Source organism: Enterobacter cloacae complex sp. GF14B (assembly GCF_004136805.1).
GTDB lineage: Bacteria > Pseudomonadota > Gammaproteobacteria > Enterobacterales > Enterobacteriaceae > Enterobacter > Enterobacter hormaechei_C.
The window spans coordinates 1-51,436 of the sequence record NZ_QFRV01000032.1 but is presented as its reverse complement, the minus strand read 5'-3'; the positions used below and the strand labels follow the sequence as shown (position 1 = coordinate 51,436).

The following is a 51,436-nucleotide window of genomic DNA, read 5'->3' as shown; positions in this document are numbered from 1 at the left end:
TCTGAGGCAGCACCTGGCACGGCTGGGACGGAAGTCGCTGTCGTTCTCAAAATCGGTGGAGCTGCATGACAAAGTCATCGGGCATTATCTGAACATAAAACACTATCAATAAGTTGGAGTCATTACCATATTATCGCAGAAATAAAAAACAACGACGATCTAGGCAGGCTTTTATTCGAATTCAATAATCTTATTGCAGCCAAGGCTAATGAGAGTTTCACAATTGATACTAATTATACTAATTGCTCCGATATAACTTGCATCGATGATCAAGATCGCATCGATAGCAACATTACTAAAAGTTTATGCATTAGTATTTTAACAAAAGAAGACGCAGAGGCCCGACTTAAATGATTATTAACCTCATACATCAAGCCCTAGATGCACACAATTTCCTCAAAGTACATGAGAATGATACAACAAGCTTCTATGTTCGAGAGAATGGTACAGCGATACGATTTGCAGTCTTGCACAGGTTAGATAATCTAATGAAGCCAGGTGATCTTAATGCAACCATCAACCAGTCCGCACCTGTGGCATTTATATCTGATCCAGCATTTAAAAAGAATTGCGATTTAATATGTATCCATCATCTCGATAAGTTGGCCGAATTCAAAAACTATGAAGAACAGATTTTTGAAATCGAAGAAGATCCGCACTTCTACAAAAAATATGTTCTTTACTATAGCGACACAGAAGTTGAAGCCATAAAAGAATTAAATTTCACCAACCTAAATGAATTAATTTCAGATAAAAAGCACTTCGATGCCTACAAAAAAGAACCTACATCAGCAACTAAATATAGCGCAGTTGCCAAAATATTCATTAAGTTGCCTTTTTTGGAACTTAATATTAATAAAGTGGAACTAGTTCCACTTCGTTTGCAAATTGAGGAAGCTGTGGCTGAAGCCGACCTTACTAAGACGTATAAGACGATACAAAAACACGGCCAATTAAATGCAGAAGATTTGATCAAGGAACTGATTAGCGATGAACTGGCAAATATCCAAAATTGAGATTTCAAGTTTTAAAGCTTTCAAAAAAATCCATCTGGATTTCGGGGGAGCATCACTTTTGACCCTGGATGGACCCAATGGATTTGGCAAAACTAGCATATTCGATGCTATTGAGCTATTGTTAACTGGCAGAATAAAACGAATCTGCCATCTATTTTCAACCTTAATGATAGGAAAACGAACGAATTATGAAGATAATCTTCTTTGGAATAATCGCTCAGGCAATAATGACCTTGCAATCAAAATCGAGTTTATTAATGGTTCGAGGAGGCTTACTCTAGCAAGACATACTCCCGCCTCAAACTTTAACGAGAAGTCAAATAATAGAGCGGACCAATTTACCCACTTTACTCTTTACGAGCTCCCAGAGTTCACCTCAAACAGCTATGTAGCAGAAAATATCCGCGACGAAAACTTCATTGAGACACTCTTCGGAAAAAACTTCAAAGAGAACTTTTCATTTTTAAATTATTTGGAGCAGGGCCAAAATCAGCTCCTGCATACGCGAGTAGACAAACGTAAAGAGGCATTGAACAATCTCTTTAATATTAGTGACATAAAGGCAGAGACTGATAACTGCAAAACTATCGCCTTGCGGCTTACAAAGTTCATCGGCGATCCTAAGCGTGCTGCAGATTTATCAAGGTTAGAAATAGAGGCCAGTTCACTTAAGAAAATGATTCAAGCTGATTTGGGATCAATTGGATACAAAAAAATCTCCACCTCAGTGCTGCAACCAGGGTGGGACAAAGAGAATCCCTTCCCCACCTACTCTACAGAAATCCAAAGAGAATACATTGAAAATATCCACAGTCTTCAAAGGCTGGCTCTGCTAAAGAGTGCAATACAGATAAGAGATAAAAATGAATCGATTGAAAATTTTATTGAACTTAACAAGGATTCAATAAAAAGCTTAGCACGTTTTGGCAATGATTTAAACAAGCTGGATGGACTTGAAGCCATTAAAAAAGAATTGAATGAACTGCTCAAACGTGAAGGAATTATAAAACGTGGTGCAACAGTCATTAATGCAGATGAGGCCAGGAGTCTTAGTGGATGGGCCCAAGGGCGTTTGGAATGGTTTATTGAGCAAATAGTTATCCGTGACTCACTTCAAGAAAAGAGCAACTCTAATACCAACGCTGCAACCGAGTTGAATCGTTTAAAAGCAGAACTAGTTACTGAGCATACTAAACTCTTTCCTGACGCTCAGGATTGTCCGCTGTGTGGTGCAGACTGGCAATCCCATGACACTATGCTGCAAAAGATTGAATACCGATCAAAGCAAATCAATGACGCATTAAACGCTGATGGCCAGACTCTGTTAACTCTTATAGGAATAATGGCTACAGAGCTGGCCATAATTGATGCTCAACTTAAGAGTCTGAAAGCGCAGCTATCCGTGAACTACAACAGCGTCTTACACAACGCACTGCTCCGCGATAAAGCTCGGTTGCCTACTATTAACCAACTCGTCTCCAACTTTCAAACTTTAGGTGTAGAACTAAACTATTCGTTCTCCGAAAATGAGGAGGAGGTGGACACGAGAATTCAGTCTCTTACAGCTTTCATCAGAAGCCAGAAAACAGCTGAGACAGAACCTTTGCCCCAAGATTGGAGAAAGGTCATCATGGCTGTCTTTAAAGAGCTGCAGGACTTCTATATTGTTGAACCTCAGTTGTTGAAAGACAAAGAACTGTATATCTCAGCTAAAGCAAACGAGGCACAAAGCAAAAGGCTCAGACAATGCCTTAATGAGCTAGAGATCATTAAGAATGAAACTAAAGCAGCACAGATAGCTAAAGAAAAAGTCAATAACCTAAAGGCTACTCTTGAGAAAACAGAACGCAACTACTCAGAACAAACAATTGCTGAAATTGAACTGATTTTCCATATATATAGCGGACGGCTTATCCAAAACTATCAGCGTGGTTTAGGTCTGTTCATTGAAAGCAAGGATGGCAAAGAACTCAGGTTCCTTACAGCCGAAAAATCCGAGTATGATGCGATTCTATCAATGAGCTCCGGCCAAGTATCTGCGCTCAGTCTAGGTTTTTTTCTTTCCCTGAATCGGGTTTACTCAAACGTACCACTGATTCTGATCGATGACCCGTCCCAGTCGCTTGATGAGGTGAATATCGCCTCTTTGACTGACCTTCTTCGCTGTGAGTTCAGCAATCGCCAGTTGATCGTTTCCTCGCACGAGAGTGATATCTCCGCTTATATGCGCTACCGGTTCGCCAAGGCCGGTCTGAACACCCGCTCATTGAACATGCAACGCTTGGCTAAGGAAGCTTTAGTCGCCGCGGATTGAGTCATCGCGACAGGGGGCATATGGATCGTGCCCTACCCTAGAGACTAATCGATACATTTTTTAAAAAAAGCAGCTTCGTCACTAAAATGCTTGAAGATTATTTGCAGACCAGCGGTTTTGTCTCGATCTAGGTGGCGTTCAGAAAAAACACTAGAAAAAGTAAAATCTGCTTCTGAAAAGTTGAGGTTTAAGGTAATTGCGACTCGATACCTTACATCATTTCTCTTGATTGTATTGCATTTCCTGCAGGTTGCTCCAAAAATCCACATCGGTACCAAATATGGTAGCAAGAACGCGAGCCTCATCATCCGTAACACGACGCAAACCGCAGATAATATCGTCAACATCCTGTTTGCAAATACCCATAGCTTCCGCCAGTTCATCATGAGACATGTTCAGCGGTTTTAAAAATTCCTCTACCAGCATCTCTCCCACTGTCACAGGCCCGTCAGTATCTGCTTTTGTGTAGTATGCAAGAATCTCTGAACGCCCCTGCTCATACGTCAGCTCACCTGAAATAATACGTGCCTTAATGGACTCGTACAGTGGCGTACCACTGGGGTCCCTTCCTTCAAGTCTCAGGGAAGCCTCTGCTTTACGAAAGCCCTCATTGCGTAACCGTGAATCGGAAGTCTTGGACATAGTTTTTCCTTTGAGTTGCAGAAGTAAAGTTCGCTCAGTGGAAGCGTCAGCTCGCGCTCCCCCGTAAACTGATGCGCTTGATTCAAGAATTATTATTGCCGGATAAGCTATCTCCGGCAAAATCATCATGGTCGAGGTTATCCCGACGAGTAGCTGTTTGTTTACGTATCTGAGTCGCCAACTCCCCTCCAATTGTCCGTTGGACACGAGAAGCATCGCTACTTCGCTTCATTGTCTGGTATTCAGCAGTTCCGTTAGCCATACTGCTTCCCATATGGCTTGCCATGCGGCCAGCTCGTGAGAATGAAGCAAACCCCTGACTTCCTCCTCTGGCGCTACCTGAACAGCTCCCAGCAGACGAACCACCGGAATCGCCTGAGGGTTGGCCGCCAGAAGTATCTACGGAACCGGTATCTTCCCCGCCGCCAAATCCGCCACCGGAACCGCCTCCACCTCCTGAACCAGATTCTTCGGCCATGGCAGCTTGCGCAGACTCGAACGCTGCCTTTAATGCAGAGGCTCCACCGCTGACTTGAGCTGATGCCCCCATTGCCATTGCTCCAGCACCGCTGATGGCAGTAGTGGCTGCGCCGGTAATCATACCCGCCCCAAATCCACCAATCCCTTGTAAAGAAGCCCCTCCTACAACACCTGATAACAACAGTGGTAGCTTATTCGTTAATACTAACAGGATAATTGACGCCAGAAGCAAAACGATAAGACTATTAAGATCAGGAACATCATCTTTAATAAGAGAAAAATATTGATCTATAAATGATTGTCCAACCCCAATAATTAATGTCATCGTGAATAATTGAATGCCAATCGATAAAACAGTTCGTAAGTAATTAATTGCTATATCAGAGGTCCATTTCGAACCACCAAACCCAAGTAATATAACTCCGGCATAGCATAACACCCATGCAGAAACCAACATGATTAGCATATTTATCGCTATAAGGGACATCACTACCAAAACGATTATCGCGACTGTTATCATAATGGTGGATATCATTGGCGACCAAATTGATGCGGCTGAACTGACCTTTGTTAATATCGCAAACGCCATATCAACTATGCTTGATGGAGAAATACCAGTACTTATTCCTAACGCGTTTGCTGCAAGTTGTCTCATTGAATTAATTATGGATTGCGATATGGATGGGCCGTTGATTAAAAGATAATAAAAAAAACCAACGACGGCAAAAAAGCGAACTATTTCAGCAAGTACGCCTGTCAACCCTTCCCCTTGCATCGCCATCATACCAAATGTCCAAACCATACTTATTAATACCAGCCCCCAGAAGAGCCAATTTGCATAGTCAGCAATTACTGTTGTCCATGTACTGGCTACTTGTTGAAACTTATCTAATAAAATATCAAGTAGCCCGCTACTATCTAAGTGACCAGCATAGGCATTTATAGAAAAGAAAAGGATGATACCTAAAAAGGTGAGCTTACTTACTATTTTCATGATTACCATTCTCGTTTAGGGCTTGGATTGTTATTACTACGCAATGCACACTTATCGGATCTATGTGCATCAAATTTATTATCTGGCGTCGATGAGCAAACGTTATCGTTTTTTTCGCAAGAACATATAATCATTGAAATGATTAGAATAAAAACCATCATAATTTTATTTTTCATTCAGTTGTTCCTCACCAAATTCGCTTCGGGCTTGGTGTGTTCTGTCCAGCTAATACTTTCTCATCAGCAGCTATTTGTTGGGCTTCTTTATCGGCCTGAGCCTGTGCCAGTGTTGCCGCAGCGTTTTGTTGAGCTACCAGAAGCGAGCGGATTTGCAGTAACTGGTTTGTCTGTGCACTGGCAAGCTGGGTAGCGGCCTGAATAGCTTCCATTTGCCCTTGTGAGCCGGTTGCCTGAGTTTGCAAATCTGCAAGGTTATCAGCATCGCTCTGCAGGGTGTTCTGCTGTTCGTCAATTACCTTAAATAGCGCGTCATTGGCCTTTTTACGTGCCCCTGAACTGTTCTGTTCAGCTTCACGCAATGCGCTAATTTCAGACGAGGTACATTCAACATTGCTGTTAAAGCAAGGTGATGACCTGTAGTAGTTAACATCCTGATATCGTTTCAGGTACGCATCGAGACTCCCGGCCTGATTCTTGTAGTAATTAAGGGTATCCTGCACCTGCAACAATTTATTAATTGTTGAATTTGCCTGGTCCCAGATATAGGCCGCAGGTGCTACGGTGTTCTGCAGCATGTTTTCATACTGCTGCAGCTGCGTCTGGTACTGCTGGATTTGTTTAGCCACAGCCTGAACGTTGTTAACTGCGCTGATTGTGGTCTGAACCACATTAGTGCCATCAATAACGGGAATTCCGGCCTTTACCGGTAATGCCATGACGGACGCCACGAAAGGAACTATTAAACCTTTTTTAGCGGCTAAAATCCCTCTTTGTAATGAAACCACTTGGAAAATTAAATCCATTTGCTCACCTATTTTTCATCAGTTCAGTAATATTTAACACACTGTCTGTTAACAGACGCAGGTATATAGGAAACCACACATTTATTTATCCAAGATTTTATCCATAATGTTCCTTAGTTCTTGGCGAGTTGATTCTATTTTCGCAAGCAAGGTTCTTATCAGTGTGGGTGAAAAATCAACTGTTCGAGGATCATTTGCGAGCCATAATTTAAGTAATCCGCCAAGTCTTCCAAGATCAGCATTTACTCGGCTAAGTTCATTAACCTGTTTTATATCTACGATAGAATCAACCTGATAACCCATTGCAACTCTACGAACAAAACAGGCAACACTTAATCCAGATGCTTCTGCATTTTCTTGGATGAGAATTTTTTCTTCGGGTAAACAATAAACTTTTATTGGCGTACTATTTTTTCTAGTCTGAGTAACTTTCATATAGCTCTCCATACAGGCGGTAGCCTGGCAGCCTCGCAGAGCAGGACGCCCTTGAGCCGCGATGCGGCGAATAGGGAGTGGTAAAGTTGGAACACCGTAGCGGTGGGCCTACTTTACATGTCCTGCCCTCCTGTTGCCGTAGTATATCTGTGCACATCAATGTGTATTTCAGTGTACAGGATGTGTTTTCTTAGCGTATTAATATAGGATTACTCGGGTAAAGATCTGCAGCAAATGTGTTTCTTGCAAGGAAACTATATTTCTCCCTTTTGAAAATGACCTTTAGTAGTTATAAATGGGCGTCCACCAACTGTATTTATGTTTCGATATATTGTAAGAAATCTTTTATTTTCTCATGCACTTTTTTACTTACATTGTCAAAGCATGTGCATTGCAGATTTTAGCGGCTAAAATCTTCCTCCCTATGCCTAAAGCTAGGGGCGTACCTCATATGTCATAAAACCTACCTCAAGTGTCAATATACCAAACGAGTAAGTAATCTCTTCTTCTGGCGTACAACCATCGGCCTTTGGCCGATTCTAGATTTGAAAGCGCCTGCTCAGGCAGGTGATTTCAAAGACTGTAGTTCCTGAACGATCCTGTAAATACTGCTGAATAGTAAAAAATCGGGCCGCTGTAGCACGCTACCGGGCCGCTATAACACGCTATCGGGCCGTTGTGACACAATATCGGGCCGTTGTGACACGTTTTATCCTAGAACCGTTCAAATCAATTCCAATTTCCAGCAATTGCACGGAATCTTCTTTCAATCTCCGACGATAGTTACGTAAAGTCATATTACTCGTTCCTTCACCGCACACTGCTAATATCAACGTATCCATATACCACCCTCCTAAAGGATTATTCCTATGGGTTAAGACATGACGAGCGACTGCCTGGCTAATACCATGTTGTAGCCGAGCTATGGGGCCAGGATGATAATAAAATGGCAAATCTTTTTTGAGTAACATCGCTAATGCAACACCCAGACGGACACGCCATAAACGGCGTTCTCCCCCAGTCAAAGGATCTGGACGCGTCATAGGTGATGGCACTACATGATCGATCAGTCCCCCTATTATACAGTCGCCGCTTTTCTCCAGCTCTGGCGTTATAATTTCAACTGTTGCGACGCGCAGATCTAAAAGCAATTTCTGTATACGACCATAACTGTATTGTGCATCGGATAGCGTTCGGCGTACTTTCGCTGGATCTACTAATAATTCGATTCCACCATCAGAAATTTCACGACGTTGCTCGGCAACATATAATATTGTCTCTACGATATCGGCATGACGCTGTCCGAGCCGTCCGGTAACACGACAACGACCAAAACTAGTCTCCATCCATTGTCCCTTCACCTCCTTAGGACGCTGGCTTGGCTGGTACAGAATTACTCGGGCTTGCCAAGCTGTACTTGTGGGTGCCACTTTATTACCAGTTGTCATTGTCAGCACCACTCCAGGTAGATGTTCTTTCTTTAGTAAGCTTTTTATTATTCTTCGAGCTGAGCGCCGTTATTTTTAATACTCCCCCCTCATGTCTCTGTAACCAACGATCTGGCGCACGTTCTCCATAATTTACTTTATTTATTCCAAATCTAACAAATTGACCTCGAACATCATCAGAAATACCATACGTCTTCGCTTCCAAGGCGGTCATGCCCGCCAGATAAGATTGCCACCGTATATTATCAACCAGGACGCTACTACCCCTGCTTGCCTGCTGTATATCACCAACCCCCATCGTGGCAGCGCCTTTGTTTGAATGGTGTAGAAATATAATCGAACATCCAGTATCAGCAGCAATACCTTCTAGCTTTCCAATGACTTTGGACATTGCTGCGCTATTATTCTCATCCTCCTGGTGGAAACGGCGAAGAGTATCCAAAATTATTAAACGTCTACCTTTTGAAACTTCATTGATCAAGTTGCTCCAATCCGGCAAGAAAATATTTGGACACTTCCCTACCAAAGGTTCGACCAGTAGCTTATCAGCTACAATCTGCTGCTGACGTGCTGTTAGATATTTTCCCAAAGCATATAAACGATGGTGAACGATGGTTTCAGAGTCCTCCACAGGTAAATATGCCACCAACCCAGTCGGATATTCACCAAAGTTTAAAAGATCTACACCACAAGTAATCTGCACAGCCAATTGTAATGCCAGCATTGACTTTCCAGCACCTCCCGGAGAAACAATCGCTCCGATAGTACCAATAGCCAAATTAGGCAAGACGTAATCAATTGGTTGTGGCTTAGCTTCAAATGCTTCCATTATGTTCAATGACATTGCTGTTACCTACCTAAAACAACACCGGGTCTGGCCGCTTTAAACATTGCTGATTTACGATCCGCAATCCACTGTTCTACTTCGGATAACTGCCATGCAACATTTCGGCTAGTAAGTGCTATACGGCGAGGAAACTCGCCTCGCTGTTCAAGGTTATAAATAGTGCGGGCTGACAATGGGATCATTTCCAGAAGTGTTTTTCTGTTAATGAGCGTGCTATGTGCCTTTGTTTGCATCTGCCTTCCTCCTGTTTCCAATCAGGCCTATACAATGCCAAGCATTACCACTTGCTAAAACCTATTCATTGGCTAAAATGGTTGACATGAAAATTACTATCTGGGAAGGCTGTGACCTCACAGTTGCAGCTGCAATTAAATTATTTGTAGAGCGTAGTTATCCGTACTCCATATTTTCACGGAGGTATCCAATACTGCGTCTCATACAGGAAGTTATTGATCCAGCAGTAGCTGCTTATGTAAATTCCCTGCCACCAAGTCATAAAGACTACATTTCTGGAGTAAATCTAGGATTTAGTGATGTACTTAAAAAAGTGGGCTTAAACGTCGTAGTACAGGCACAAAGACTTCTTTTGCGTAATTTCGTTCTGACTTTAGATCAACAAACTTCTCTTGATAAATGCTTTACCGCTACGATTGAGTCTCTTATTGAATTAGTCAGTGAGTGCGCATCCAAGCGGCCGAAGAAATCCTCTCCTGCAAAAGGAGTAACTATAAATTCACAGCGTAAGCTCGGTTATTGCGAGTTCTGCGGTAATCTAACCGAATTTTCCAAGTTGATCAGTGAGATATCAGAATTTGTTGCTAACGATAATGAGTTCCCCGTTCATGAAAAACAGGTCCTTAGTCATCGATATTGTTCTGACCATAGGCCCAAACTCACCAATGGTCTATGGAATCCCAAATACAGACAAGGAAAGCGGTCTCTCGAACAGTTCAATAAAGAATTAATAAGGCTTAGACGGCAATGCGCTAAACCGCATAAAGCTAACGCAAACACAGGGGATATATTGATTGATACCTATTTTCATGAGTGGATGCAGGGTCAAACTTTAACCCCAGCAGATCTAGATAAACTTAGGAATATTGCCAGACGAATGGTTGACTCCAAATTCACTGATACTAAGAAAAAAATAATCATATTAAAACACCAAGGTTTTAACCAGTTTGAAACCGCACAGGTTTTAGAAAAAAATCACTACACAACTATGACAAAGCAGGCTGTGTCCAAGGCCTTAGCGTCTGTGAGGAAAGAATTTTATATTTAAAATAGTATATCCACGAGCTATTATGGTGGCAGTTTAAGTCTTAATATCATCCACTTTATTGAATTATAACCAGCCACTTACGAGTGGTTTTTCGCGATTACTCTGCTTCAAATTGATGATTTTGAAAATACAGTATTATAGTTTATTGTTTGTAGCGCAGCTGTAAGCGTTATGCAAAACGGATCACAGTGATACTACCTCACCAGTAAATCACTGAAGCCGATCTGTAATGACATAGAACGAATTGGTTTTATGGTTATGCAATGGCTCATCCCCTTACTTGTCCCTGACCATAAAAAGCATTCGCTTTCCTGAAAGCAAGTCTAAGCCAAGGGGCGTTTACAGTTGTCTTCTCTTGGCTCATTAGGTACTGGCTTAATTATTAGAATCATGTCGGTGGCATTTAAGTCCAAATATGCCCAAACTTTTAGCAGCTAAAATTCGTCTTCTCATGTAGGGTCAAGAAGCTTATGACTTAACCTATTGATTATGTGAATTACCTTGTGAGTATTACTCGTAGGATGGAATCTTCCAAAACTCTGACAATTCACTCTGAATGCATGGTAACAAAGAACAGTTTAAACCATGGTCTGTTCAGCGTTAAATTTCTCAAGATAGACTTCCATTTCGCGAGTCCACCTAGGGGTAGGTACCGAGGTGATCATTAGCCAAGGAAACCACCATACAAGCATGAAGAGTAACATAAGCGGTGCGATCATTTCGGCCGAAGAATGAGAAACTATATACATAATGAATAATATTAGTAGAACTGTGTTTACAATCTGACCTACCAGAAAAAGACGCCAGCGAAAACAATGCCATTTCCTGTTGAACACAATCCGTCCATCCCGTTCTTCGAGCCAGTTACGCCACGGCTTGAGATAACCAGCCCGCAACCCATAACGATCACACATTATTACAGCCAAATCCTGCAGCCGATAATTATACAAGCCTGTGAGCCGATAAAGGCTGCGCTGACGAAGCTCACGCTTTGCCAGACGGACCGAATTTTTATTCAAATATGGCTGTGTCAGCATTTGCTCTAGCCGGCGCTTCCTAAGATTGAGTAGTCCACGAAATACACTTCCAGATTCAGCATTAATTACTCTGTGACGAACTACACCGAGTGCAATATAGATACACAGCAATAGCCAGCCGGTCTTAGGGTATTGATTCATCCATTGTATAATTACAGACAACTCAGGCACTTTTATTTTTCCTTTTTATGCAATCCAGATAAAACCAGTAAAGATTCAGTAAATTTTAGCGGCTAAAATTGCTCTCCTGGCGTAGATAAAAGAAGTATATCCACTTAAATTACTGATTATTAACTACTTACTAGTCCATTCATCAATCATATTCGCCCAATCTTGTAGCATCTCGGCCCTCTGCTCACGATATTCAGCCTTGTTATAAACAGCTCGTACCCCCTTTTGTTCATGGGCAAGGCACTTCTCAATCCAGTCAGTATTGTACCCGGCCTCATGTAGCAAGGTGCTGGCAGTACGCCGTAAGTCATGGGGACCAAACTTAGGTAACAACTCCCCTTCTTTCTGAGCCAGACGATACGTCAGTGTCAAAACCCGGTTTAAAGTAGCGCTACTCATTGGCGCATCGGAATCGTACCGCGAAGGAAGGATAAAATCAGAGCTACCGGCAAAGGTTTTGAGAGCAATCATAATATCCATTGCCTGTCTGGAAAGAAAAACCAAATGTGGATTACGTCGTTTCATCCTCTCCTTTGGTATCGTCCATAATGCCTCACTAAAATTGATCTCGTTCCAGGTTGCGTTAGTAAGCTCACTTTTACGTACCATCGTTAACAGCAAAAGTTTAACCGCTGCTCTGATTGATGGCGTCGTTCCTACCCGTTCCATGTACCGATACATCAGACCAATTTCAACTGGCGTCAATGCCCTGTCACGAGGCTCAAATTTCGCTATGCTTGCAGGCCGTACCAGATCAGCGGGATTCTCAACCTTCTGACCGCGCTCAATAGCCCAGCGATAGACTTGCAATACAATCTCTCTGGCGTGCACAGCTGTCGCCGGTGCCCCTCTCTCGACAATGTTATCGGTTAATGCGCGTAAGTCTTCATGTGTAATCTCCGTCAATTTCTGCTGCGCAAATTTTGACTTCAACTCCCTTTGATATACCGAACGCCGCATATCACGCGTCGATTCAGCCATTTGATAACCGCGTAACCATTTCTCAGCCCATGCACCAAAAGTCTCCGCATCTTTGATACGAGCTTTATCTCTAGCTTTTTCCCTCGCAGGCGATCTTCCACTGGCAACCATTTTTTTAGCTTCATTGAGCCGTTCACGCGCTTCTGCAAGCGTGATCCCTCCAACACCATAGCGGCCAAAAGTAACGGTCTCCTGTCTTCCGTTTATTGAATAGTTATAACGAAATGAAATAGTTCCAGCCGGAGTGACCGCAACATACAGACCATCACGGTCATTAACTTTATAGAGTTTCTCCTTCGGCTTAAGGTGACGCAGCCTGGTGTCAGTCAACATGTTTTATTGTTTTCCTTTATCAAAAATACCATGTTGTAAAAAATTCAGAAAAGTTGTTTAACTATCTGTTTTTAATTGAGTTATAAAAAATAAATACCATAACTCAACCGAAATTTATCACATGGTACTTTTTCAAACCTGAATTCGAAACCAGAGAGTACCATCAAAAATTCCATTGAAAAAACCGTGCTTCCCGTTGCTAACAGCTGCCAGAAAGTGCCAGATACAAAAACAAAAAAGCCCGCAGTTACGCGGGCTTAGAGGTACTTTACTGCTTTTACGTGCAGGCTGTTGCCAGACGCGAAATCATTCCCACTCGATCGTCGCCGGTGGCTTGCCGCTGATGTCATACACCACGCGGGAAATGCCGTTCACTTCGTTGATGATGCGGTTAGACACGCGGCCTAAGAAGTCATACGGCAGGTGCGCCCAGTGCGCGGTCATGAAGTCGATGGTTTCCACCGCACGCAGGGAAACAACCCAGTCGTACTTACGGCCATCGCCCATCACGCCGACGGAGCGTACCGGCAGGAACACGGTGAACGCCTGGCTCACTTTGTTGTACAGGTCAGCTTTGTGGAGCTCTTCGATGAAGATCGCGTCCGCGCGACGCAGCAGGTCGCAGTACTCTTTCTTCACTTCGCCCAGCACGCGTACGCCGAGGCCCGGGCCCGGGAATGGGTGACGGTAGAGCATGTCGTACGGCAGCCCCAGCTCCAGACCGATTTTACGCACTTCGTCTTTGAACAGCTCACGCAGCGGTTCCACCAGACCCATCTTCATCTCTTTCGGCAGGCCGCCCACGTTGTGGTGAGATTTGATAACGTGCGCTTTACCGGTTGCGGAGGCCGCAGACTCGATCACGTCAGGGTAGATAGTGCCCTGCGCCAGCCATTTCACGTCTTCCAGCTTCAGCGCTTCTTCGTCGAACACTTCCACGAACACGCGACCGATGATCTTACGTTTCGCTTCCGGATCGTTCTCGCCTTTCAGCGCGTCCAGGAAACGCTGCTCGCCTTCCACGTGAACGATGTTCAGACCGAAGTGGTCGCCAAACATGTCCATAACCTGCTTCGCTTCGTTCAGGCGCAGCAGGCCGTTATCCACGAAGACACAGGTCAGGTTTTTGCCGATGGCGCGGTGCAGCAGCATCGCGGTCACAGAGGAGTCCACGCCACCGGAGAGGCCGAGGATCACTTTGTCATCGCCAACCTGCTGGCGGATACGCTCCACGGCGTCGTCGATGATTTTTGCCGGGGTCCACAGGGCTTCACACTGGCAGATGTCACGCACGAAGCGCTCCAGCATGCGCATACCCTGACGGGTATGGGTCACTTCCGGGTGGAACTGCACGCCGTAGAAACGTTTTTCTTCGTTCGCCATGATGGCGAACGGGCAGCTTTCGGTGCTGGCAACGGTCACGAAGTCGGACGGGATGGCGGTAACCTTGTCGCCGTGGCTCATCCACACGTCCAGCAGCGGCTTGCCGTCTGCGGTCAGGGAGTCTTCGATACCGCGCACCAGCGCGCTGTCGGTGACAACTTCAACCTGTGCGTAGCCGAACTCACGCTCGTTAGAGCCTTCTACGTGGCCGCCCAGCTGCATCGCCATGGTCTGCATACCGTAGCAAACGCCGAACACCGGTACGCCCGCTTCGAACACGTACTGCGGCGCGCGCGGGCTGTTCTCTTCGGTGGTGCTTTCCGGGCCGCCGGACAGGATGATGCCGCTTGGATTGAATTCGCGAATCTGTGCTTCCGTGACATCCCACGCCCACAGCTCACAGTAAACGCCCAGCTCACGCACGCGGCGCGCCACCAGCTGAGTGTACTGAGAACCAAAGTCCAGGATGAGAATGCGATGTTTATGAATGTTTTCCGTCATTGACGCTAATTCCGAGGCAAGTGAAACAAAACAAAGCGCCCGGCATTGAGCCGGGCGCGGAAATTTATCAGGAGCCCAGACGGTAGTTCGGGGACTCTTTGGTGATCGTCACGTCGTGAACGTGGCTCTCCTGGATACCCGCACCGCTGATGCGTACGAATTCCGCTTTGGTACGCAGCAGGTCAATGGTACCACAGCCGGTCAGCCCCATACAGGAGCGCAGGCCGCCCATCTGCTGGTGAATGATCTCTTTCAGGCGGCCTTTATACGCCACGCGACCTTCGATACCTTCCGGTACCAGTTTGTCAGCAGCGTTATCGGTCTGGAAGTAACGGTCAGAGGAACCTTTAGACATCGCGCCCAGGGAGCCCATACCGCGGTAGGATTTATAAGAACGCCCCTGGTAGAGTTCGATTTCACCCGGGGATTCTTCGGTACCGGCCAGCATGGAGCCCACCATCACGGCTGCGGCACCTGCGGCGATCGCTTTGGCGATGTCGCCAGAGAAACGGATACCGCCGTCCGCGATAACCGGAATACCGGTGCCTTCCAGCGCTTCAACCGCGTCAGAAACCGCCGTGATCTGCGGCACGCCTACGCCGGTGACGATACGGGTGGTACAGATAGAGCCAGGACCGATACCCACTTTCACCGCGCTGCAACCCGCTTCCGCCAGCGCGCGAGCGCCTGCGCCTGTTGCTACGTTACCGCCGATGATCTGGAGATCCGGGTATTTAGCACGGGTTTCACGAATACGTTGCAGAACGCCTTCGGAGTGGCCGTGGGAGGAGTCAATCAGCAGCACGTCAACGCCCGCAGCAACCAGCGCGTCAACGCGCTCTTCGTTACCCGCACCTGCGCCAACCGCAGCGCCGACGCGCAGACGGCCATGCTCGTCTTTACAGGCGTTCGGTTTACGTTCTGCTTTCTGGAAATCTTTAACGGTGATCATGCCGCGCAGGTGGAAGTTCGCGTCCACTACCAGCGCTTTCTCAACGCGTTTTTCGTGCATTTTCGCCAGCACCACGTCGCGGGTTTCGCCTTCACGCACGGTCACCAGACGCTCTTTTGGTGTCATGTAGACGCTGACAGGCTGGTTCAGGTCAGTCACGAAACGCACGTCACGACCGGTAATGATACCCACCAGTTCGTTGTCTTCAGTGACTACCGGATAGCCTGCAAAGCCGTTACGCTCGGTCAGGGCTTTCACTTCGTGCAGCGTGGTGGTTGGCAGAACGGTCTGAGGATCGGACACGATACCGGATTCATGCTTCTTCACGCGGCGAACTTCTTCCGCCTGACGCTCGATAGACATGTTTTTGTGGATAAAGCCAATGCCGCCTTCCTGTGCCAGGGCGATAGCCAGACGCGCTTCAGTCACGGTGTCCATTGCTGCGGAGAGCATAGGAATGTTCAGACGAATGGTTTTCGTCAACTGCGTGCTGAGGTCGGCAGTATTCGGCAGAACGGTGGAGTGAGCGGGAACGAGGAGGACGTCGTCAAACGTCAGTGCTTCTTTAGCGATACGTAGCATGGGCAATATCTCTGACCTGGGTGGTTAAATATTGCCGTGGCATTATACAGAGCGTAACCGATTGCATCCACACTTTTTTGAAAAAAATGCTTGCGCTCACCTCTCAGAAGGTTACTATCGACTGAATAACTTGCTGATTTAGAATTTGATCCCGCTCACATGTTATCCTCTCAATCCCCCTCAATTTATACTGTCAGCCGCCTTAATCAGACGGTACGTTTGCTGCTTGAGCAGGAAATGGGACAGGTCTGGATCAGCGGTGAAATCTCTAACTTCACGCAGCCTGCTTCCGGTCACTGGTACTTTACGCTGAAAGACGACACCGCTCAGGTGCGCTGCGCGATGTTCCGCAACAGCAACCGTCGCGTGACGTTCCGTCCTCAGCATGGCCAGCAGGTTCTGGTTCGCGCCAACATTACCCTGTATGAGCCGCGCGGCGATTATCAGATTATCGTCGAGAGCATGCAGCCCGCCGGTGAAGGCTTGCTGCAACAGAAGTACGAGCAGCTAAAAGCCATGCTTTCGGCTGAGGGATTGTTCGACCAGCAGTTTAAAAAACCCCTTCCCTCACCAGCCCACTGCGTTGGGGTTATCACGTCGAAAACCGGTGCGGCCCTGCACGATATTTTGCACGTCCTGAAGCGCCGTGACCCTTCCCTGCCCGTCATTATCTACCCGACTGCCGTTCAGGGTGACGATGCGCCGGGGCAGATCGTGCGCGCCATTGAGCTGGCGAATGCGCGTCAGGAGTGTGATGTCCTGATCGTCGGGCGCGGCGGCGGCTCGCTGGAAGACCTGTGGAGCTTTAACGACGAGCGCGTGGCGCGGGCAATCTTTGCCAGCCTTATCCCGGTGGTAAGCGCCGTCGGCCATGAAACGGATGTGACGATAGCGGATTTTGTCGCGGATTTACGCGCGCCCACGCCGTCCGCGGCGGCAGAGGTAGTCAGCCGTAACCAGCAGGAGCTGCTGCGTCAGATCCAGAACGGGCAGCAGCGCCTGGAGATGGCGATGGACTACTTCCTCGCCAACCGTACCCGCCGCTTTACCCAGCTTCACCATCGTCTGCAACAGCAGCATCCGCAATTGCGTCTCGCGCGTCAGCAAACCGTGCTGGAACGTCTGCGTCAGCGGATGAACTTCGCGCTGGATAACCAGCTTAAGCGGGCGGTATCGCGCCAGCAGCGCACGACGCAGCGTCTGAACCAGCAGAATCCGCAGCCGAAGATTTATCGCGCACAAACGCGGATCCAGCAGCTTGAGTATCGCCTCGCGGAAAATATCCGCTCACGCCTGAGCACCACGCGCGAGCGTTTTGGCAATGCGGTCACCCATCTGGAAGCCGTCAGCCCGCTCTCCACGCTGGCCCGCGGCTATAGTGTGACCACCGCGACGGACGGCAAAGTGTTGAAGCAGACGAAACAGGTCAAAGCCGGGGATGTACTCACCACCCGGCTTTCTGACGGCTGGGTCGAGAGTGAGGTGAAAGAGATCAAACCGATGAAAAAAACGCGCCAGCGTAAAAGCGGATAAATCTTCGCCGGTTACAAACTATACTGCTGCTATTGCCTTTTTTAATAAGGAGAGCAGCATGCCCCATCTTCATAGCGTCATCCCTCCGTATATTCTTCGTCGTATTATCGAAAGCGGGTCAGAGCCCCAGCAGCGCTGCGCCCGTCAGACATTAACCCATGTGCAAACCCTGATGGCGCATATGCCGGGCAAGCCCGCCGCGCCGCATGTGAATAAAGCCGGACAGCTTGAGCGTGACATCTACGATGCGAAACAGACCCAGGAGCTGCCGGGTACCCAGGTGCGCTATGAAGGCCAGCCCTCCAACGGCGATGTGGCGGTGGATGAAGCGTACGATTATCTGGGTATCACCCATGATTTCTTCTGGAAAGAATATCAGCGCGATTCACTCGATAACAAAGGACTGATCCTCACCGGCACCGTGCATTATGGTCGGGAATATCAGAACGCCTTCTGGAACGGCCAGCAGATGGTCTTTGGCGACGGTGACGGAGAAATCTTCAACCGCTTCACCATTGCCATCGACGTGGTGGCGCATGAGCTTAGCCACGGCGTGACCGAGACCGAAGCCGGGCTGATTTATTTTGAACAGTCGGGCGCGCTAAACGAGTCGCTGTCAGACGTGTTTGGCTCGCTGGTGAAGCAATACCATCTTAAGCAAACCGCCGATCGGGCAGACTGGCTGATTGGTGAGGGTCTGCTGGCGGAGGGTATCAACGGGAAAGGGCTACGTTCCATGTCTGAACCCGGTACCGCCTACGACGATCCGCTGCTCGGCAAAGACCCGCAGCCCGCGCACATGAAAGACTTCATCAAAACGCGCGAGGATAACGGCGGCGTGCATCTTAACTCCGGCATCCCCAACCGCGCGTTTTACCTGGCCGCAACGGCGATCGGTGGCTACGCCTGGGAAAAAGCGGGTTATGCCTGGTACGACACGGTTTGCGATCGCAACCTGGCGCAGGATGCGGATTTTGATGCCTTTGCAAAACTGACGATCGCGCACGGCGAGAAACGCTCCGGTAGCGACGTTGGGGCGGCTATAAAACAAGCCTGGGAACAGGTGGGAGTACTGTAATGCAGGTACCGGAACTGACGGATGACGCCGTGGTTGAGCTGGCCCGGGAAGGCGGCGTCGCCTTTATTCCTAAGCTGAGCGGTCAGCGCACAATCGCCCTCTCCACGCTCAACGAGGCGCAGCGTCAGCGCGTGGTAAATATTCTGGAACAGGCTATCCCGCGCGGACAGCCACCGGGCCAGGCGTCGTCTCCGGGCAGCGGCGATCAGCGCTATTTTCGCATTCAGATAATCTGGACCCGGCACAATCAGGCGCAGTATACCGATATTATTGTGCTGGTTCCGGAGCAGGAAGCGCCGGAATCGCTGATTGAGCTATGGCAAAAAGGAGAAGGCTGCGTGTGCGATTAAGCCCCAGCCCTGACGAACTCGACGCGTTTTTTTGAGATCAGCCCGTGGCCGTTCTGACAGAAGTAATCCACCGTGCCGCAGGCCTTGAGTACCTGAAGCGGCTGATGGCAGTCAGGGCAGCGCGCTTCGAGGGGAATATCTTTATTGCAGCTGTCGCAGTGCGCGATACCGTTTTGCGGCTCGAGCGCTGCGTGGCAATCCGGACAGGTAATCGACATGCTCTCTCCTGTTGAGTTGGGCCGGGACAGGACAACTGCCCCGGCAGACTGAATAGTATCAGGCTTCGGTAGCCGGTTTAGTTTGCGCATTTTCCAGCATGCGACGTACCGGAACAATGAGGACGATCAGCACCGCAGCACAAATCAGCAGCGCAATGGAGCAACGGGCAAAGAGGTCTGGCAGCATATCCAGCTGGTCGGCCTTCACGTGACCGCCAATCAGCCCCGCAGCCAGGTTACCCAGCGCACTGGCGCAGAACCACAGGCCCATCATCTGGCCGCGCATTCTTTCCGGCGCCAACAGGGTCATGGTCGCCAGACCAATCGGACTCAGGCACAGTTCCCCGAGCGTCAGCATCAGGATACTACCCACCAGCCAGAACGGAGAAACCCCTGCCCCACCGTTGCTCAGTACGTTCTGCGCCGCCAGCATCATCAGGCCAAAGCCCGCCGCTGCACACAGAATACCGATCACGAACTTGGTGATGCTGCTCGGACGAATGTTTTTGCTCGCCAGCTTCGGCCATGCCCAGCTAAATACCGGGGCCAGCAGAATGATGAACAGGGCATTAATCGACTGGAACCACACCGCCGGGATCTCAAAATCACCGATCATGCGGTTAGTGTAGTCGTTGGCGAACAGGTTGAAGGAGGTTGGCTTCTGCTCGAACGCGGACCAGAAGAACGCGGCGGAGACCAGCAGAATAAAGCACACCAGCAGCCTTGCGCGCTCTTTGCGATTCAGCCCGGCGAAGATGAACAGATAGATGAAGTAGAGCGCGACGGAGGCGGCAATCACATACACCAGCACGCTGGCGACCGCGACCGGATTAATCACAATCACGCCCTGGGCAATCAACGTAACGATGATTGCAACACCCACAGCCAGCGCCAGCAGCCAGGCGCCCACGCCGTTACGTTTCACTACCGGACTGTTCCAGGTGGAGTCCAGACCGACTTCGCTGTCGTAACGCTTCATGGCCGGAACGGCAAACACGCGGAAGATAATCAGGGCGACCAGCATCCCAATACCACCGATACCAAAGCCCCAGTGCCAGCCGTGGGTTTTAATCAGCCAGCCGGAAATCAGAGGGGCAATGAACGAGCCCATGTTGATGCCCATATAGAACAGCGAGAAACCGCCGTCACGACGCGCATCGCCCTTTTTGTACAGTGTCCCCACCATGACCGAGATACAGGTCTTGAACAGGCCGGAGCCGAGCACGATAAACATCAGGCCGATGAAGAACAGGTTGTCGCCCATGATGGCCGACAGGGCAATCGACAGGTGCCCAAGCGCAATCAAAATCGAACCGTACCAGACGGCCCGCTGCTGGCCGAGCCAGTTATCCGCCAGCCAGCCGCCCGGCAGCGCGGCGAGGTACATGGTGCCAGCAAAAATACCGACAATCGCCGAGGCGTTTTCACGCGCCAGGCCCATTCCGCCGTCATACACGGTGGCGGCCATAAACAGGATCAGTAGCGGGCGAATACCGTAAAACGAGAAACGCTCCCACATCTCGGTGAAGAACAGAGAACCGAGCGGATAAGGATGGCCGAAGAAGGTTCGGCTCTCTTTTTGATTAACAGAGGATTGCATAATTCTCCCGAAAAGGTATGTGTCGTGCTTGTAAACACCAGCATGTACGCCGAACGGTTACGTATCCGATCGATTTTTTACATGCGGCGAAATGTTGGTTAACCATTTGATAACCAGGCGCTAGTTTTGTCTAGTACCGAACCCTGGACTTTAAGACGAAAATTCGACGATTGTCTACTTTCTTAGATATAAACATGGTTCAAAGCGAATAGTGATTGACATCACACAGGGAAGGCGGGCCTTTTGAATGAGCGAAAAAAACCCGCGACAGGCGCGGGTTTTAGTGAGATCGGTAAGGATTATTTGCTTTTCTTAATGTGCTTAATCAAACGCTTACGCTTACGCATCTGGTTCGGCGTCAGGGTGTTGCGTTTATTCGCAAACGGGTTTTCCCCTTCCTTGAACTGAATACGGATAGGCGTACCCATCACGTCCAGCGACTTGCGGAAGTAGTTCATCAGGTACCGTTTGTAGGAGTCCGGCAGATCCTTCACCTGGTTACCGTGGATCACCACGATAGGCGGGTTATATCCCCCGGCGTGAGCATATTTCAGCTTCACGCGACGACCGCGCACCAGCGGCGGCTGGTGGTCTTCAGCAGCCATGTTCATGATACGGGTCAGCATCGCCGTGCTCTGACGGCGGGTAGAGCTGTCATAAGCTTCACGAACGGATTCGAACAGGTTGCCGACACCACTCCCGTGCAGGGCAGAGATAAAGTGAACGCGGGCAAAGTCGATAAAGCCCAGACGGAAGTCCAGCGTCTCTTTCACCTGCTCGCGCACTTCATTGCTCAGGCCGTCCCACTTGTTGACGACGATAACCAGTGAGCGCCCACTATTGAGGATAAAGCCGAGCAGAGAGAGATCCTGATCGGAGATACCTTCACGTGCGTCAATAACCAGCAGCACCACGTTGGCGTCTTCAATCGCCTGAAGGGTCTTGATCACCGAGAATTTTTCCACCACATCGGTGATTTTCCCGCGCTTACGCACCCCTGCGGTGTCGATAAGTACGTACTCACGTTCATCGCGCTGCATTGGAATGTAGATGCTGTCACGCGTTGTGCCTGGCATGTCGTAAACCACCACGCGCTCTTCGCCGAGAATACGGTTAGTAAGCGTAGACTTACCCACGTTTGGGCGACCCACGATAGCCAGCTTGATAGGCAGATCCTGCGGGTTGAAGTCGTCTTCCGGCTCTTCCTCTCCTTCTTCTCCGGCTTCAAACTGCGCCCAGTATTCAGCGTCCTCATCCACCTCTTCCGGTGGGTTTACTTCATCAACCCACGGCAGCAGAACGGTTTCCAGCAGGCTGGTGACGCCACGGCCATGCGAGGCCGCGATAGGATAAATATCGCCCAGGCCTAAAGACCAGAAATCCGCAATGGCCTGATCGGCATCGATGCCGTCAGTTTTGTTCGCCACCAGGAAGGTTGGCTTTTCGCGTGAACGCAGATGTTTAGCGATAGCAGAATCCGCGGGCATCAGGCCAGCGCGAGCATCCACCATAAACAGAACGACATCCGCTTCTTCGATAGCCAGCAGAGATTGCTCTGCCATGCGGGTTTCTACGCCGTCTTCCGTACCGTCAATACCCCCGGTATCGATACAGATGAACTCGCGTCCTTCCACCTCTGCACGACCGTACTTACGGTCACGCGTCAGCCCCGGGAAATCCGCAACCAGCGCATCACGGGTGCGTGTTAAACGGTTAAAAAGAGTGGATTTTCCAACGTTAGGGCGCCCGACAAGCGCGACCACAGGTACCATGTTTGAAGCCTCATAAAATTCAAAATAACGTCGCTTTCGCAGCGTTTTTAAAAATGTCAAAACGGCTCCTGAGTGAACAGGAGCCGTTTAGTATACTACAACCGCCGGGTAATTAACGCGTGATCGCGTACAGCGTGCCGTCTTTTGCCTGAATCAGCAGTTTGCCGTCAGCCACAACGGGCTCCGTCAGGAAGCCTGAGCTATCCACTTTCTGCTGTGCCACGAAGCGGCCATTCTCTGGATCGATCCAGTGCATATAGCCTTCGCTGTCGCCCACCACCAGGCTGCCGTTATACAGTGCCGGTGCGGTCAGCAGACGGTGCAGCAGATCGCTTTGCGTCCACAGCGTTACGCCACCTTCGGTGCTCAGCGCCAGCAGGCGGTCGTTCTGATCCACCATATAAATACGGTTGCCGTCGACGATGAAATCGTTCACGGAACCCAGCTCACGTTTCCACATGATCTGGCCGCTACGCAGGTCCAGCGCCGTCAGGTTGCCGTTATACGCCAGCGCGTAAACCACACCGTCGACGATAACTGGCGTGGTGTCCACGTCACTCAGACGGTCGATTTCAGTTGAACCGGTCGCCTGGGAAATACGCTGCTGCCAGATCATCTGGCCCTGCTGCATCAGTACCGCACTGACACGGCCGTTGTCACCGCCCACAATGGCGGCGCCAAATGCGGTCGCCGGAGCAGATTCACCACGCAGAGACAGCGCTGGCATATCCAGGTTAACCGTCCATTTTACCAGACCATCGGCTTCGTTCAGCGCCTGCAACTGGCCGTTGCTGGTATGGATCAGCACCAGGCCGTCGCTGACAACCGGACGCGACAAGGATTCACCGGCAACGGTGGTCTGCCATGCAACCGAACCGTCGCTGGCATTCAGCGCGTAAACCTGCGCTTTTTCGCTGCCCACATACACGTGACCGCCAGTAACGGTCAGGCCGCCAGAAAGCAGTGCAGGTTTACGGGAGAACCAGCCGTCTTTTTCCGCCAGGTTAATGGACCACACTTCTTTTCCGTCATCAGCGTTCAGCGCTTTAACGGTGCCTTTGCGATCGGCCGCATAGACAACGCCGTCAGCAAATGCCGGGTGCAGGTTGGAATAAAAATCGCCAATACCATCGCCTACGGAAGTGTCCCAGGCGGTGGATGGGGTGAACTGGTTTTCAACCGTCGGCAGCGGGGACATTTTAACAACGTCTTCTTCGCCACTGAACAGTGAACAACCACTCAATAACGTAACAGAAAGCAGTCCTGGCAGAAGTAATTTACGCAATTGCATTGGGTCCCTCTCAGACGGACAAATTATTTATTTTCATCTGCATCATTTCGCTCAGCGCAGGTGAAGCTTTACTATCCACGCCAGCTTGCCACGCTTTACGCGCGCCCGCTTTATCACCCTTACTCAGCAGTGCTTCACCGCGAAGATCGGCAACAATAGCGGCAAAGCCTTCGCCTTTAATGGTATCAAGCGTTTTGAGCGCGTCGTCGGCTTTTTTCTGCTGAACCTGGATACGCGCCAGACGCAGATTGATCACCGCTTTCAGATTATCGTCACTGGCAGCAGCAAGCCCCTGAGACAGTTGCGCAGCGGCTTTGTCCAGTTCGTTTTTATCAACATACTGCTGAGCCACTTCCAGCGCAGCCAGCGCGCCGTAGGTGTTTTTGTTGTCAGCGGCAAATTTCTCCGCAGCCGTCAGCGTTTGCGGCTGATCGGCACGGATTGCGCTAACGGTATTTTCGTAGTTCAGGGACGAACCGCGAGCAGAGTCAGCCTGATGATTGTTCCAGTAACGCCAGCCTACCAGCGCACCAACACCTAAAATAACCCCTACAACCAGTGCCTTGCCGTTTTCAGCAAAGAAGCGTTTAACCGCATCAACCTGGTCGTGTTCGTTCTCGTAAATTTCCACGCAGTCCTTCTCCTTAGCCCAATAGAGTGCGCAAGTGCGCCGCAACGCCATCCTGCGTTACCGTAGTTTGCTCACCAGAGCGCAGGTCTTTAACTACCACTTCGCCGTTGGCCACTTCGGACTCACCCAGCACCAGTGCGATACTTGCGCCCCACTTATCGGCACGAGCAAACTGTTTTTTAAAGTTGCCGCCGCCGTGGTTGGTCATCAGCTTAACGTCCGGCAGCGCATCGCGCACGCGTTCGGCAAGCTGCATTGCCGCAGACTGCGTATCCGCACCTGAGGCCACCAGGTATATATCGACAACAGGATCGGCTTTAAATTCCGGATTAACTGCCTGAACCAGCAAAACAAGTCGCTCAAGGCCCATCGCGAAGCCTACTGCCGGTGCTGCGCGACCACCCAGTTGCTCGACCAGACCGTCATAACGACCGCCAGCACAGACGGTGCCCTGCGAACCGAGGCTGGTGGTGACCCACTCAAATACGGTGCGGTTGTAGTAGTCCAGACCGCGCACCAGACGCTGGTTAACGGTATAAGCAATGCCCGCCGCTTCAAGCAGCTTGCACAGGCCGGCAAAGTGTTCGCGAGAATCCTCATCCAGGTAGTCACCCAGCGCTGGCGCATCGTTCAGCAGCGCCTGTACGTCAGGATTTTTGGAATCGAGTACGCGCAGCGGGTTGCTGTACATACGACGCTTACAGTCTTCGTCGAGCTTCTCTTTGTGCTGTTCCAGGAACGCCACCAGCGCATCGCGATAGTTCGCACGCGCTTCCAGAGAACCGATAGAGTTCAGCTCCAGGGATACGTGTTCAGAAATACCGAGCGCACGCCACCAGCGGGCAGTCAGCATAATCAGTTCAGCATCGATATCTGGTCCTTGCAGACCAAACACTTCCACGCCAAGCTGGTTGAACTGACGGTAGCGGCCTTTTTGCGGACGTTCGTGGCGGAACATCGGGCCGATATACCACAGGCGCTGCTCCTGATTGTACAGGAGACCATGTTCGATGCCGGCGCGTACGCAACCCGCCGTCCCCTCAGGACGCAGGGTCAGGCTGTCGCCGTTGCGGTCCTCAAAGGTATACATCTCTTTTTCAACCACGTCGGTTACTTCGCCGATCGCGCGTTTGAATAACGGGGTCTGCTCTACAATCGGCAAACGAATTTCGCTGTAACCGTAGCTGCCGAGCACCTGCTTCAGTGTGCCTTCAATGCGCTGCCAGATGGCGGTTTCGCCAGGCAGATAATCGTTCATGCCGCGGATGGCTTGAATGTTTTTTGCCACGTTTATTCTCTTTCTATATACAAAAAAGAACCCAAAGAATGGGTTCAATCATACATGGGAAGCAGCCTGCTTCCCATCACGTTATTTTTCAACCTGCTGAACGCTGATGCGCTGCGCTTCGTCCATCATCGTCGCTTTTGCACGAATGCGGGCTTCGAGCTGGTCGATCATGTCACTATTATCCAGACGATCTTTACGAACGCCATCCTCATAGAGACCACTTTTCTTGTTACCGCCGGTCACGCCCAGCGTGGACACCAGCGCTTCACCCGGACCGTTCACCACGCAGCCGATGATGGAAACGTCCATCGGGGTGATGATGTCTTCCAGGCGCTGCTCCAGAGCATTCACGGTGCCAATCACGTCAAACTCCTGACGTGAACAGGTTGGGCAGGCGATGAAGTTGATCCCACGCGCGCGGATACGCAGTGATTTCAGGATGTCGAAACCGACTTTGATCTCTTCCACCGGATCGGCGGCCAGGGAGACGCGTAACGTGTCGCCGATGCCTTCAGAGAGCAGCAGGCCGAGACCAATCGCCGATTTTACCGAACCGCTGCGCAGACCGCCCGCCTCGGTGATGCCAAGATGCAGCGGCTGATCGATCTGTTTTGCCAGCAGACGATACGATTCAACGGCCAGGAAGACGTCAGACGCTTTCACGCTCACTTTGAACTGATCGAAGTTAAGGCGATCCAGGTGATCGACGTGACGCATGGCGGATTCGAGCAGCGCCTGCGGCGTCGGCTCACCGTACTTTTCCTGGAGATCTTTTTCCAGAGAGCCAGCGTTTACGCCGATACGGATTGGAATGTTTTTGTCGCGGGCGCAGTCAACCACCATGCGAATGCGCTCTTCGTTGCCGATGTTGCCTGGGTTAATACGCAGACAATCGACACCGTATTCAGCGACTTTCAGCGCGATACGGTAATCGAAGTGAATATCGGCAACCAGCGGAACACTCACCTGCTGCTTGATCAGTTTGAACGCCTCGGCGGCGTCCATGGTAGGCACAGAGACGCGAACAATGTCCGCGCCGACGCGTTCTAATGCTTTGATTTGATTGACCGTCGCTTCTACATCCGTAGTACGCGTATTGGTCATCGACTGGACGGCGATAGGCGCCCCATCGCCGATTGGCACGTTCCCAACGTAAATCCGTTTCGATTTTCTACGTTGAATAGGAGCCTGGTTATGCATGTAAAATCTCCCGCATTGCCCGTCTGTTACTGTGCTGCTGATTGTTCGGCATTAACGGTAAGACGCGCAACCTGGTTAGTTCTGATAAAGCGGCTCAGATCGACAGGTTTTCCTTGATACTGGATCTGTACCGCTGCCGGTGCGCCGATTTTAAGCTTGTAAGGTGCCTGGCCCGTTAGATTTAACGTGCCATCTTTACGTTGCAGGCCGCTGAACAGCTTTTTACCTGTCGCGTCAGTCACTTCCAGCCAGCAATCAGCCGTAAAATTCATCACCAGCGCATTCGGGTCCACGGCAGGTGCCGCCGTGCCAGCCGGGTCAGTTGGCAGTGACGCCGCGGTGTTCTCTGCCGGTGCCGTTGCCGCAGGGGCGGTATCAACATTGGCCTGAGAAGGTGATACGACCGCGTTCTGATCCTGGGTCTGGGTGGCTGGCGCGGTATTCGCCGTCGCTTCTGGCGTCGCCGCTGGCTCGGTTGCAGGCGTGTTGCTTGCTGCCGACTGAGGTTCGCTGGAGGTCGCCCCTTCGGTGCTCAACGGCACGCTTTGCGCGCCGTTATTACCAGACTGATTAAGCTCAGCGGAGGACTGATCGGCCATGGTGGTGATCTCTTCCTGCTGCGCTTTGTGGTTTTGCCACCACCATGCGCCCGTCAGGCCGACAACCACAAACAGGACCAGCCAGGTAAAGCTCATCAGCCAGCCATCGCGTTTTTTACGACGTTTACCCAGAGAGAAGCTTTGCATCGGCGCAACTTTTGCCGCACGCACAGGCGCCTGCTTCTCCATCATCGGCAGTAATTCGTCTTCAGGGATATGAACCAGTTTGGCGTAAGAACGGATATAACCGCGCAGAAACGTTGAAGCCAGATCGGCGGGTGCCTTATCTTCTTCAATATCGCGAACGGTGGAAACCTTCAGGCACAGGCGTTCTGCAACGGCTTGCTGGCTAAGTCCGAGTTGTTCACGGGCGTTGCGAAGACGAACGCCAGTGGAGAGTGCTGCATTTTGATCGTGAGTGGCTTCAGTATTCATTCGCTACAACTACTGGTACGTGAAAATAAGGGTTCAGGTGCCGGTGAGTCACAATGCCACCCGCACCGCGAAACTTTAGGTCAGTTAACCTGGAACAAACAGTATAAGACTGTCGGGCCGCAGATGACAGCGCTGGCAGGCCTTCACGCTAAACTGTTGTTACGTCGTTACATACTGCCCGAAAGTCGTATGAAACGCACCGTAATTATTAATCAGTCGTGATGATTGTGACTGAATATTCAGTAAATTAATGCTTCACGGCGCAAAAAATGCGCCGTGTCTGCATAATAATCAAACGGTTTTAACCGCGATTGACTCACCCTGCATACGCTTACGCAGCGTACGCTTGGTACGGTCAATAACGTCACCCGCCAGCTGGCCACAGGCTGCGTCGATATCGTCGCCACGCGTTTTACGTACGATGGTGGTGAAACCATACTCCATCAGCACTTTTGAGAAGCGATCGATACGGCTGTTCGAGCTACGGCCATACGGCGCGCCCGGGAACGGGTTCCATGGGATCAGGTTGATCTTGCATGGCGTATCTTTAAGCAGTTCAGCCAGCTCATGTGCATGCTCGGTACCGTCGTTAACATGATCCAGCATCACGTATTCAATGGTCACGCGGCCCTGGTTAGCGTTGGATTTCTCCAGGTAACGGCGCACGCCAGCCAGGAAGGTTTCGATATTGTACTTTTTGTTGATCGGCACAATTTCGTCACGGATGGCGTCGTTTGGCGCGTGAAGAGAGATGGCCAGCGCAACGTCAATCATGTCACCCAGTTTGTCCAGCGCAGGCACCACGCCGGAAGTAGAGAGCGTAACGCGGCGCTTGGACAGACCAAAACCGAAATCGTCGAGCATAATTTCCATCGCCGGAACGACGTTGGTCAGGTTGAGCAGCGGTTCACCCATCCCCATCATCACCACGTTGGTGATTGGACGTGTACCGGTGACTTTCGCCGCGCCCACGATTTTCGCGGCACGCCAGACCTGGCCGATGATTTCCGACACGCGCAGGTTACGGTTAAAGCCCTGCTGCGCCGTAGAGCAGAATTTGCACTCCAGCGCACAGCCCACCTGAGAAGAGACGCACAGCGTGGCGCGATCGTCTTCCGGGATATACACGGTTTCAACGCGCTGATCGCCAACGGCAATGGCCCACTTGATGGTGCCATCTGAAGAGCGCTGCTCTTCCACCACTTCCGGTGCGCGGATTTCAGCCACTTCTTTAAGCTTATTGCGCAGCACTTTGTTGATGTCCGTCATGTCATCAAAGTTGTCGCTGCAATAGTGGTACATCCATTTCATGACCTGATCGGCACGAAACGGCTTCTCGCCCATCTCTTTAAAGAACTCGCGCATCTGCTGACGGTTCAGGTCCAGCAGGTTAATTTTTCCATTTTTATTGGGAACCGCAGGAATGGCGACTTCGGAGGTATTCACTAATTCAGACATAATTTTTTCCGGCCTCGTTGTTACACGTTGTGGCCCTTGGTGGGTTGAAAAGAAACGCCCCGGTAAGCAGTCTGCTCGTCCGGGGCGTTGCATTGTACAAAGTCTGGCGCAGGGATGCCACGTTTGCACGCGGCATTTACGAAATTATTAGCGAGTGCGCGGGCACACTTCGCCTTCAGCGAAGAAGAACGCGATTTCGCGCGCAGCAGATTCAACAGAGTCGGAACCGTGGGTGCCGTTCTCGGTGAAGCTGTCTGCGTAGTCGGCGCGCAGAGTACCTGCCAGTGCGTTGTCCGGGTTGGTTGCACCCAGCAGATCGCGGTGACGCTGTACCGCGTTTTCGCCTTCCAGTACGGATACCACGATTGGGCCAGAAGTCATGAACTCGACCAGACCGTCAAAGAATGGGCGACCTTCGTGCTCAGCGTAGAAACCGCGAGCCTGCTCAACGGTCAGGTGCAGCATTTTGGTGCCAACGATCTTAAACCCTGCTGATTCAAAGCGAGCGAAGATGCTGCCAATAACGTTTTTTGCCACCGCGTTTGGTTTGATGATGGAAAAAGTACGTTCAATAGCCATTGATAACCTCTGTAAAATGTTCTGTTGTTTTTGCATACCTGAGTATGGTGTGGCGCGGATTATAAAGAGCAATAGCGCCATTGCCTATGGTTATGCATAACATTTTTTTAAAATGAGACGAAGATTAGCAACAGCTCGTATTTCGCATACCGTGTTGATGATGAAAACAGAGCGGACACTGCTTTTCATCAGACGTAAATGACCAGAAATGACGGTGGCACGTCAGGCAAACGGCTTCATATGCCGGTATGGTCACGCTTTTCGCTGTTCCTTCTGTTTGCGTCACGTTTATCGCCGCATGCTGGCATACCGCTACGCAGCCGCCGCACCCCGTACAGCGTCCGGTTTCCACGACCAGTTCAGTGTTCTCAAACCGAATCGCGTTTTCCGTACAACTCCGCCAGCACGCGCCGCAGAGTACGCAGGATTCGGTATCGAGAGTTATCTCTGCCTCGCTAAACGCAGAAAACGCCCTGCGCAGATCACGCTGACCGGGCACGACGCTACAGACCCGGACATCCTCACGGGGAACGTGCATCAGCGCACGCCGGGCGGTATTAACCTCGTTGACGGGTATATGTTTAAACGCCCACGCCGCTTCACCGCGTCGACGAAGCGCCAGATTCAGCCGGGCAATCGCCAGCAACCAGTCAGGATTCTGCTCCGCGTCGATACTGATAAAACGAACGTGGTACTGCGCGTGCCACAGCAGAAGCTCATTCACCCCTGGCGCACGGTCAGTAAACGGCCCAACAAGCGTATCGCCACTCAGAAAGCGTTTTCGCGGCGTGATGCCGGTGATGGCCCCAGCGGGGCAGACGAACAGGCAGTCACCGCATTCAATACAGCGGCTGTCATCAACCGAGACGCCTGAGTCGGTAAAAGAAAAAGCCTGCACAGGACAGACGTCCGCGCAGGCGAGGCAGGAAGAGTGGCGAAAACGGCGACGGACGCACGCATGCGTCACGTCCATCGCCGGGGCAAAGGTCAATCCGCCCATCAGCCAATACTGAAGAAAACAAAGCGCAGCATCAGCTCACCGACAATCAGCAACGCGCCTCCCAGCAGTATGGGAGATCGCGCCGCTTTCAGACCGCCCGCAGCAAAGCACAGCATACCCGCAACGGATACGCACCAGCTCAGCAGATGAACGGTTCGCAGTTGCTCCAGCATCTGTAGCGGTGCATGAGGGAACGTCACCACGGTGTGGTCCATAGCCGTAATATCTGCCAGCCAGACGGGCTGCATCACCAGACGCACAAGCACCAGCAGCGTGATAATGACAACCGCCGCACGCACGGTTGACTGGGAACGCGTCCCAACGACCATGCAGGCTGAACCGATAATCCCCACCGAACCGATAAACAGCACCAGAGTGTTAACATGCTGCCATGTCACCACGGATGCGTGCATGTAGATCTGCGCCATGCAGAACACATCCACCAGCCCGACAAGACCTGCCACAACCAGCAGTGGCTTCCAGCCAGGCTTTTTGACAAACATCAGCAGCGTTGCGAGGCCAAGTGCCGCAAGATAAAGACTGGCAAAGATAATCTCACGGCTCAGCCAGGAGCTGGATACGTGGCGCAGCGCGTTAAAAGCATTAAGCGGATAGCCCATGTGCAGCGCGGAGGCGAGCAGCCCCAGGCTCGCCAGCACAAACGCTCCGGCAGCCGGCAGCAGCGCGCTACGTTGCGTGCTTCCGAACGCCAGCCACAGCGTAACGCCAACCGATCCTTGCAGGAACAGCGTAAAAATCAGCAGCGGTAACTCATGCATGACGTTTCCCCTCTTTCTCTGCGCCCTGATGCGCTTTGATCACCAGGTTTGGTTTGGTGATGGAGGAATCAGGCAAGTCTTTCACATCACAGACCGCACCATACTTCGCCCGCAGTTCATCAATCGGCCCGAATTTAATCGCTTCGAGTGGACAGGTTGCCACACAGACGGGCTGCTCTCCCTTCGCCTGGAGATCCACGCAGAAATCACATTTGGACATCTGCCCGGTCTGCTCGTTGAGCTGTGGCGCGCCGTAAGGGCAAGACCACGCGCAGTAGCCGCAGCCGACGCACTTATCAGTATCAACGCGCACAATGCCGTCTCCCGGACGCTTGTGCATCGCCGTGGTCGGACAGTTTTTAGTGCAGATTGGGTCTGCACAGTGGTTACAGGAAATAGAGAGCGTGTAGGCAAACACATTGTTGCTGACGCCGCCCTGCCCGGTTGGGATGAAATTCCCGCCATTGACTTCATAAACGCGACGGAAACGACGTCCGACCTCAAGGTTGTTTTTATCTTTGCACGCCACCTGGCATGCCTTGCAGCCCGAGCAGCGAGAAGAGTCGATATAAAAACCCAGCTGTTTGTCGCTCACCGGTGCGTAATGTTTAAACTGACTCATGCTTTAGCTACCTCCACCAGCATGGTTTGATGGGAATTCCCTTTCGCAAGCGCGGTAATACGGGCGGAACTGAGCACGTTCGCGCAGCCGCCTTTATCGATACCCTGCTCGTCCGGCAGCCACCAGGCGCCTGCCTGCATGGCCACCACGCCTGGAATGATGCGCGGCGTGACCTCCGCCGGGATCTCGCAAATGCCGCGCGCGTTATGAATACGCACGGTATCCCCCTGCGCAATGCCGCGCTTTTGCGCATCCTGCGGGTTGATCCACAGCTTTTGCTGCTGCGCCTCAATTAACCACGGGTTGGCGTACTGGGTGGAGTTAGCGCGGTTTTTCCCTTTCCAGGTGATCAGCTGGAGCGGGAAGGTTTTCGCCAGCTCGTCTTCCGGCCCTTCATGGGCAGGCACGTAGTGCGACAGCGCCGGAATTTCCGGGTGATGCATGTCGTACAGACGCTTCGAGAAGATCTCAATTTTTCCGGACGGCGTCGGGAACGGATGATTCTGCGGATCGCGAATGTTGTCTTCAAAGGCAACGTACGGCGCGCTTTTGAAAAGATGCTGACGCGTCTTCTGTAGCGTCGCGAAGTCCGGCAGGTTTTCATCCGGCATGGACAGCCGCGTCTGCTCCCAGATGTGCTCAATCCACGCTTTTTCGTCACGGCCCTCGCTGAACGCTGGCTCGACGCCAAGCTTAGCAGCGACCTCCCGCAGCCAGTCGTAGTCTGAACGGCGTTCAAATTCAGGTTCAATGAGCTTTTCTGACAGGATCAGATAGCTTGCCGTGCCCCAGGTTTCGCCGATATTCCAGCGTTCCATAAAGCTGGTTTCCGGCAAAAGGAGGTCGGCGTATCTGGCGCTAGGCGTCATAAACAGATCGCTTGCGACGATAAACTCGATTTTCGACTCGTCTTCCAGGACACGGGTTGCCTGATGAAGATCCGGGTTCTGGTTAGCCAGATAATTGCCCGCCAGCGAGAACAGGATGCGGATATCGCTGTCCAGCTTCTCAGCATCCTTCAGGCCATCTTCCGCGGTTACCTTAGAAGCATCATCAGCAGCCTGCACCCAGTTCATGACCGAAATTTTGGCTTTGACCGGGTTATCCGGCATCTCTGGCCCGGCCGCAAATTTGCGGTTTGCGCAGCCTCCATAGCCTGCTGCCCAGCCGCCTTTCACCCCAACGTTACCCGTCAGCGTGGCCAGTATCGTCGAGCCGCGCGCGGTGCGCTCGCCGCAGTTGTGACGCTGCGGTCCCCAGCCCTGGATCAGCGCGGCGGGTTTGGTGGTTGCGTAGTCGCGCGCCAGCTGACGAATAGTTTGTGCAGGCACGTGAGTGATTTTCTCTGCCCACTCGGGCGTTTTCGCCACGCCATCCTTTGCACCGCTCAGGTAAGCCATCAGGGATTCATTGGCCGGAACGCCTTCTGGCATGGCGTCTTCGTCAAAGCCCAGGGTGTAGCGTTGAATAAAGTCGCGATCGTGCAGATTCTCCGTGACGATCACATACATCATCGCGTCCATCAGGGCGTTGTCCGTGGCAGGAAGCAATGGGATCCACTGATCGGCAAGGGAGGAAACCGTATCGGAATAGCGTGGGTCAACAACGATAAAGCGCGTGCCGTTTTGCTTCATCTTCTGGTAGAAGTGGTTGCTGTGCCCGAAGATGGTTTCCGTCGGGTTATGCCCCCAGAGAATGACCAGTTTGGTGTCCAGCAGCGTGTCCAGAGAGCTGCCGCTGGCGGCGGTGCCATAGGTATACGGCGTTGCCGCCGCCGTGTTACCCATACTGACCGAGTGATAGCTTTCGAGATAGCCGCCGGTTAAGTTGAGCAGACGACGAACCATTTTATCGCCGGAAAAGGTCCCGCCGGACACCGCGGTGCCCACATGAACATAGCGTGACGCAGCACCGTATTTTTGCGTAATAGTTTTTAATTGATTCGCAATAAGGGTGGTGGCTTCATCCCAGGTAATACGTTCGAATTTTCCTTCGCCACGTTTACCCACGCGTTTCATTGGATATTTAAGCCGATCGGGATGATAAACAAATTTCCGATAAGCCCGACCACGAACGCAGGCGCGCATCACTGGCATCTGCGGATCCAGCGCGTTATCCGGTCGCGTTGAAATTCGGGTCACAACGCCATCACTGACGTGAGCACGAATATCACACTTGCCGCCGCAGTCAAACGTACTACAGGTTTGCACCACTTTTTCTTCAGGCGTAGCGTCTGAAACCGCCGCGTCCTGTGCCTGTACTTTGCCGGTTTTGACGACAAACGGCAGGGCGGCGAGCGCCGACCCTGCCTGAATAAAATGACGCCGGGATATGGCGGGAATAAGCCCTTCTCCCTGATGTTTATTTTTTTTCATTGCTCGTTCCTTCAAATAAAAACGCATTCTCGTTTTTTTTCAGGAACGAATATTGATAATTATCAAGCTAACTCTTGAGGAGTAACACTTAGCGATCTAATTCAAAATTCACCGTCGCCGTTTGTCCTGTTTCATCTAATACAATTAATTGATATTTACCAGGCAAATATAATTGCAGTGAATAATTCTTCTGATGCCCGTCCAGCGGTTCGCCATTCAAAAACCACCATCGTTGCCCCTCCCCGCCGCTGGTTGAAACGTTGAGGGTAATATTTTTCTCACCTGGAAGACGTTTAATTACCGCCCCTTCTCTGACGCCTGACAACATCAGCGGCGCCGCATTATGGTTATCCAGCGGAGGGCAAATTGCTGAACGGGCGGGGAGACGAGCAGCCCGTTTTTCGGCAGCAGGCAGCCAGGGCTCCAGCGGCAGCGGCCAGACATCCAGCACTTTTTCTGTCGCATCAGGACAATCCGCCGCAACGCGTTTGCCTTCTTTATCCAGCCAGACCGGGAAACGGATCCCGCGAATACCTTCCTGTTCCGGCAGCAGCAGCGTAGGCGGTTCACTGCCTTCCAGCAGCCAGGTTGACAGCCGACGCCGACAGTTTTCGCTCCCTTCAGGCAGGGACTGGCCCCCCGGCCAGCAAATCACGCCCCGTCCTACGCTTGCGGGACGCGGATCGCGCGGCAGGCGCGCTTCATCCACCATCGAGCGGGACTGAAGCATGTTATTGACCTGATTCAGGAGCGGTACCGCGCTGGCGAAACCAAACTGCCCGGCAACGGGCGTGCCGTCCGGGCGTCCGGTCCAGATTCCGATGACATAGCGGGCATTCAGGCCGATGGCCCAGGCATCCCGGTTGCCATAGCTGGTGCCCGTTTTCCACGCCAGCGGCGCAACCTGGGGCAGCGCACTGTCCGGCAGGGGCTGTGCTTCATTAGCGAGAATGCGACGAATAATCCACGCCGCCCCCTGCGATAACAGCGGACGTTCGATCAGCGGATCGCCCGGCTGTAAACGCAGCCGGCCCGCCTTACCCTGACGCGCAAAGGCGCTATAGGCGGCAGCGATATCAGCCAGGCGTGCGCCTGCGCCCCCCAGGATCAGAGAGAGGTTGGGCTGTGCCCCCGCAGGCAGAATGAGCGGTAATCCCGCGTTGCTCAGCATTCCGGCAAAACGTTTTGGGCCGTACGCTTCCAGAACCTGCACCGCAGGCAGGTTGAGGGAACGCACCAGGGCTTCGCTCATACTGACCGGCCCATGGAAGCCGCTGTCAAAGTTGCCGGGACGATAATCCCCCGTTTTTCTTGGAACATCCTGTAATAACGAAGCGGGATGGATCAGACCATCGTCCAGCGCCATGCCATAGATGAATGGTTTGAGAACCGATCCCGGCGATCGGATCGCATTGACCATATCTACGTGGCTGAAACGGCTGTCATCATTGATATCTACCGAGCCTACCCAGCCACGCACTTTCATGGATGTATGATCCACGACGATCATCGCCAGCGAACTGCGGGCGGGCAGGCGTGATTTCCAGTTCATTGCCAGCTCTTCAAGCTGTCGTTGCAATGCTGCATCCAGCGTGGTGACTATTTTTGTGTCACGACTTTTACTCAGCATCATGCGGGAAAAGAGCGGCGCCAGCTGCGGCATCTGCCGGGGGGCCAGCCAGACCGGCTCTTCACGGGACTCTTTCACCTGCTTCTCAGACCAGACGCCCTGAGTCAGCATGCGGTCGAGTACTTTGTTCCGCGCCGCTTCGGCACGTTCCGGCCAGCGGTCCGGGCGCAGACGGCTGGGTGCTTGTGGTAGTACAGCCAGCAGCGCCGCGTCGGAATAGCTCAGCTGAGACGGCGGTTTGCCAAGGTAAGTCCAGCTTGCCGCGCCCACGCCCTGCAACGTGCCGCCAAACGGGGCACGGTTCAGATACAGCGTCAGGATTTCACGCTTGGAGAGATGCCACTCCAGCTGCATCGCCCGCCACAGCTGACGAATTTTACCGCCAAAGGTTCGCGGATGCGGATCCAGAAGGCGTGCCACCTGCATGGTAAGCGTGCTCCCGCCAGAAACCACTCTCCCGGAGGTGAGATCCTGCCAGGCGGCACGCACTACAGAAAGCGGATTGACGCCCGGGTGATCCCAGAACCAGCGATCTTCATACTGGATCAGCGCCTCGAGATAGCGTGGGGAAACCTCTTTAATGGTAACCGGATAGCGCCAGATGCCTTCGCTGTCGGCAAAACGCCACAACGGAACACCCTGCTCATCCACCACCACTCGCGCAGGGTTGACCTCTTTCAGGGGCAACGGCCACACGCGGTCAGCGACGACAATCAGCCCCCCTGAAACGAGAAGCGCTCCCGCCAGCCACAGCCAGCGGGAGCGAATCAGGCGTGCTATCCGCATCTTACGGAACAACGATCAGCGGGCCACTGGCCGCCCCCGTTGCCCGCCACTGCGGAACGTACATGGACTCGACCATCGGAACAGGCACCTGGTAGGTTCCCGGCGTAACGGCACGGGCCAGGTAAACCAGCGTGACCGGCTGACCTTCATTGACCGGCACCGCGGCCACAAAGCGATCGTCGCGGAATTCCATGTGCTGAATATCAGACTGTTGCATCTGATTCAGCAGGTTTTGCACTTCACTGCCGCTGTCCTGCAAGCTGGCGCTGCTGCTCGCCAGATTCTGGTTTTCCAGCTCCAGACCTGCCGGGAGCAGATCCACCACCAGCGCATCCGGCACGTTCTGGCTGGCCTTCACTTCCAGCCATACCAGAACCAGTTCACCGCTCTTCAGAGAAGAGAGCGACTTGCTGCTGCCATCTGTCGCCAGGATATGACGTTCAATCTGCAAGACATTCGAGGATGGCTGAGGCGCATACTCCGGATAGCCAGTAGTGTCCAGTCGTACCCACAGCGGCGTAGTGCCGGTATTCGTCATCTGCAACGCACCAATCTGATCGCCGTTCAGGTTTTCTACCTGCGCTTTATCACTGCTCTGGGTCTGTTCAGAGAGGGAGGTCGTTGCCTGCCACGCACCTGACAAGGTTTGCAGTGATCGTCCGGCCAGGAACAGCGCATTGCTCTCCTGGGTAGACAGCCAGCGCTGGCTGAACGCGTCTTCAGATAACGCGTTCAGCAGCCTGTTTTGCGCATCCGGCAGCAGCTTGTACTCTTCCAGCAGGGAGAGCATCAGGGCATTATCACGCAGCTGGCTGCCGTAATCCGCCATCCAGTTTCGGCTGTCGTTACGGGGTGTTTTGAGAGCCAGATCCAGCGCCTGCTGGCTGCGCGGTGCATCCCCCATCAGTTTGAGTGCCATGCCCAGCTGCATCAACGGAAGCCCGGAAGCAGCCTGAGCGTGGCGCTCCCAGATTTCACGCAGCGCACCGAGCGGCGCTTTTTGCTGACGCGCCAGCACCAGCGAAGCATACGCCTGGACAGCAAATTTGCTGGCCTGGGTGTCGTCGCTGTAGCGGATGGACATCATGCCCGGATCCTGTAAATAGCGCAGCAGTCGGCTGTTGGCGTTATTCACCGCCTCGGCAGGCACGCTGTAACCCTGCTCCCCTGCCCGCACCAGGAAGTCCGTGACATAGGCGGTCAGCCAGTACTCTTCCGGGCCGTTTTTATCCCACAAGGCAAAACCGCCATCGTCACGCTGCATTTGCAGCAGACGGGAGATCCCGATATCAATGGCCGCACGGCGTTTATCGTCGGTATCGCCTTTAATACCCAATGCCTTCAGCTGTGCCGCGTTGGTGTAGAGGGACGGGAACAGGCCGCTGGTGGTCTGCTCAAGACATCCATACGGATAGGCCTGAAGTTCACGTATGTAGCGCGCCAGGTTCAAAGGTGGTTTACCGCTGAGCAACAGCTGCCCCTGTAGCGTGGCAGGCGAGAAACCTTCGATATGCTGTGCTGGCGCACTCCAGGATTCGCCAGGATTCAGCATCGTGCCCGTATTCACGGTTTGCGCCGGGAATGCGGGACGCACGCCAATTTTCCAGCTCTTCTGCTGCGGCGCAAACGTCTCACCTGGGAGCTGAAGGCCCGTCACCTGAGCAGTCACTTGCCCATCGCCATAGCCCTCCAGGGCACGCACCGGTATAAACAGGGTGCTACGTGCGCCAGGCGGCAGCTTAACCGGCTCTGGCTGAGCACCTTCGAGCGACAACTTACCGGCTGCGGTTAACGCAATGTTCAGCGTTTGCGGCTGGTCAGTCAGGTTAGTCAGGTCCAGCGTCAGGCGGGAGGTATCGCCACTTGCGAGGAACCGCGGCGTGTTAAGCTCGGTGATAATCGGAGCCGCCACAATGATTTTGCTTTCGCTGCTGCCGAAATCGTCTTCCGTCCAGGCCTGCGCCATCAGACGCAGTTCACCGTTGAAATCGCCAATCGGCAGCGTGATGGTACCTTCGCCGTTGGCATCAAGCGTAACCGGCTGCGCCTGCTGGGCAATAATGGTGACATGGTTCACCGGTGGCTTACCGCCGCGTTTCAGTTCATCGCCGTCTCCGCCAAAGCGCAGTGCGGCCAGACGTCCCTGACCTTCAATCACCTGGCCGTAAACATCATAGATGTCCGCGCCATAGCGCTTCTGACCGAAGAAAGCTTGCCACGGATCCGGCGTGACGTAGTCGGTAATGTTCAGCACGCCGCTATCGACAGCCGAGACCAGCACGTTCACCTTCTGTGGCACAGCCCCCTCTTTTACGCTGGCTTTCACTTTCACAGAAAGCGTCTGGTTCGGACGCATTTTTTGCGGGTTATCCAGTGCGATGTTCAGGCGACGATTTTCGTCCCCCATTGGCAGATGCAGCAGGCCAACCGCCCGTTTTGGCGTGGCGGATTTTGATTTATCGCCAGGACGAACCACCAGCGTGCTGAGATAGAGATCGTGACGTTTCCAGGCCTTGTCGACCGGGATAGCGAGATCCAGACCGTTAGCCGGTACGTCGATCTCTTTCCACCACAGCGGCCCTTCACTGGACTCGATCATCGCATAGCCCTTGCCTGCGGCCGGCGCGGCGATGTGCAGTTGGATGGTATCGCCTGGCTGATAGGATGGCTTATCCAGTTTCAGCGTCACGCGGTCAGGGCGCGCGGCCCCGGTGCCGTCGCTGTTATCCTGCCAGCTGTAGCCTGCCCAGAAGCGCACGCTGCTGACCATGTCATCAGGGGCTTTCACTTCCAGACGGTATGAGCCCCACTCCACCGGGAAGGTGACTTTACCGGTTTCATCGGCCTTGAGGTTTAGCTCCTGCTCGCCCTCAACCAGATCTTTTTGATCAAACTGAGACTGCCAGCCCTCACTCTCGGACCAGTTCCAGAAGTAGTCACGACGCTCGCGAATCAGTCGTACCTGTAATCCGGAAACGGCCTTTTTGGCTCCGCTGGCATCGGCATAGACGATGTCGAAGCTGGCGTTGCCGTTCTCGTCGACGATCGGCTGGTTGACGGTAGTATCGGTGCGGTAGTCGTAAACCGCCTTGCTGGCGAACTGAGGGCGAATACCCGGCAGCTCAGCCGCCGGCCAGATAGCCTGCTCAGCGCGTCGCGTTACCGGACGCCCACCTGATTCCAGCAGGCTGGCCTGCAAAATCAGTTGCAGCGGCGAGTGCGCCTCTTTCCACTGGCTTTCGGTGGTAACCTGTCCGCGCCCCTGTTCGTCCAGCGTAAGCTGCACTTCATCCAGGCTGCGGCTCAGGTTCTCCTCGGCAATATCACCGAACTGGAAGCCAGGCAGCGCAGGCACCGCGTCACGTAGCGGACGCAGGAAAAGCTGGCCTTGCAGAGAATTGCCGTTAGCTGGCGCGCCGTACAGGTAATAGCCCACAACGTTAAAGTCCACATCCTCCTGCGGGGAAACCGGCGTTTTTTGCCCGGTCAGATTCAGCGCCATACGCTCAGGCATAAAATCTTCGACGTGGAAATCCCACATGCGCTGCTGGTTATCCCCCGTATTCGCGCGAATATGCCACATGCCGGTCTGGGCGCCGCTATCAAGCGAATAGTTGAAGCGATAAAGGCCATTCTCAGGTTGCACAACGACCGTACGCGCCACCTGTCCGTCCGGACGCAGCACGTCAAGTTTTACCGGTTGATCGGGAAGCGGTTTGCCATCGCTGTCGCGAAGCAGGCCGTTAAGGATCACCGTTTCACCCGGACGATAGAGATCGCGCGGGCCAAACATAAAGAACTGTTTGCTGTAACCCGGGTTACCGGCGATATCAAACTCCGCCAGATCCAGCGCCGGAAGTTTGAGGTCAAGAAGCGTGGTCTGGCCATCTTTACTGGCAAGGATCAGCGCGGCTTCTTTATCGGTTTCCAGTTTCGCATGACCATCGGCGTCGCTGTTCGCCTCGGCCAGAGTCTGCCCTTTATCGTTCAGAAGGGTAATGGTCACGCCTGACTGCGCCGCACCGTTTTCAAGACTCTGGGTGAAGATGTCCAGGCGGTTATGATAACGGTGAGCGGACAGCCCAATATCACTTAAGGTAAAGAGCGTCGCGGCGTTACTGTAGTTATAGTGACCAGCCTGATTCATCACGGCGATATAGACGCCAGACTGCTGGAGCGGCTTAATATCTTTAAGCGGCAGGAGCAGTTTTTCACGCGTGTTGCGCGCCGGGTTGAGGTCGAAACGGCCGGTGTAGACCAGTTCCGCCATCTTCAGCAGGTTGTCAGATTCCCAGTTGGTCAGCGAGTTACGGTACTCCCACTGGCTGACAAACGAGGCCAGCGACTCCGGCTTAACGCGGTAGAAGTTCACGTCCACATTGTTGACGTTGAGCGCCATCACCGGCAACCCTTCCACCACTTTACCCGGCAGCAGCGATCCGCGGCTGGCGAATCCGACCGTCGGTTCAACATCCCGGGTGGTGATCGCTTTTTCATAGTCAATGCCGAATGTCGCTTTGTTCAGCGCCAGCAAATCACGTTCGACGGTGACAACCAGATTACGATTCGGCTCCAGATGGCGCAGGCGCAGCTCTTTCAGATTGGGGGCCAGTTCCCAGGCGCCGTCCACTTTGCCGCTTTTTTTATCCACCACATGTACCGTTTTCGCAAAATCCTGGCTGGGATCCAGCGGTACAGAGAAGGTCAGAACCAGCGTCGCGGCGCCGTCGAGTTGCACTTCCGAGGCATCCAGCAGCGTCAACGCCTTACCCTGACTCTGCGCGGCCAGCTTAGCCAGCTTTTCAGGATCCGGTGTCGCCGGGGTTTTCTTTTCTGATGCAGTAGACGCTGCGGGGGCAGCGGCCTGAGGTTTGTCGTCGCTGTTATCACAGCCGACAAGCGTAAAGGTGGTGAGCAGCGCGAGAGAGATCGCAGCTAAGCGAAACGGTTTCATCCTGTGTCCCTGGCCTGAGGGGCCTGTTGGTCATCGTCCGGATAAGTATTATCCGCAAGTTTCGTTAATACAAAAAGTCCAATTTTATAATCTGGAAAGCACCTCGCAGAATGGCATCACGCCGCTACGCCGTGATGGAACCGCGATCACAGCGCATAACGTTACATGTTACCTTTCACGTCATTTGTTTTTAAAACAAGAAGATAGCTGGATAAGCTCGCATCAGGCCTGCTAGTTTTATGACCATGACGCACCCTGAGTGCGCGGTTCAATAAGAGAGAAAGCCATGAAACGAGCCGTGAACGCCCTACAAAATTTCGGAAAATCACTTTACGGACCTGTACTTATCTTACCCATCGTAGGCCTGTTTATCGCCTTTGGGAATGTGCTGGGTAACGGCAATCTGGCCGAGTACCTGCCGTTTCTTGGCCACCCGCTGATCCAGAGTGTCGGCCAGCTGATCGCCAAGTCTGCCGTGTCGGTGCTGGTCAACCTGGCGCTGGTGTTTGCCGTTGGTATCCCCATTGGACTGGCAACCCGAGACAAAGGCTACGCGGCGCTGATTGGGCTGGTAACTTTTATCGTGTTTATCAATGCCATGAACGTGACGTTACAGCTTCAGGGGGAACTGGCCCCTGCGGAACAGATGAAAGCCGCCGGACAAAGCATGGTGCTGGGCGTCCAGGTGCTGGAAATGGGCGTTTTCGCCGGGATCCTGACCGGGGCGCTCTCCGGTTATCTGTACAACAAATATTCCGGTGTCCAGTTTAACGGCGCGATGGCGATTTACTCCGGCCACTGCTTTGTCGCGATTGTAATGCTGCCTGTCTCTATGCTGCTCGGCGTGATCATGAGCGAACTCTGGCCGTACGCACAGCATGGAATAAGCGCCCTGGCGCTGGCGATCAAAGGGTCCGGTCCGTTTGGCGTGGCGATCTACGGTTTCCTTGAACGCATTCTGGTGCCGACGGGCCTGCATCATCTGGTCTATACGCCGTTCCTGTATACCGAACTGGGCGGTACGCAGGAGGTGTGCGGTACGGCTTACCAGGGCGCGCGCAATATCTACTTCGCCGAGATGGCCTGCCCGGACGTGAAGCAGCTCAGCAGTACCGTGGTGTGGGATGCGCGCGGCATCAGCAAAATGTTTGGCCTGCCTGCCGCGGCGCTGGCGATGTATATGACCGCCAGGCCAGAGCGTAAAGCGGCGGCGAAAGCGATTCTGATCCCGGCGGCGCTGACCTCGCTGCTGGTCGGCGTAACCGAGCCGATTGAGTTCTCCTTCCTGTTTGTCGCCCCGCTGCTGTTCGTGGTGCATGCGGTGCTGACCGGTATCGGCATGATGCTGTTCTCGCTGTTTGGCGTTCACGCCATCGGCGCCAACGGGATTATCGATTTCATCCTCTACAACCTGCCGCTCGGCACGGAGAAGTCCAACTGGCCCATGTACATCGTGGTCGGGCTGATCATGTTCGCCCTTTATTTCGTGGTGTTCCGCTTCCTTATCCTGCGCTTCAACATGAAAACGCCGGGGCGTGAAGATGAGGACCAGGAGACACGCCTTTACAGCAAGCAGGAGTACCAGGCGAAGGGCAATAACGACGGGCTGGGCGAATCGATCGTTGTGGGTCTGGGCGGTCGGGAAAATATAGAGGTAGTGGATAACTGCTACACCCGCTTACGCGTCACGGTGAAGGACGTCGCCATCATCGACGAACCGCGCCTGAAAGCGACCGGCGCGAAAGGGATAATCAAACAAGGTAACAACGTTCAGGTGGTCTACGGGCTGCATGTCAAAAAAATGCGAGAAGCCGTTGAGACGTTTCTCTGAAAGGAGCTAAAGATGTTTACACCCCCATTTATTCTGTCGATTGCCGGCGGCGGTAGCACTTACACGCCAGGTATTGTGAAAAGCCTGATGGTGCGTCTGCACGATTTCCCTCTGGCAGAGATCCGCCTGTATGACATTGACGAGGCGCGCCAGAACACCATCGCGCCCGTGGTGGAGAAGGTTATTCGCGACCACAGCCAGAGCATCAAATTTACGGTCACCAGCGACCCAGAAGTGGCCTTTAGCGGCGCGCATTTTGTCTTCGCCCAGATGCGCGTCGGGCAGTACAAGATGCGCGAGCAGGATGAAAAAATTCCGCTGCGTCACGGCGTGGTGGGCCAGGAAACCTGCGGGCCCGGCGGGCTGGCCTACGGCCTGCGCACGATCCTGCCGATGGTGGAGCTTATCGATCTGGTCGATCGCTACGCGCACGAGAAAGCCTGGATCGTGAACTACTCCAACCCGGCGGCGATTGTCGCTGAGGGTGTGCGTCGCCTGCGCCCCAACGCACGCGTGCTGAACATCTGCGATATGCCGGTTGCCGCGATGCGCAATATGGGCGCCATTCTGGGCGTGGATCGTCATAAACTGGAGGTGGACTATTTTGGCCTAAACCACTTCGGCTGGTTTACCCGCGTGCTGGTGGACGGCGAAGACAAGCTCCCGGCGCTGCGTAAGCATATCGCGAAGTTTGGCCTGCTGACGGAAGATGCCGCAAAAACCGACCCGCAGCACTCGGATCCATCGTGGGTGAAAACCTGGCGCAACATCAAGCCGATTATGGATAACTTCCCGGAGTACCTGCCGAACCCGTATCTACAGTACTACCTGATGCCGAACCAGATTGTGGAGCATCAAAACCCGGACTATACCCGCGCCAACGAAGTGATGAACGGGCGCGAGAAAAAGCTGTTCGCCGCCGCCGAAGAGTACCAGCGCAGCGGGATCTTACCGGACGCCTTCCACGTAGGTGTTCACGGCGAATTTATCGTCGATGTCGCCTGCTCGCTGGCATTCAACCTGCGCCAACGCCATCTGGTGATGGTGGAAAACCGCGGGGCGATTACCAACCTGCCGTACGATGCGGTGGTGGAAGTGCCTGCCTATATCACTTCCGAAGGGCCGGAGCCTGTCCGCGTGGGTCTGGTGCCGCTGTTCCACCAGACGCTCCTGCAACAGCAGCTGGCCTCTGAACAGCTGCTGGTTGAGGCAACCATCGAAGGCAGCTACGAGAAAGCGTTGCAGGCGTTCACTCTGAACCGCACCGTGCCGACCATGGAGCACGCGAAAGCGATTCTGGATGAGATGATCGAAGCCAACCGCGACTACTGGCCTGCGCTGCAAAAGGCCTGGCAGGACGGTGAAGCGGTGAAAAAATAGGGGCTTGCTCGCGAGTTGAACGTGGTGAGCTTGTCGGTGTCAGAAAAAACACCGACAATCCTTTTTTACGGAAAAGAATGGAGGCAACCATGTCCACCTCATATTTTGTCGCTGCCGACTGGCTGATTGAGCACGGCGACGACCCGGAAGTTCAGATTATCGACGCGCGCATGGCCCCTCCGGGCCAGGAGCATCGTGACGTTCCCGCTGAATACCGGGCAGGGCACCTGCCTGGCGCGGTATTTTTTGATATCGAAGCCCTCTCCGATCACACCTCTCCCCTGCCGCACATGCTGCCTCGCCCGGAAGCGTTTTCCGTGGCGATGCGCGAGCTGGGCATCAGCAAAGATAAACATCTTGTTGTTTACGATGAAGGTAATCTGTTTTCCGCGCCGCGAGCGTGGTGGATGCTGAAAAACTTCGGCGTGGAAAAGGTATCGATTCTGGCGGGCGGACTTGCAGGCTGGAAGCGCGACGAACTACCGCTTCAGCAGGGTGACGTCACGCTGCCGGAAGGGGAATTTGATGCCACGTTTGACGCTAACGTGGTCAAGCGCCTGACCGACGTGCTGGTCGTGAGCCACGAAAACACGGCGCAAATCGTCGATGCGCGTCCCGCTCCACGTTTCAACGCAGAAGCGGACGAGCCGCGACCGGGACTGAAACGAGGACATATCCCGGGGGCGCTGAACGTGCCGTGGGGCGATCTGGTGTTTGAAGGCGAGCTGAAAACCACCGATGAATTGCGTGCCATTTTTGAACGTCAGGGCGTGGATTTGCATCGTCCGGTTATTGCAAGCTGCGGCTCCGGCGTAACGGCCTGCGTGGTGATCCTGGCGCTGGCAACCCTTGGCGCAAATGACGTGACCCTGTACGACGGCGCCTGGAGTGAATGGGGTGCACGAGACGATCTGCCGGTTGAACCGGCGAAATAATGGATAACCGCCTGGCAACGCTGTTAACGCGCGGGTCGTCGCTGACCCGCGCGGAGTATCGCGTCCTCGCCCACCTCACTGAGCATCCATTGCTGGTGGGCAACATCACGGTGCGCGAGCTGGCGCAGGCGACATTTGTCTCTACCGCGACGATTATGCGGCTGTGCCAGAAGCTGGGGTTTAGCGGCTTTAGCGAGTTTATCTGGCACTGCAAGCAGCTGCTTTCTGACACGCCGCATATCACCGTACAGCCTGAGCAACATGCGGAAATGCCCGCGCTTTTTACCCGGTTCGTTGCCAACTATCAGCAGACCTTCCAGTGGGTCACTCAGGACAAACGCCAGCAGTTTGCCAGCCTGCTGCGCCAGAAAGAGAGCTTCTTTCTCTACGGCGCCGGGTTTTCGTACCTTTTTGCCGAGTACCTGACCAAGAAGTTGCAGGTGCTAGGAAAAACGGCGTTCATCTCCGGGCCGGGAGACAGCCGGAATATTTTTCTCAGCAACGCCGCGCGCTATCAGGTGTTTATTGCCGTTTCACGCAGCGGCGAAACGGAGCAGGTACTGGATAAAGCGCGGATCGCCAAAAACGTCGGCATGACGATCGTCGCGTTTACCCGCGCGTCGGCCAATACGCTGGCGGGTATGGCGGACGTGCATTTTGCTCTCTATGACGAAGCGGTACATTTCGCCGCCGAAGCCGCAGGTGTGACGTCGTTTGAGTCGAATCTGGTGCTGCTGATGGATTTACTGCTGCTGGAAGCAACGGGGTGAAGATCACCCCGCTGTAATCAGATAATGCGGTTGGTCTTAAGATCGCGCAGGAAGCCGCCCCAGCGACGCTCGTAGAACGGGGTGATGTGCTCGGTAATAAAGTGGCTGATCCCCTTCTCACCTTTCTTCACCTGACAGATATCAATCGGCTCATCGCCCGGCAGGGTGTCGGTCGCCACGCTTCCCGCCGCCTGGATGATCTCGTCGATATCGCCGTCGGCCTCAATCCCTATCAGCAGAACAGGCTTTTCGTCAGCGCTCTCTTTGATGGAGCAGAGAAACGCGCGTTTTACCGGCTTGATGGTTTTAAACAGCGTGGTCAGGGAGTCAATCATCTGCGCGGGCGGCTCGGCCACTTCAGACAGCAGCAGCGTTTCGCCCCCTTCCAGCACCTCCTGAGTGCTGAGCGGGTTGCCCTCGTCATCAATCAGGTGGCTGATTTCGCGCGGAGTAAACTCTTTCCCGGTCGGCAGTTTGGCGTTGAGGAACAGCGTCTGCCCCAGGGTCATTTCGAACAACGTGCGCACCGGCATCACCACGAACGCCTGTTCGTCTTCTACCGCTTCCTGCAAGGCCTCGAGCGAGGTAAAGAACGGGATCACCGACGTGCCGTCGTCTTTCTCCCAGTGCAGCAGATCCAGCGCGCTGTCTTCGACAACCTGCTCCCCTTCCGCTGCGGTGCCCGGCACCCAGACGGTGGATTCCAGCAGCGTGCGGAAAAAGGCCGGACGGTGGGCGGGCTCGGTCGCCGCCTGCTCCAACAGGGTTTCTAATTCGTTTTTGGTTTCTGACATAACAATTCCAGATGTCGAATTTCCCCCTCACCCCTGCCCTCTCCCATGGGGAGAGGGTTAGGGTGAGGGCAAAGAGCATTACTCAGCCGTCAGCAGGTTCGCTACGGTACGCACGCCCAGACCGGTCGCACCCGCAGACCACTGCTCAACCGCCGCTTTACGGTAGGTTGCGGAGCAGTCAATGTGCAGCCAGCCTTCATGGTAGTTCTCAACGAAGTGAGACAGGAAGCCTGCTGCGGTGCTTGCCCCCGCCGGGTACGCTGCGCTCGCGGTGTTGTTCAGCTCGGCGAAGTTAGACGGCAGCTGGCTGCGGTGGAACTCGGCCAGCGGCAGACGCCAGAACGGTTCGTTTTCCGCCGCCGCGCTGGCCAGCAGGCGAGCGGCCAGCTTGTCGTCGAAGCTGAACAGGGCGTGATAGTCATTACCCAGGGCAGTTTTCGCCGCGCCGGTCAGGGTCGCCATGTCGATAATCAGCTCCGGCTTCTGCGCAGAGGCGTCGATCAGGCCATCGGCCAGCACCAGACGGCCTTCGGCGTCGGTGTTCATCACCTCAACGTTTTTACCGTTGCGGTAGCGAATGATGTCGCCCAGCTTGAAGGCGTTGCCGCTCACCATGTTGTCCGCGCAGCACAGGTAGAGCTTCACGCGCTTGTTCAGGCCACGGGTGATGGCGAAGGCCAGCGCGCCGGTAATGGTCGCCGCGCCGCCCATGTCGGACTTCATGGAGTCCATGAATGCGCTCTGCTTCAGGCTGTAGCCGCCGGTGTCGAAGGTGATGCCTTTCCCGACCAGACAGGCAAAGACCGGGGCTTCTTTGTCGCCGGTTGGGTTGTAATCCAGCGCCAGCAGGACCGGAGGACGCTCTGAGCCACGGCCCACGGTGTGGATACCCATGTAGTTCTGCTCGCGCAGGTCTTCCCCTTTAGTGATGCGGTAGGACATCTTTTCGCCCGCCACACCGCACAGCAGGTCAACGGCGCGCTGCGCCAGCTGTTCCGGCCCCAGCTCTTCCGCCGGTGCGTTAATGGTGTCGCGCACCCAGTCGATAATGTTCAGGCGGCTTTCCAGCTCTTTCTGACCGGCTTCGTCGAGGTTCGCCCACTCAATTTTACGGGTGCCTTTCGGCCCTTTGTAGCCTGCCCAGAACGCCCAGCTGCGGTCGGTGTCCCAACCTTCCCCTTCCAGCGACACATGCTTAATGCCAAGGCCGTCAATCTTACGCGCGGCGCGCTGGATCAGGCCCAAATCATCGTTGCCCGTCAGGTGCAGCGTAATGCCGTCGTTATTAATGCTGTAGGTGGCTTTCTCGCCCCAGCGCGCGTCGGCAGGCTGATTCGAGAGCGTAATCTTCATCGCTTCGGTCATTTTATTTATCCTTATTAGCAACTAGCAAACGGGCCGCCTGAAGGCAGCCCGTTTTGTTATTTATTCTGCTTCATCTAACCAGACTAACAGAATCGCCTCCAGAATTTTTTCATTGGATGCGTTAGGATCGTCGTCGAAATCCTCTAAATCGCAGATCCACTGGTGCATGTCGGTGAATCGTACGGTCTTCGGATCGAGATCCGGGTTCGCGTCGTAGAGCGCTTCGCCGATTTCACGGCTGTCTGTCCACTTCAGTCCCATATTAGTGCTCGCGTGCGTGGTTGATGGTGTAGCGTGGGAACTCCACGACCAGATCTTCATCGGTCACCGCGGCCTGGCAGCTTAAGCGGCTGTCTGGCTCCAGACCCCATGCTTTATCCAGCATGTCGTCTTCGTCTTCGGTGCTCTCGGCGAGAGAGTCGAAACCTTCACGCACGATGCAGTGGCAGGTGGTGCAGGCACAGGATTTTTCACAGGCGTGTTCCACTTCGATACCTGCACGCAGGGCTACATCGAGAATGGTTTCACCGGTCTTCGCTTCCAGAACAGCACCATCCGGACAGAGGTCCGCATGAGGCAAAATTACAATCTTTGGCATATTAAACCTCGTCCACGGACTGGCCTTTCAGCGCGACGCGGACAGATTTGTCCATGCGGCGAGCAGCGAAGTCCTGGGTTTGTTTATCAACGTTTTTAATGGCTTCTTCTATCGCGTCAGCGTCATTGCCTTCGGCCACGGCGCTTAAGCGCGCGGCAGCGTCGTCAATCACCTGGCGCTCAGCGGCGCTTAACAGCGCGGCATCGGCAGCGAGCGCCCCGTTCAGGCTTTCCAGCACGCGTGCGGCTTCAACTTTTTGTTCCGCCAGCATACGCGCCTTCACATCCTGCTCGGCGTAGCTCATTGAGTCCTGAATCATGGAGGCGATTTCGCCATCGGTCAGGCCGTAGGACGGCTTAACCTGAATAGACGACTCGATACCGGTCGATTTTTCCATCGCCGTGACGCTCAGCAGGCCGTCCGCATCCACCTGGAAGGTGACGCGAATATGCGCCCCGCCCGCAGGCAGCGCTGGAATTCCGCGCAGCGCAAAGCGCGCCAGAGAGCGGCAGTCCTGCACCAGCTCACGCTCGCCCTGCATCACGTGGATGGACATCGCGGTCTGGCCGTCTTTGAAGGTGGTGAACTCCTGCGCGCGCGCCACCGGAATGGTGGTGTTACGCGGAATGACTTTCTCCACCAGGCCGCCCATGGTTTCTAAACCCAGAGACAGCGGGATGACGTCCAGCAGCAGCATTTCGCTGTCCGGCTTGTTGCCAACCAGAATATCGGCCTGGATAGCGGCGCCGACGGCAACCACTTTGTCCGGGTCGATAGAGGTCAACGGCGTGCGGCCAAAGAATTCGCCCACGCGCTCGCGCACCAGCGGCACGCGGGTTGAGCCGCCAACCATGACCACTTCCAGCACCTCGTTAGCCTCAACGCCCGCATCTTTCAATGCGCGACGGCAGGCCAGCAGGGTACGCTTAACCAGAGGCGCAATCAGTTCTCTGAACCGATCGCGGGTGATTTCACCCTGCCAGCCTGCGACGTTCACGCTGACGGACTGTGCATCGCTCAGGGCGATTTTGGCGTCGATGGCCGCATCCAGCAGTTCACGCTGCACGCGCGCATCGCTGCGATCGCTGATGCCCGCCTGCTCGCGGATGTAATCTGCCAGCAGATGGTCGAAGTCATCGCCGCCGAGCGCGGAATCCCCGCCGGTCGCCAGCACTTCGAACACGCCGCGGCTAAGGCGCAGGATT

43 protein-coding genes are annotated in these 51,436 nt (G+C 53.3%); 11 read left to right on the top strand and 32 right to left on the bottom strand.

The annotated features are described in order from the left end of the window. From DD606_RS12500 to DD606_RS12485, 3 genes are all read left to right on the top strand, one after another. The coding region (locus DD606_RS12500; RefSeq protein ID WP_001691633.1) for an IS1 family transposase at positions 1–112 on the top strand (112 nt) is incomplete at its 5' end. Between the two features lie 238 nt (positions 113–350). Then, positions 351–1,016, top strand: coding sequence for an ABC-three component system middle component 1 (locus DD606_RS12490; protein ID WP_129258716.1), 666 nt, complete (start codon positions 351–353; stop codon positions 1,014–1,016). Beyond that, entirely contained in the window at positions 991–3,330 is a 2,340-nt protein-coding gene (locus DD606_RS12485; protein WP_129258715.1) for an AAA family ATPase, read from the top strand. Before DD606_RS12490 ends, DD606_RS12485 begins: the two co-directional genes overlap by 26 nt. A gap of 216 nt (positions 3,331–3,546) precedes the next feature. Here the strand turns inward: DD606_RS12485 and DD606_RS12480 are convergent, their stop codons facing one another. The 7 genes from DD606_RS12480 to DD606_RS12450 form a co-directional block, all read right to left on the bottom strand. Then, positions 3,547–3,972: a HigA family addiction module antitoxin gene (locus tag DD606_RS12480; protein ID WP_129258713.1), complete on the bottom strand. Its 426-nt coding sequence runs from the start codon at positions 3,970–3,972 to the stop codon at positions 3,547–3,549. 82 nt (positions 3,973–4,054) lie between these two features. Further along, positions 4,055–5,446, bottom strand: coding sequence for a P-type conjugative transfer protein TrbL (gene trbL, locus DD606_RS12475; RefSeq protein WP_129258711.1), 1,392 nt, complete (start codon positions 5,444–5,446; stop codon positions 4,055–4,057). Positions 5,447–5,633: 187 nt separating this feature from the next. Beyond that, positions 5,634–6,428, bottom strand: coding sequence for a P-type conjugative transfer protein TrbJ (gene trbJ / locus DD606_RS12470; RefSeq protein ID WP_129258709.1), 795 nt, complete (start codon positions 6,426–6,428; stop codon positions 5,634–5,636). Positions 6,429–6,509: 81 nt separating this feature from the next. Beyond that, complete coding sequence (traJ, locus tag DD606_RS12465) at positions 6,510–6,863, bottom strand: conjugal transfer transcriptional regulator TraJ (protein ID WP_001588179.1); 354 nt, start codon at positions 6,861–6,863, stop codon at positions 6,510–6,512. 665 nt (positions 6,864–7,528) lie between these two features. Further along, the gene (locus DD606_RS12460; protein ID WP_050868168.1) at positions 7,529–8,311 is read right to left on the bottom strand and encodes a hypothetical protein; all 783 of its coding nucleotides are present in this window, start codon (positions 8,309–8,311) and stop codon (positions 7,529–7,531) included. Next, on the bottom strand, positions 8,298–9,155 hold the full coding sequence (locus tag DD606_RS12455) for a helicase RepA family protein (RefSeq protein WP_028120224.1): 858 nt from the start codon (positions 9,153–9,155) through the stop codon (positions 8,298–8,300). Before DD606_RS12455 ends, DD606_RS12460 begins: the two co-directional genes overlap by 14 nt. Before the next feature lie 5 nt (positions 9,156–9,160). After that, positions 9,161–9,391, bottom strand: coding sequence for an AlpA family transcriptional regulator (locus tag DD606_RS12450; RefSeq protein ID WP_023308174.1), 231 nt, complete (start codon positions 9,389–9,391; stop codon positions 9,161–9,163). Positions 9,392–9,477: 86 nt separating this feature from the next. On the opposite strand from DD606_RS12450, the gene DD606_RS12445 reads away from it, so the two are divergent. Further along, the gene (locus DD606_RS12445; protein ID WP_224433089.1) at positions 9,478–10,440 is read left to right on the top strand and encodes a LuxR family transcriptional regulator; all 963 of its coding nucleotides are present in this window, start codon (positions 9,478–9,480) and stop codon (positions 10,438–10,440) included. Between the two features lie 578 nt (positions 10,441–11,018). Here the strand turns inward: DD606_RS12445 and DD606_RS12440 are convergent. The 4 genes from DD606_RS12440 to guaB all read right to left on the bottom strand — a co-directional run bounded on the left by DD606_RS12440 (position 11,019) and on the right by guaB (position 16,380). After that, entirely contained in the window at positions 11,019–11,648 is a 630-nt protein-coding gene (locus tag DD606_RS12440; protein ID WP_129258707.1) for a hypothetical protein, read from the bottom strand. A 123-nt stretch (positions 11,649–11,771) separates the two neighbouring features. Beyond that, positions 11,772–12,962: a site-specific integrase gene (locus DD606_RS12435; RefSeq protein ID WP_089633363.1), complete on the bottom strand. Its 1,191-nt coding sequence runs from the start codon at positions 12,960–12,962 to the stop codon at positions 11,772–11,774. A 306-nt stretch (positions 12,963–13,268) separates the two neighbouring features. Then, positions 13,269–14,846, bottom strand: coding sequence for a glutamine-hydrolyzing GMP synthase (gene guaA / locus DD606_RS12430; protein WP_003860599.1), 1,578 nt, complete (start codon positions 14,844–14,846; stop codon positions 13,269–13,271). 67 nt (positions 14,847–14,913) lie between these two features. Beyond that, positions 14,914–16,380: an IMP dehydrogenase gene (gene guaB, locus DD606_RS12425; RefSeq protein ID WP_003860601.1), complete on the bottom strand. Its 1,467-nt coding sequence runs from the start codon at positions 16,378–16,380 to the stop codon at positions 14,914–14,916. 159 nt (positions 16,381–16,539) lie between these two features. Here guaB and xseA point away from each other — a divergent pair, with 159 nt between their 5' ends. Genes xseA through DD606_RS12410 form a run of 3 tightly spaced genes read left to right on the top strand, consistent with a single transcriptional unit; the run spans position 16,540 to position 19,341 of the window. Next, complete coding sequence (gene xseA, locus DD606_RS12420; RefSeq protein WP_023314642.1) at positions 16,540–17,913, top strand: exodeoxyribonuclease VII large subunit; 1,374 nt, start codon at positions 16,540–16,542, stop codon at positions 17,911–17,913. A gap of 58 nt (positions 17,914–17,971) precedes the next feature. Beyond that, entirely contained in the window at positions 17,972–18,991 is a 1,020-nt protein-coding gene (locus DD606_RS12415; protein ID WP_032609828.1) for a M4 family metallopeptidase, read from the top strand. Further along, positions 18,991–19,341: a protealysin inhibitor emfourin gene (locus DD606_RS12410; protein WP_003860606.1), complete on the top strand. Its 351-nt coding sequence runs from the start codon at positions 18,991–18,993 to the stop codon at positions 19,339–19,341. Before DD606_RS12415 ends, DD606_RS12410 begins: the two co-directional genes overlap by 1 nt. Here the strand turns inward: DD606_RS12410 and DD606_RS12405 are convergent. From DD606_RS12405 to DD606_RS12330, 16 genes are all read right to left on the bottom strand, one after another. Further along, positions 19,338–19,559: a zinc ribbon domain-containing protein gene (locus tag DD606_RS12405; RefSeq protein WP_032609830.1), complete on the bottom strand. Its 222-nt coding sequence runs from the start codon at positions 19,557–19,559 to the stop codon at positions 19,338–19,340. The genes DD606_RS12410 and DD606_RS12405 overlap by 4 nt on opposite strands. Positions 19,560–19,617: 58 nt before the next feature. Then, a complete protein-coding gene (locus tag DD606_RS12400) occupies positions 19,618–21,159 on the bottom strand; it encodes a peptide MFS transporter (RefSeq protein WP_003860609.1) in 1,542 nt (513 codons plus the stop codon). Positions 21,160–21,458: 299 nt separating this feature from the next. Then, positions 21,459–22,931 (bottom strand): ribosome biogenesis GTPase Der, encoded by a 1,473-nt coding sequence (gene der / locus DD606_RS12395; RefSeq protein ID WP_003860611.1) that lies wholly within the window; start codon positions 22,929–22,931, stop codon positions 21,459–21,461. 112 nt (positions 22,932–23,043) lie between these two features. After that, positions 23,044–24,222, bottom strand: a complete 1,179-nt coding sequence (gene bamB / locus DD606_RS12390) for an outer membrane protein assembly factor BamB (RefSeq protein WP_003860612.1) — start codon at positions 24,220–24,222, stop codon at positions 23,044–23,046. Positions 24,223–24,232: 10 nt separating this feature from the next. Then, the gene (locus tag DD606_RS12385) at positions 24,233–24,853 is read right to left on the bottom strand and encodes a YfgM family protein (RefSeq protein WP_003860614.1); all 621 of its coding nucleotides are present in this window, start codon (positions 24,851–24,853) and stop codon (positions 24,233–24,235) included. 13 nt (positions 24,854–24,866) lie between these two features. Next, positions 24,867–26,141: a histidine--tRNA ligase gene (gene hisS, locus DD606_RS12380; protein WP_022649001.1), complete on the bottom strand. Its 1,275-nt coding sequence runs from the start codon at positions 26,139–26,141 to the stop codon at positions 24,867–24,869. Between the two features lie 81 nt (positions 26,142–26,222). Next, positions 26,223–27,341, bottom strand: a complete 1,119-nt coding sequence (ispG, locus tag DD606_RS12375; RefSeq protein ID WP_003860619.1) for a flavodoxin-dependent (E)-4-hydroxy-3-methylbut-2-enyl-diphosphate synthase — start codon at positions 27,339–27,341, stop codon at positions 26,223–26,225. Positions 27,342–27,367: 26 nt separating this feature from the next. Beyond that, positions 27,368–28,375 (bottom strand): cytoskeleton protein RodZ, encoded by a 1,008-nt coding sequence (rodZ, locus tag DD606_RS12370; protein ID WP_023325062.1) that lies wholly within the window; start codon positions 28,373–28,375, stop codon positions 27,368–27,370. Between the two features lie 291 nt (positions 28,376–28,666). Further along, the gene (locus tag DD606_RS12365; RefSeq protein WP_003860623.1) at positions 28,667–29,833 is read right to left on the bottom strand and encodes a bifunctional tRNA (adenosine(37)-C2)-methyltransferase TrmG/ribosomal RNA large subunit methyltransferase RlmN; all 1,167 of its coding nucleotides are present in this window, start codon (positions 29,831–29,833) and stop codon (positions 28,667–28,669) included. A gap of 147 nt (positions 29,834–29,980) precedes the next feature. Next, the gene (ndk, locus tag DD606_RS12360) at positions 29,981–30,412 is read right to left on the bottom strand and encodes a nucleoside-diphosphate kinase (RefSeq protein ID WP_003860625.1); all 432 of its coding nucleotides are present in this window, start codon (positions 30,410–30,412) and stop codon (positions 29,981–29,983) included. 124 nt (positions 30,413–30,536) lie between these two features. Then, a complete protein-coding gene (locus DD606_RS12355; protein ID WP_003860626.1) occupies positions 30,537–31,412 on the bottom strand; it encodes a 4Fe-4S binding protein in 876 nt (291 codons plus the stop codon). Next, positions 31,412–32,191, bottom strand: a complete 780-nt coding sequence (locus tag DD606_RS12350; protein ID WP_129258705.1) for a DmsC/YnfH family molybdoenzyme membrane anchor subunit — start codon at positions 32,189–32,191, stop codon at positions 31,412–31,414. The genes DD606_RS12355 and DD606_RS12350 overlap by 1 nt, the downstream gene beginning before the upstream one ends. After that, the gene (locus DD606_RS12345) at positions 32,184–32,813 is read right to left on the bottom strand and encodes a DMSO/selenate family reductase complex B subunit (RefSeq protein ID WP_129258703.1); all 630 of its coding nucleotides are present in this window, start codon (positions 32,811–32,813) and stop codon (positions 32,184–32,186) included. Before DD606_RS12345 ends, DD606_RS12350 begins: the two co-directional genes overlap by 8 nt. Continuing rightward, complete coding sequence (locus DD606_RS12340) at positions 32,810–35,188, bottom strand: DMSO/selenate family reductase complex A subunit (protein WP_306768313.1); 2,379 nt, start codon at positions 35,186–35,188, stop codon at positions 32,810–32,812. The genes DD606_RS12345 and DD606_RS12340 overlap by 4 nt, the downstream gene beginning before the upstream one ends. A gap of 88 nt (positions 35,189–35,276) precedes the next feature. Further along, positions 35,277–37,604 carry a peptidoglycan glycosyltransferase PbpC gene (pbpC, locus tag DD606_RS12335; RefSeq protein WP_045894662.1) on the bottom strand — a complete coding sequence of 776 codons (2,328 nt, stop codon included), beginning with the start codon at positions 37,602–37,604 and terminating at the stop codon, positions 35,277–35,279. A 1-nt stretch (position 37,605) separates the two neighbouring features. Continuing rightward, complete coding sequence (locus DD606_RS12330) at positions 37,606–42,558, bottom strand: alpha-2-macroglobulin (protein ID WP_045343139.1); 4,953 nt, start codon at positions 42,556–42,558, stop codon at positions 37,606–37,608. A gap of 286 nt (positions 42,559–42,844) precedes the next feature. On the opposite strand from DD606_RS12330, the gene DD606_RS12325 reads away from it, so the two are divergent. From DD606_RS12325 to DD606_RS12310, 4 genes are all read left to right on the top strand, one after another. Next, the gene (locus tag DD606_RS12325) at positions 42,845–44,389 is read left to right on the top strand and encodes a PTS transporter subunit EIIC (RefSeq protein ID WP_032609849.1); all 1,545 of its coding nucleotides are present in this window, start codon (positions 42,845–42,847) and stop codon (positions 44,387–44,389) included. Between the two features lie 12 nt (positions 44,390–44,401). Beyond that, positions 44,402–45,769, top strand: a complete 1,368-nt coding sequence (locus DD606_RS12320) for a 6-phospho-alpha-glucosidase (RefSeq protein WP_129258699.1) — start codon at positions 44,402–44,404, stop codon at positions 45,767–45,769. An 89-nt stretch (positions 45,770–45,858) separates the two neighbouring features. Beyond that, a complete protein-coding gene (sseA, locus tag DD606_RS12315; protein ID WP_017383536.1) occupies positions 45,859–46,704 on the top strand; it encodes a 3-mercaptopyruvate sulfurtransferase in 846 nt (281 codons plus the stop codon). Next, entirely contained in the window at positions 46,704–47,474 is a 771-nt protein-coding gene (locus tag DD606_RS12310) for a MurR/RpiR family transcriptional regulator (RefSeq protein ID WP_015572161.1), read from the top strand. The genes sseA and DD606_RS12310 overlap by 1 nt, the downstream gene beginning before the upstream one ends. A gap of 17 nt (positions 47,475–47,491) precedes the next feature. Here DD606_RS12310 and sseB read toward each other — a convergent pair whose 3' ends face one another. From sseB to hscA, 5 genes are all read right to left on the bottom strand, one after another. Beyond that, the gene (gene sseB / locus DD606_RS12305; protein ID WP_129258697.1) at positions 47,492–48,268 is read right to left on the bottom strand and encodes an enhanced serine sensitivity protein SseB; all 777 of its coding nucleotides are present in this window, start codon (positions 48,266–48,268) and stop codon (positions 47,492–47,494) included. Positions 48,269–48,346: 78 nt separating this feature from the next. Continuing rightward, entirely contained in the window at positions 48,347–49,633 is a 1,287-nt protein-coding gene (gene pepB / locus DD606_RS12300) for an aminopeptidase PepB (protein ID WP_003860647.1), read from the bottom strand. Between the two features lie 60 nt (positions 49,634–49,693). Continuing rightward, entirely contained in the window at positions 49,694–49,894 is a 201-nt protein-coding gene (gene iscX / locus DD606_RS12295) for a Fe-S cluster assembly protein IscX (RefSeq protein WP_003860650.1), read from the bottom strand. A gap of 1 nt (position 49,895) precedes the next feature. Further along, the gene (gene fdx / locus DD606_RS12290; RefSeq protein WP_003860652.1) at positions 49,896–50,231 is read right to left on the bottom strand and encodes an ISC system 2Fe-2S type ferredoxin; all 336 of its coding nucleotides are present in this window, start codon (positions 50,229–50,231) and stop codon (positions 49,896–49,898) included. A gap of 1 nt (position 50,232) precedes the next feature. Continuing rightward, on the bottom strand, positions 50,233–51,436 hold a 1,204-nt coding region (gene hscA / locus DD606_RS12285), incomplete at its 5' end, for a Fe-S protein assembly chaperone HscA (protein WP_129258695.1).

Coding starts and splice junctions, on each gene's coding strand:
- DD606_RS12490 (WP_129258716.1), top strand. CDS start 351: ATGATTATTAACCTCATACATCAAGCCCTAGATGCACACAATTTCCTC.
- DD606_RS12485 (WP_129258715.1), top strand. CDS start 991: ATGAACTGGCAAATATCCAAAATTGAGATTTCAAGTTTTAAAGCTTTC.
- DD606_RS12480 (WP_129258713.1), bottom strand. CDS start 3,972: ATGTCCAAGACTTCCGATTCACGGTTACGCAATGAGGGCTTTCGTAAA.
- trbL (WP_129258711.1), bottom strand. CDS start 5,446: ATGAAAATAGTAAGTAAGCTCACCTTTTTAGGTATCATCCTTTTCTTT.
- trbJ (WP_129258709.1), bottom strand. CDS start 6,428: ATGGATTTAATTTTCCAAGTGGTTTCATTACAAAGAGGGATTTTAGCC.
- traJ (WP_001588179.1), bottom strand. CDS start 6,863: ATGAAAGTTACTCAGACTAGAAAAAATAGTACGCCAATAAAAGTTTAT.
- DD606_RS12460 (WP_050868168.1), bottom strand. CDS start 8,311: ATGACAACTGGTAATAAAGTGGCACCCACAAGTACAGCTTGGCAAGCC.
- DD606_RS12455 (WP_028120224.1), bottom strand. CDS start 9,155: ATGTCATTGAACATAATGGAAGCATTTGAAGCTAAGCCACAACCAATT.
- DD606_RS12450 (WP_023308174.1), bottom strand. CDS start 9,391: ATGCAAACAAAGGCACATAGCACGCTCATTAACAGAAAAACACTTCTG.
- DD606_RS12445 (WP_224433089.1), top strand. CDS start 9,478: ATGAAAATTACTATCTGGGAAGGCTGTGACCTCACAGTTGCAGCTGCA.
- DD606_RS12435 (WP_089633363.1), bottom strand. CDS start 12,962: ATGTTGACTGACACCAGGCTGCGTCACCTTAAGCCGAAGGAGAAACTC.
- guaA (WP_003860599.1), bottom strand. CDS start 14,846: ATGACGGAAAACATTCATAAACATCGCATTCTCATCCTGGACTTTGGT.
- guaB (WP_003860601.1), bottom strand. CDS start 16,380: ATGCTACGTATCGCTAAAGAAGCACTGACGTTTGACGACGTCCTCCTC.
- xseA (WP_023314642.1), top strand. CDS start 16,540: ATGTTATCCTCTCAATCCCCCTCAATTTATACTGTCAGCCGCCTTAAT.
- DD606_RS12415 (WP_032609828.1), top strand. CDS start 17,972: ATGCCCCATCTTCATAGCGTCATCCCTCCGTATATTCTTCGTCGTATT.
- DD606_RS12410 (WP_003860606.1), top strand. CDS start 18,991: ATGCAGGTACCGGAACTGACGGATGACGCCGTGGTTGAGCTGGCCCGG.
- DD606_RS12405 (WP_032609830.1), bottom strand. CDS start 19,559: ATGTCGATTACCTGTCCGGATTGCCACGCAGCGCTCGAGCCGCAAAAC.
- DD606_RS12400 (WP_003860609.1), bottom strand. CDS start 21,159: ATGCAATCCTCTGTTAATCAAAAAGAGAGCCGAACCTTCTTCGGCCAT.
- der (WP_003860611.1), bottom strand. CDS start 22,931: ATGGTACCTGTGGTCGCGCTTGTCGGGCGCCCTAACGTTGGAAAATCC.
- bamB (WP_003860612.1), bottom strand. CDS start 24,222: ATGCAATTGCGTAAATTACTTCTGCCAGGACTGCTTTCTGTTACGTTA.
- ispG (WP_003860619.1), bottom strand. CDS start 27,341: ATGCATAACCAGGCTCCTATTCAACGTAGAAAATCGAAACGGATTTAC.
- rodZ (WP_023325062.1), bottom strand. CDS start 28,375: ATGAATACTGAAGCCACTCACGATCAAAATGCAGCACTCTCCACTGGC.
- DD606_RS12365 (WP_003860623.1), bottom strand. CDS start 29,833: ATGTCTGAATTAGTGAATACCTCCGAAGTCGCCATTCCTGCGGTTCCC.
- ndk (WP_003860625.1), bottom strand. CDS start 30,412: ATGGCTATTGAACGTACTTTTTCCATCATCAAACCAAACGCGGTGGCA.
- DD606_RS12355 (WP_003860626.1), bottom strand. CDS start 31,412: ATGGGCGGATTGACCTTTGCCCCGGCGATGGACGTGACGCATGCGTGC.
- DD606_RS12350 (WP_129258705.1), bottom strand. CDS start 32,191: ATGCATGAGTTACCGCTGCTGATTTTTACGCTGTTCCTGCAAGGATCG.
- DD606_RS12345 (WP_129258703.1), bottom strand. CDS start 32,813: ATGAGTCAGTTTAAACATTACGCACCGGTGAGCGACAAACAGCTGGGT.
- DD606_RS12340 (WP_306768313.1), bottom strand. CDS start 35,188: ATGAAAAAAAATAAACATCAGGGAGAAGGGCTTATTCCCGCCATATCC.
- pbpC (WP_045894662.1), bottom strand. CDS start 37,604: ATGCGGATAGCACGCCTGATTCGCTCCCGCTGGCTGTGGCTGGCGGGA.
- DD606_RS12330 (WP_045343139.1), bottom strand. CDS start 42,558: ATGAAACCGTTTCGCTTAGCTGCGATCTCTCTCGCGCTGCTCACCACC.
- DD606_RS12325 (WP_032609849.1), top strand. CDS start 42,845: ATGAAACGAGCCGTGAACGCCCTACAAAATTTCGGAAAATCACTTTAC.
- DD606_RS12320 (WP_129258699.1), top strand. CDS start 44,402: ATGTTTACACCCCCATTTATTCTGTCGATTGCCGGCGGCGGTAGCACT.
- sseA (WP_017383536.1), top strand. CDS start 45,859: ATGTCCACCTCATATTTTGTCGCTGCCGACTGGCTGATTGAGCACGGC.
- DD606_RS12310 (WP_015572161.1), top strand. CDS start 46,704: ATGGATAACCGCCTGGCAACGCTGTTAACGCGCGGGTCGTCGCTGACC.
- sseB (WP_129258697.1), bottom strand. CDS start 48,268: ATGTCAGAAACCAAAAACGAATTAGAAACCCTGTTGGAGCAGGCGGCG.
- pepB (WP_003860647.1), bottom strand. CDS start 49,633: ATGACCGAAGCGATGAAGATTACGCTCTCGAATCAGCCTGCCGACGCG.
- iscX (WP_003860650.1), bottom strand. CDS start 49,894: ATGGGACTGAAGTGGACAGACAGCCGTGAAATCGGCGAAGCGCTCTAC.
- fdx (WP_003860652.1), bottom strand. CDS start 50,231: ATGCCAAAGATTGTAATTTTGCCTCATGCGGACCTCTGTCCGGATGGT.